51 protein-coding genes and 1 other annotated feature (1 of these 52 running past the window's edge) are annotated in these 57,512 nt (G+C 65.2%); of the genes, 29 read left to right on the plus strand and 22 right to left on the minus strand.

Features of this window, described 5'->3' with window-relative positions:
• Both K0S66_RS14660 and K0S66_RS14665 read right to left on the minus strand, forming a co-directional pair.
• Positions 1-1,335 (minus strand): Ig-like domain-containing protein (locus tag K0S66_RS14660; RefSeq protein WP_301076209.1); only part of this gene is annotated, 1,335 nt, incomplete at its 3' end.
• Between the two features lie 445 nt (positions 1,336-1,780).
• On the minus strand, positions 1,781-2,965 hold the full coding sequence (locus K0S66_RS14665) for an amidohydrolase family protein (protein WP_301076210.1): 1,185 nt from the start codon (positions 2,963-2,965) through the stop codon (positions 1,781-1,783).
• A gap of 314 nt (positions 2,966-3,279) precedes the next feature.
• On the opposite strand from K0S66_RS14665, the gene K0S66_RS14670 reads away from it, so the two are divergent.
• Positions 3,280-3,939, plus strand: a complete 660-nt coding sequence (locus K0S66_RS14670; protein ID WP_301076211.1) for a TetR/AcrR family transcriptional regulator — start codon at positions 3,280-3,282, stop codon at positions 3,937-3,939.
• Here K0S66_RS14670 and K0S66_RS14675 read toward each other — a convergent pair.
• Together K0S66_RS14675 and K0S66_RS14680 are read right to left on the minus strand one after the other, a co-directional pair.
• Positions 3,930-4,799, minus strand: a complete 870-nt coding sequence (locus tag K0S66_RS14675; RefSeq protein WP_301076212.1) for a TetR/AcrR family transcriptional regulator — start codon at positions 4,797-4,799, stop codon at positions 3,930-3,932. The genes K0S66_RS14670 and K0S66_RS14675 overlap by 10 nt on opposite strands.
• A 71-nt stretch (positions 4,800-4,870) precedes the next feature.
• Entirely contained in the window at positions 4,871-7,399 is a 2,529-nt protein-coding gene (locus tag K0S66_RS14680; protein ID WP_301076213.1) for a TonB-dependent receptor, read from the minus strand.
• 224 nt (positions 7,400-7,623) lie between these two features.
• Between K0S66_RS14680 and K0S66_RS14685 the strand changes: the two genes are divergently transcribed.
• Positions 7,624-9,231, plus strand: coding sequence for an AMP-binding protein (locus tag K0S66_RS14685; RefSeq protein WP_301076214.1), 1,608 nt, complete (start codon positions 7,624-7,626; stop codon positions 9,229-9,231).
• A gap of 78 nt (positions 9,232-9,309) precedes the next feature.
• Complete coding sequence (locus tag K0S66_RS14690) at positions 9,310-10,839, plus strand: MFS transporter (protein ID WP_301076215.1); 1,530 nt, start codon at positions 9,310-9,312, stop codon at positions 10,837-10,839.
• A gap of 197 nt (positions 10,840-11,036) precedes the next feature.
• Here K0S66_RS14690 and K0S66_RS14695 read toward each other — a convergent pair whose 3' ends face one another.
• The gene (locus K0S66_RS14695; protein ID WP_301076258.1) at positions 11,037-11,543 is read right to left on the minus strand and encodes a hypothetical protein; all 507 of its coding nucleotides are present in this window, start codon (positions 11,541-11,543) and stop codon (positions 11,037-11,039) included.
• A 312-nt stretch (positions 11,544-11,855) separates the two neighbouring features.
• On the opposite strand from K0S66_RS14695, the gene K0S66_RS14700 reads away from it, so the two are divergent.
• Genes K0S66_RS14700 through K0S66_RS14710 form a run of 3 tightly spaced genes read left to right on the plus strand, consistent with a single transcriptional unit; the run spans position 11,856 to position 12,949 of the window.
• Positions 11,856-12,116: a Rid family hydrolase gene (locus tag K0S66_RS14700; protein ID WP_301076216.1), complete on the plus strand. Its 261-nt coding sequence runs from the start codon at positions 11,856-11,858 to the stop codon at positions 12,114-12,116.
• 12 nt (positions 12,117-12,128) lie between these two features.
• Entirely contained in the window at positions 12,129-12,257 is a 129-nt protein-coding gene (locus K0S66_RS14705) for a hypothetical protein (RefSeq protein WP_301076217.1), read from the plus strand.
• Between the two features lie 35 nt (positions 12,258-12,292).
• Complete coding sequence (locus K0S66_RS14710) at positions 12,293-12,949, plus strand: YoaK family protein (protein WP_301076218.1); 657 nt, start codon at positions 12,293-12,295, stop codon at positions 12,947-12,949.
• Positions 12,950-12,993: 44 nt separating this feature from the next.
• Here K0S66_RS14710 and K0S66_RS14715 read toward each other — a convergent pair whose 3' ends face one another.
• The 5 genes from K0S66_RS14715 to K0S66_RS14735 form a co-directional block, all read right to left on the minus strand.
• Positions 12,994-13,233 (minus strand): helix-turn-helix transcriptional regulator, encoded by a 240-nt coding sequence (locus tag K0S66_RS14715; protein ID WP_301076219.1) that lies wholly within the window; start codon positions 13,231-13,233, stop codon positions 12,994-12,996.
• Positions 13,234-14,333: 1,100 nt separating this feature from the next.
• Complete coding sequence (locus K0S66_RS14720; RefSeq protein WP_301076220.1) at positions 14,334-17,789, minus strand: YhaN family protein; 3,456 nt, start codon at positions 17,787-17,789, stop codon at positions 14,334-14,336.
• Entirely contained in the window at positions 17,789-19,036 is a 1,248-nt protein-coding gene (locus K0S66_RS14725; RefSeq protein ID WP_301076221.1) for a DNA repair exonuclease, read from the minus strand. The genes K0S66_RS14720 and K0S66_RS14725 overlap by 1 nt, the downstream gene beginning before the upstream one ends.
• Before the next feature lie 13 nt (positions 19,037-19,049).
• Positions 19,050-19,379, minus strand: a complete 330-nt coding sequence (locus tag K0S66_RS14730; protein WP_301076222.1) for a type II toxin-antitoxin system RelE/ParE family toxin — start codon at positions 19,377-19,379, stop codon at positions 19,050-19,052.
• Positions 19,376-19,651, minus strand: coding sequence for a type II toxin-antitoxin system Phd/YefM family antitoxin (locus tag K0S66_RS14735; RefSeq protein WP_301076223.1), 276 nt, complete (start codon positions 19,649-19,651; stop codon positions 19,376-19,378). Before K0S66_RS14735 ends, K0S66_RS14730 begins: the two co-directional genes overlap by 4 nt.
• Positions 19,652-19,799: 148 nt before the next feature.
• Between K0S66_RS14735 and K0S66_RS14740 the strand changes: the two genes are divergently transcribed.
• The 4 genes from K0S66_RS14740 to K0S66_RS14755 all read left to right on the plus strand — a co-directional run bounded on the left by K0S66_RS14740 (position 19,800) and on the right by K0S66_RS14755 (position 25,004).
• Complete coding sequence (locus tag K0S66_RS14740; RefSeq protein ID WP_301076224.1) at positions 19,800-20,999, plus strand: AAA family ATPase; 1,200 nt, start codon at positions 19,800-19,802, stop codon at positions 20,997-20,999.
• A 95-nt stretch (positions 21,000-21,094) separates the two neighbouring features.
• Positions 21,095-22,198, plus strand: a complete 1,104-nt coding sequence (locus K0S66_RS14745) for a ParB/RepB/Spo0J family partition protein (protein ID WP_301076225.1) — start codon at positions 21,095-21,097, stop codon at positions 22,196-22,198.
• A gap of 136 nt (positions 22,199-22,334) precedes the next feature.
• Positions 22,335-23,624: a replication initiator protein A gene (locus K0S66_RS14750; RefSeq protein ID WP_301076226.1), complete on the plus strand. Its 1,290-nt coding sequence runs from the start codon at positions 22,335-22,337 to the stop codon at positions 23,622-23,624.
• Between the two features lie 894 nt (positions 23,625-24,518).
• On the plus strand, positions 24,519-25,004 hold the full coding sequence (locus tag K0S66_RS14755) for a hypothetical protein (RefSeq protein WP_301076227.1): 486 nt from the start codon (positions 24,519-24,521) through the stop codon (positions 25,002-25,004).
• 128 nt (positions 25,005-25,132) lie between these two features.
• Here the strand turns inward: K0S66_RS14755 and K0S66_RS14760 are convergent, their stop codons facing one another.
• Both K0S66_RS14760 and K0S66_RS14765 read right to left on the minus strand, forming a co-directional pair.
• Entirely contained in the window at positions 25,133-26,179 is a 1,047-nt protein-coding gene (locus K0S66_RS14760) for a zinc-dependent alcohol dehydrogenase family protein (RefSeq protein WP_301076228.1), read from the minus strand.
• A gap of 615 nt (positions 26,180-26,794) precedes the next feature.
• Entirely contained in the window at positions 26,795-27,232 is a 438-nt protein-coding gene (locus K0S66_RS14765; protein ID WP_301076229.1) for a hypothetical protein, read from the minus strand.
• A 790-nt stretch (positions 27,233-28,022) separates the two neighbouring features.
• Here K0S66_RS14765 and K0S66_RS14770 point away from each other — a divergent pair.
• The 4 genes from K0S66_RS14770 to K0S66_RS14785 all read left to right on the plus strand — a co-directional run bounded on the left by K0S66_RS14770 (position 28,023) and on the right by K0S66_RS14785 (position 32,586).
• Complete coding sequence (locus K0S66_RS14770) at positions 28,023-28,163, plus strand: hypothetical protein (RefSeq protein ID WP_301076230.1); 141 nt, start codon at positions 28,023-28,025, stop codon at positions 28,161-28,163.
• A 295-nt stretch (positions 28,164-28,458) separates the two neighbouring features.
• A complete protein-coding gene (locus K0S66_RS14775; RefSeq protein ID WP_301076231.1) occupies positions 28,459-30,141 on the plus strand; it encodes an ABC transporter transmembrane domain-containing protein in 1,683 nt (560 codons plus the stop codon).
• Entirely contained in the window at positions 30,125-31,183 is a 1,059-nt protein-coding gene (locus tag K0S66_RS14780) for an HlyD family efflux transporter periplasmic adaptor subunit (protein WP_301076232.1), read from the plus strand. The genes K0S66_RS14775 and K0S66_RS14780 overlap by 17 nt, the downstream gene beginning before the upstream one ends.
• A complete protein-coding gene (locus K0S66_RS14785) occupies positions 31,180-32,586 on the plus strand; it encodes a TolC family protein (protein WP_301076233.1) in 1,407 nt (468 codons plus the stop codon). The genes K0S66_RS14780 and K0S66_RS14785 overlap by 4 nt, the downstream gene beginning before the upstream one ends.
• Before the next feature lie 211 nt (positions 32,587-32,797).
• Here K0S66_RS14785 and K0S66_RS14790 read toward each other — a convergent pair whose 3' ends face one another.
• Complete coding sequence (locus tag K0S66_RS14790) at positions 32,798-33,880, minus strand: DUF2776 family protein (RefSeq protein ID WP_366520837.1); 1,083 nt, start codon at positions 33,878-33,880, stop codon at positions 32,798-32,800.
• A gap of 243 nt (positions 33,881-34,123) precedes the next feature.
• The gene (locus tag K0S66_RS14795) at positions 34,124-35,206 is read right to left on the minus strand and encodes a cytochrome P450 (protein WP_301076234.1); all 1,083 of its coding nucleotides are present in this window, start codon (positions 35,204-35,206) and stop codon (positions 34,124-34,126) included.
• A gap of 189 nt (positions 35,207-35,395) precedes the next feature.
• Between K0S66_RS14795 and K0S66_RS14800 the strand changes: the two genes are divergently transcribed.
• The 4 genes from K0S66_RS14800 (at position 35,396) to K0S66_RS14815 (ending at position 38,963) form a co-directional block, all read left to right on the plus strand.
• A complete protein-coding gene (locus tag K0S66_RS14800; protein ID WP_301076235.1) occupies positions 35,396-35,908 on the plus strand; it encodes a TetR family transcriptional regulator in 513 nt (170 codons plus the stop codon).
• 135 nt (positions 35,909-36,043) lie between these two features.
• Positions 36,044-37,492 carry a DUF1800 domain-containing protein gene (locus K0S66_RS14805; RefSeq protein ID WP_301076236.1) on the plus strand — a complete coding sequence of 483 codons (1,449 nt, stop codon included), beginning with the start codon at positions 36,044-36,046 and terminating at the stop codon, positions 37,490-37,492.
• 4 nt (positions 37,493-37,496) lie between these two features.
• Complete coding sequence (locus tag K0S66_RS14810; protein ID WP_301076237.1) at positions 37,497-38,642, plus strand: DUF1501 domain-containing protein; 1,146 nt, start codon at positions 37,497-37,499, stop codon at positions 38,640-38,642.
• A 180-nt stretch (positions 38,643-38,822) separates the two neighbouring features.
• On the plus strand, positions 38,823-38,963 hold the full coding sequence (locus K0S66_RS14815) for a hypothetical protein (protein WP_301076238.1): 141 nt from the start codon (positions 38,823-38,825) through the stop codon (positions 38,961-38,963).
• Between the two features lie 40 nt (positions 38,964-39,003).
• Here K0S66_RS14815 and K0S66_RS14820 read toward each other — a convergent pair whose 3' ends face one another.
• Positions 39,004-39,234, minus strand: a complete 231-nt coding sequence (locus K0S66_RS14820) for a hypothetical protein (RefSeq protein WP_301076239.1) — start codon at positions 39,232-39,234, stop codon at positions 39,004-39,006.
• 197 nt (positions 39,235-39,431) lie between these two features.
• On the opposite strand from K0S66_RS14820, the gene K0S66_RS14825 reads away from it, so the two are divergent.
• Complete coding sequence (locus K0S66_RS14825) at positions 39,432-39,554, plus strand: hypothetical protein (RefSeq protein WP_301076240.1); 123 nt, start codon at positions 39,432-39,434, stop codon at positions 39,552-39,554.
• Between the two features lie 80 nt (positions 39,555-39,634).
• Here K0S66_RS14825 and rsgA read toward each other — a convergent pair whose 3' ends face one another.
• The 5 genes from rsgA to K0S66_RS14850 all read right to left on the minus strand — a co-directional run bounded on the left by rsgA (position 39,635) and on the right by K0S66_RS14850 (position 44,574).
• Complete coding sequence (rsgA, locus tag K0S66_RS14830; protein WP_301076241.1) at positions 39,635-40,699, minus strand: ribosome small subunit-dependent GTPase A; 1,065 nt, start codon at positions 40,697-40,699, stop codon at positions 39,635-39,637.
• Positions 40,700-41,037: 338 nt separating this feature from the next.
• Positions 41,038-41,319 carry a hypothetical protein gene (locus K0S66_RS14835; protein ID WP_301076242.1) on the minus strand — a complete coding sequence of 94 codons (282 nt, stop codon included), beginning with the start codon at positions 41,317-41,319 and terminating at the stop codon, positions 41,038-41,040.
• A 116-nt stretch (positions 41,320-41,435) separates the two neighbouring features.
• Complete coding sequence (locus K0S66_RS14840; protein WP_301076243.1) at positions 41,436-41,900, minus strand: hypothetical protein; 465 nt, start codon at positions 41,898-41,900, stop codon at positions 41,436-41,438.
• Between the two features lie 29 nt (positions 41,901-41,929).
• A complete protein-coding gene (locus K0S66_RS14845; protein ID WP_301076244.1) occupies positions 41,930-42,640 on the minus strand; it encodes a DUF4198 domain-containing protein in 711 nt (236 codons plus the stop codon).
• Positions 42,641-42,657: 17 nt separating this feature from the next.
• A complete protein-coding gene (locus tag K0S66_RS14850) occupies positions 42,658-44,574 on the minus strand; it encodes a TonB-dependent receptor (RefSeq protein ID WP_301076245.1) in 1,917 nt (638 codons plus the stop codon).
• Between the two features lie 304 nt (positions 44,575-44,878).
• Between K0S66_RS14850 and nikR the strand changes: the two genes are divergently transcribed.
• Entirely contained in the window at positions 44,879-45,349 is a 471-nt protein-coding gene (nikR, locus tag K0S66_RS14855) for a nickel-responsive transcriptional regulator NikR (RefSeq protein ID WP_301076260.1), read from the plus strand.
• Positions 45,350-45,607: 258 nt separating this feature from the next.
• Complete coding sequence (locus K0S66_RS14860; protein ID WP_301076261.1) at positions 45,608-46,120, plus strand: fasciclin domain-containing protein; 513 nt, start codon at positions 45,608-45,610, stop codon at positions 46,118-46,120.
• Between the two features lie 74 nt (positions 46,121-46,194).
• Here K0S66_RS14860 and K0S66_RS14865 read toward each other — a convergent pair whose 3' ends face one another.
• Positions 46,195-46,767 (minus strand): PAS domain-containing protein, encoded by a 573-nt coding sequence (locus K0S66_RS14865; protein ID WP_301076246.1) that lies wholly within the window; start codon positions 46,765-46,767, stop codon positions 46,195-46,197.
• 196 nt (positions 46,768-46,963) lie between these two features.
• Between K0S66_RS14865 and K0S66_RS14870 the strand changes: the two genes are divergently transcribed.
• On the plus strand, positions 46,964-47,380 hold the full coding sequence (locus tag K0S66_RS14870; protein WP_301076247.1) for a hypothetical protein: 417 nt from the start codon (positions 46,964-46,966) through the stop codon (positions 47,378-47,380).
• A gap of 42 nt (positions 47,381-47,422) precedes the next feature.
• Here K0S66_RS14870 and K0S66_RS14875 read toward each other — a convergent pair whose 3' ends face one another.
• Positions 47,423-48,910 (minus strand): SulP family inorganic anion transporter, encoded by a 1,488-nt coding sequence (locus K0S66_RS14875; RefSeq protein ID WP_301076248.1) that lies wholly within the window; start codon positions 48,908-48,910, stop codon positions 47,423-47,425.
• Positions 48,911-48,966: 56 nt separating this feature from the next.
• Positions 48,967-49,022, minus strand: a sequence feature (sul1 is cis-regulatory element that is thought to sense ions involved in sulfur or methionine metabolism; They are found in Alphaproteobacteria).
• Between the two features lie 303 nt (positions 49,023-49,325).
• Between K0S66_RS14875 and K0S66_RS14880 the strand changes: the two genes are divergently transcribed.
• The 7 genes from K0S66_RS14880 to K0S66_RS14910 form a co-directional block, all read left to right on the plus strand.
• Positions 49,326-50,195 (plus strand): TorF family putative porin, encoded by an 870-nt coding sequence (locus K0S66_RS14880; protein WP_301076249.1) that lies wholly within the window; start codon positions 49,326-49,328, stop codon positions 50,193-50,195.
• Between the two features lie 119 nt (positions 50,196-50,314).
• Positions 50,315-50,404, plus strand: a complete 90-nt coding sequence (kdpF, locus tag K0S66_RS14885; RefSeq protein WP_301076250.1) for a K(+)-transporting ATPase subunit F — start codon at positions 50,315-50,317, stop codon at positions 50,402-50,404.
• Between the two features lie 13 nt (positions 50,405-50,417).
• Positions 50,418-52,121: a potassium-transporting ATPase subunit KdpA gene (kdpA, locus tag K0S66_RS14890; protein WP_301076251.1), complete on the plus strand. Its 1,704-nt coding sequence runs from the start codon at positions 50,418-50,420 to the stop codon at positions 52,119-52,121.
• Positions 52,122-52,134: 13 nt separating this feature from the next.
• On the plus strand, positions 52,135-54,183 hold the full coding sequence (kdpB, locus tag K0S66_RS14895; protein ID WP_301076252.1) for a potassium-transporting ATPase subunit KdpB: 2,049 nt from the start codon (positions 52,135-52,137) through the stop codon (positions 54,181-54,183).
• 12 nt (positions 54,184-54,195) lie between these two features.
• Positions 54,196-54,768 carry a potassium-transporting ATPase subunit KdpC gene (gene kdpC / locus K0S66_RS14900; RefSeq protein WP_301076253.1) on the plus strand — a complete coding sequence of 191 codons (573 nt, stop codon included), beginning with the start codon at positions 54,196-54,198 and terminating at the stop codon, positions 54,766-54,768.
• A complete protein-coding gene (locus K0S66_RS14905) occupies positions 54,768-57,446 on the plus strand; it encodes a sensor histidine kinase KdpD (protein WP_301076254.1) in 2,679 nt (892 codons plus the stop codon). The genes kdpC and K0S66_RS14905 overlap by 1 nt, the downstream gene beginning before the upstream one ends.
• On the plus strand, positions 57,446-57,512 hold the 5' portion of the coding sequence (locus tag K0S66_RS14910; RefSeq protein WP_301076255.1) for a response regulator transcription factor. 620 nt of this gene lie beyond the right edge of the window; the window shows 67 of its 687 coding nt (coding positions 1-67); it begins with the start codon at positions 57,446-57,448; its stop codon lies off the right edge, out of view. Before K0S66_RS14905 ends, K0S66_RS14910 begins: the two co-directional genes overlap by 1 nt.

Below are 57,512 nucleotides of genomic sequence, written 5' to 3' on the forward strand. Positions count from 1 at the left end.
GATGGTCACCGTCGCGCCGGGCTCACCCGTGCCGGTGACGCTGGCACCGTCGGGCGCCACAGCAGCGGTCGGCGCATCCGGCGCGGTCATGTCCGGAGCGGTAGCCATCACCGGTTCCGACGCATTGCCGCTGCCATCCGTCTGCGCGACCACGATCGTCTCGCCATCGAGCAGCGGCGGATCGAGCGTTACGGTGAAACTGCCATCGGGCCCGACAGTCACGCTGCCGATCAAGTTCCCGGCCTCGTCGCGCACTTCGACGGTGGCACCTGGCTCGCCGGTGCCGGTAACAACGCTGCCGTCCTCCGCGATCGTGACAGCGGGTACGGCTGGCGGGGTCGTATCAGGCGCGGTGAGCGTCACCGGTGGCGAGACATTGCCCGCCGCATCGGCCTGAGTCACCGTGATCGCGCCGCCATTCGCCTGCACTGGAGAGAGTGGGACGATGACATTGCCGCTCGCATCGACCACGCCAGTCCCGATCACCGCACCGCTCGCATCGCGCACCGTCACCGTCGCGCCGGGCTCTCCCGTGCCGGTCACGCTTGCCCCGTCGGGGGCGATCGCCACTGCCGGCGCCGCCGGCGCAGTCAGATCCGGCGCAGTGACCGCGGCGGGAGGCGAAACATTGTTGGCGGCATCGGTCTGCGTGACGCTCAGACGCTCGCCATTGGTCTGCGCCCGGTCGAGCGCAACCGAATAGCTGCCGTCTGCCGCCACAGTGCCGCGGCCGATGACCTGCCCCTGGGCATCGCGCACCTGCAGGGTAGCGCCTGCTTCGCCGCGGCCGCTCACCGCGGTGCCGGTTGCATTAATCGTTGCCGTCGGCGCTGCAGGCGGCTGCGTGTCCGCGCCATTGCCCGGCGCCGTACCCCCACCGCTTCCCGAATTGCCGCTCGAGCCACCGGAACCGCCACCAACTGCCGCGGCTATCCCGCCGGCACCCAGCACGCCGAGCAGGATCGGGGCGATCGAGCTGCCGCCCCCGCCCGCGGCGCCTGCCGCCAGTTCGCTCGCGTCCTGAAGTTCCGTGAACCGGGGCCCGTCGCGGCCAAGCTGCGCCAGCCATTGCGTGCTGTCCGCGTCAGTGAGCACGACATCGCTGAGCGGCTGCCCCGCCTCGTCGAAATAATCAGCGATGCGGATTTCGCGGCCATCGGTCAGGCGAAGCACCAGGTCGTCGCCCTCGCGCGTCATGTTGGCGACTTGCGAGCGGTCGATCCGCAGGCGGACGACGCTGGGCTCGCGAAGGATGATGGCCTCGATCGGCACCACCGTGCTCGTGCCGGTTGCCTTGTTGACGAGCTCCGCAGTTCCGAGGGCCTGTGCCTGCATGTCCCACCTCTCCTGATACCGGCCGCTTGAGCGGCGCTTTTCAGTGGAGTTGACGGACTGGTCGCCGGATCCCTCCACCGGACATTGCTATCAAACGGTCAAAGGCGGATCGAACGGCATCAACTCCGGAAACGGAGCAAATCCTGCTCGTCAACCGGCCGGAAAGTTTCCGAATGTTGCTGGAACTGCCGCGCTAGGCAGGGTTGTGCCGCGGGTCGTTGTACCTCGGGAGGTTCCCGACAACGGACGCCAAACGCGCTTGGTCTTGAGGTCGGAGGCGACACGCACTGCTGCGTATGGCGGCGCTTGATGAGCCAAACCGGGCGCTGCGATGCTACGGGCAGATTGGCGGTCTCGAGTCGGCTCTATTCGCAGGGCAGCGAACAATAACGAGTCGGCCGATCAGATGTGATCGGCCGGCCATTTTCGTCTCAGATCGTATTCCTCACTCTGCTGCGACGGCATCGCTCTGGGCTTGATCCCAGCCCATTAGCACCTCGTAGTTGCGCCGGTAGAAATGATCCTTCGCATTCTCATCGAGGTCACCCATCGACTTTTCGAACTTGCCGATTGGGTCGCGCGTCCCCTCGGGATGCGGATAGTCTGACGTGAACAGGAACAGTTCCGGTCCCGCGTCCTTGATCATGATGCCGACATCCTCGTCCGGGAACGGCGACACCTTGATCGCGCGCCGCACATATTCGGAAGGCGACAGATCCATCTGCTGCAAACTAGGGTCGGTCTTCTTGAACGACTTGTATCCGTGGTCCAACTGGCGGAGGAAGTCGGGCATCCAGCCCGCGCCCGCCTCGAGAACCGCTCCGCGCAGCTTCGGGTGACGCTGAAAAACGCCGTCATAGACCATCGCCGTCAGGAACATCTGGGGCGCGTACCAGAGCGTAAGGTAGTCCGGGAAACGCAGGTTCTCGCCGCCGCCGTGGAGATCCGGCGCGCGCTGACGGCCATTGTTGTGATAGGCCGACGGCTGCTTCATCGTGCCCGGGCCGATATGGATCATGAACGGCAGGTCGTGATCGGTCAGCTTCTGCCAGAACGGGTCATAATCCGGGTGCCCCGGCGAGCGTTCGTTGCCGGGCGGGTTTGAACCCACCATTACCGCCCCTGCCCCAAGCGCAATCGCTTTCTCCAGGATGTCGAGTGCCAGCGCCGGATCGTCGAGCGGGGTGAACGCGACGAAGATCATGCGCTTGTCGGCGCTGCAGAAATCAGCCTGCGCCTGATTCAGGGCATGGACCGCCTTGTACAGGCTCGGGATATCCTTGGCACGCTTGACCAAGCCCAAGCCATAGGTCGGGAACACCAGCTGGCTCTTGAAGCCGAGCCAGTCGAGCGCCTTCACCCGCTCTTCCTTATCGAACGCGCCATAACCGCCCCAGCCCTTCGCGCCGGAGATGATGTTGTCGCGCGCAGCCGCGTCCTTCTCGGCGTCGATCTTGCGCTGACGCGCGTCGTCAATGATGCCCAGGATGCGCTTGCCCGGATCCGGCGTGCCGTACAGCTGCCCCAGCTGCTCCTTCAGATCATCGTCCAGATAGGGCGCGAGCCACTCGTTGGTCTCCATCGTGTGGGCGTCAGCATCATGGATGATGCGGCCTTTCGAATAGGTCATGGCAAATCCTCTTCTCGCGTCAGGTCAGCTTTCGCAAATCGACATGCTCACGAACGCTGTAGCCCCGATATGGAATCGATCTGGTGCGTGAGTCAAATGGTATATGGCGGCGTTGCACGCGGCGCGGGCGCCGGCGCCTGCTGAGCCGTAAGTCGGAAGCGCCGGAACTGTCGATGGCCTTGGCGGATCGGAAGAGCGGGTGTTCAAATGAGCGCACGGCTTATAATTGGAGTGCCAGTCAGGAGACCGCATGGCTGATCCCTTGTCACCGAATGCGACACCCTGCATGGCTGCACCCCCTTCAAGGCTGACGAATGACGAACCCGACCCGCAGCTCGCGCGCGGAAGCGCGCCCCCCTCGCAAGAAAGCCTCCGACCGTGTTGCGGAGATGCTCGACATCGTTGACGCGACGCTGAACGCCAGCCGCACCGCAAACTTCTCCATGAAGGATATCGGGACCGCGGCGGGAGCGAGCCGCGCCCTGGTCTACGCCTATTTCGATGATCAGTGTCAGCTGCTGGACGCCGTGCTTGATCGCCATGTCGAGCTGTTGTGCGCCGCCGGGCTGGACGCGACCGTGGCACGTGGAACGTTGACTGACCGCTGCGTGGCGGCCGGCGCAATCTATCTTCGCCACGTTGCACGGCATGGAATGGCCCTAGAGATTGTGTTGCGGGAGAAGCCGGTGGCACGGCATCTGTCCGGCCGGGCGCGTCCGTTCCGCGCCGCGATTTTACGGCGCCTTGCCACCCTCGCAGCCAAGGAATTGGCCATGAGCTCAAACGAGGCAGTCACGTTCGTTCAGCTGCTGGCAGTAATCCCGGGTGACGCCGGACGGCTGGTCTACGAAGGCACGCTGTCACTGGAAGACGGGCTGGAACTGAACGACCGCCTGGTGGCCGCCAGCATCGATTCGCTCCGACCCGCCTCGACACCTTTGTCGCCCGCGGTCGAGCCGCTTCCTCAGCCGTAGTCCGGCTGGGACGCGGGCGCATTGCTGCGCGCGCCGGCGATCACGATCGGCAGGCAGAGGCGTTCTGCCGTGGCGAAGCTGATCTTGCCGGCGGCGAGCAGGCCGCCCGCCCGCAAGCAGATCGCCGTCAGGACCGCGTTCGTCCCCCTCGCCCTCGCTTCGGAGATTCCGTAGCGCGCGACCATTGAATCGAGCACCGGCTGGCGTGCCGCCCGCGCCATGGATGCGCGCTCCCCCCGCAGCGCCTCACGCACACCGGGCACCGTCAGCAGCGCCTGGAGCAAGGGGCCGCGCGCCTGAGCGTCATGCAGATAGTTGATCGTCGACAATACTACGCGTGTCAGTGGGTTCGTGCCCCGGGATACGGCACCCCTGCGGCTCGCCTCGACCTGAGCGACTTCGCGGCGCGTCAGCTCCACGAGGAGATCGATCCGCTTGGCAAAGCAGTTATGCGCTTGCGCCTCACTGATCCCGATGTCGCGGGCAAGGCGCTTCATCGTCACTTCCTGCGGCCCTTCGGCAACGACAATATCGGCAGCCGCGGCCAGCAATTGCGCCCGCCGGTCGTCGAGCGACAGACGCGTCCGATCGCGGCGCGGCTGCGGCCGCTCGCTCAGGATGATCTCCTCGTCAACGCCCGCTGGCGCAGGAGGCAGCTGCGGACGCAGCGCGGCGCGCTCCTCCGGCTGCAGTAACCAGTAACTGCGCTTGGGCCGGGGAACATCGAGGCGGTCGCACAGTTTGGCGAGGCCGTTGGCGCTCATCCCGATTTCGCTCGCCGCCCGGGTGAGCGGGGCGTCCCATACCCGCTCCAGCAATGACGCGCGGGTAATACTGCTGACATGATCGGCGCGGCGCATTGTGAACTGGTGTCACAGCGCGCCGCGCATCGCAATGAAGACACCGATATTCGGGCCGATGTTCGTTTGGCTTAGAAGCGGCTTTCCAGTTTCAGACCCAAGTGGCGGAACGAATCCGGGCTGAAGAACTGGATGGAACCGCTGGGGTTGATCGCCGGCGTCGGAGACGGGCTAAGGTTTGCGGCCCACACCTTGTTCAGAATGTTGCTGCCGTAAAGCGACAGACGCCAACGATTGTCGTCGGCGCCAACGCCGATCTGTCCGCCCAAGAGGCCATAGCCCTCCTGACGGGTGAGCGGATTGTTAGTGGCCGAATAATAGACGCTCGTGCGGTGGGACCAATCGGCATTTACGAAGCCGGTGAAGTTTCCGAACAGTGCCTTGGGCTCCCATCCGGTGCGCGCGTAATATTGGAACTTGGGCGCGTTATCGACCTGATTGCCGCGGACGTTGACGAGCCCGCCGACGCACCCGGGCTGCGGCACGGTGGCTGTCGGATTGGTCGGGGTCGGCGCGTAGATCGTATAGCAGGAGACGCCGGGGAAGTTACCGAACTTCGCCTTCAGATACGTACCGCCGAAGTCGAAGAAGACATCCTTGATCGGACGCGTCCCGATCGCGAATTCTACGCCGCGGACGAAGACCTCACCCGCATTGGCGATGCGCGACACGAACTGACCGTTCTGCGGCTGCGACACCTGCGCCTGGAAATTCTCGTAGCGTGTTCGAAACGCCGCAATGTTGAAGGTGACCCGCCGATCGAAGAGATCGCCCTTCGCGCCTACTTCCAGCGAATAGGGGATTTCCGGGGCGATCCGCTGATCGGTGGTATTATTGATGACGTTGTTGGGCAGGATGGACAGGCCGCTGAACCCCGGGCCTTTATAGCCGCGCGACCAGGTGCCGTAGACCATGATGTCAGGGGTGACCTCCGCCTTCAGCGTTGCCCGATAGGAGAAATTCTCCGCGTCATTCGATTGCCGGATCGCATCGAAGCAATTGGGGTAAGCGGGAAGCGTGGCCTGACGCACGCAGGGCGTTACATAAGGCCCATCATAGCCGATGTAGCCGGTCGAGGGGATGCCCGCCGCGGGATAGCCGAAGCGCAGCGGGAGGCTGGGATCCAGGAACGAGCCTGAGCGGAACAGCAGCTGGAGCCGATCGATAGTATAACGCCCGCCCAATTGCAGCTCGATGCGATCCGTGAGGTGCAGGTTCGCCTGGCCGAATGCCGCGTAATTGTTGTTGGTGACGACGGAACGGCTCGCGCTGGTCTGCCGCACAGAATTGGCTGGCAATGCCGTCGGTGCCAGCCCCGGCGAGTTCGGGAAATAGCCTGTCGTCCCGATGATGCCGTCGTTCTTCGACCAGTAATAATAAAGGCCGGCGACGAAATCGACGAACCCGCCGGTGGGCGAAGTTATACGGCTTTCCGCGCTGAAGTTCTGGTTCCGGGTATCGCCGCCATTGCTGTTGACGTAGTTATAGTCGATGAAGTCGGCATCGTAGAAGTTGCGCTTGTGGCTCTTCCGGTAGGCGACGATAGTCGTCCATCCGTAATCACCGAGGCTCACGTCGGAGGTCAAGGACGCTCCCCCGGCGCGGCCGAAACCATCGCCGCGGCCGTCCACCGCGATGTTGAAGTTCTTGGGGCCCGCAACGATCCCGTACTTTGCGTTGACGATCGCGGCTGCGCTGCCCGACCAAGGCACTGTGCGCAAAACCTGCTGGCAACAGAATTCGTCGCTGAAATTGTAGTCCGCGGCTAGCAGCAGCGACACGTCGGACGACGGCTCCCACCGGATTTTCGCCGTCACGCCATTATTGTCGATCGCGTTCAGGCTTTCCTTCAGGACAGGGCTGTAGACCCAACCATCCAGATGATTGTGGACGGCGGCAACCCGAACCGCCAGATTATCCGTGATCGGCGCGTTCAGGATCGCCTGGATGATCCTCTCGTTGTTCTCGCCCAGCGAGATTCGCGCCTGCGCCTCGACTTTGTCGAAGCTTGGCTTGTTCGTGTAGATCGCGACGACGCCGGACGACGCATTCTTGCCGAACAGCATGCCCTGCGGGCCGCGCAGGATCTCGACGCGTTCAACGTCAGTCAACGACTGCAGCGCCGATGGATCGCCGAACACCACGCCGTCGACCACCGTCGACACGCTTTGTTCGATTCCCGTCGAAAAGCTGGAAGTGCCGATCCCGCGGATCGAGAATGCCGACGAACCCGATCCAGTGCTGACGCGGAAATTGAGGCTGGGGTCGATCGTCTTCAGGCTCTGAAGATTGACGATGTTCTGCCGGTCGAGCTGCTCGCCTGACGTTGCGGACACAGCAATTGGCACATCATTCAGACGCTCGGCACGACGCGTCGCCGTGACGATGATGTCACCCCCGGCCACCGCACTATCCTGCCGTAGCGACTGTGTCTCGGGCGCAGGTCCCGCTTGGCTCGGCGCGGCGTCTGGCTGCGGATCGCTGGCAACCGCCACAGCTGCGTCACTCGACGCCTGTGCCAGCGCATGTGGCGACGCCAGGATGGCCGCTGCGGCCACACCTGCTGCAAGTGCAGCACGCTGCTGAAAACGAAACGCCATCCGGTGTCCTCCTCCCGATCAATTGGCCCGCTATCGCGGTGCTCGGCCGCCCTGCTGCCTTTGACTGGTGCGCACGTCAATTTATTTTCGCGCCTGCCATCGTAAATTAGTTCGGGCGGCTTCTGTAAGCCGATCGTTTGAGTTCGCAATCCCGGGATTGTAAAGCGCATGTTCCAAACGTACTGGTGCGCAGATCAAACGCATAAGCGTTGTTGGAGAGATCAATGGGGCAGACTGACGAGCAGCTTGCGACGGAACGGAACGGCTCGCTCCCGGCTGTCGACCTGGCGGCCTGTGCGGCCCTGGCTCAGCGTGGCTTGCTCTTCTCCTATTGGGCCCGTCGCCAGCCCGAACTGACGGCCATTCACTCCGCCCGGGGGGACCGGACGTTCGGCGAACTCAATGCGAATGCGAACCGTGTTCTCGCCGTGATGCGACAGTGCGGGCTCTCCACAGGATCCCGTGTCGCTGTCCTGTGCGGCAACATCCCGGAATTCGTCGAGGTGATGCTTGCCTGCCAGCGCGGCGGCTTGCGGTTCACTCCCATCAACTGGCATCTCGCCCCCGACGAAATCGCCTATATCGTCCGGGATTCCAGGGCGGACGCTCTCGTCATCGACGCTCCGTTTGCCGAAAAGCTCTCCTCGACCGATCTCTCGGCGCTTGGGTGCCGCCTCTCCGTTGGAGAGACGACGCCCGGTTTCCGCTCCTACGCTTCGGCTCTGGGGGAACATTCGGGCACGGACCCAGTGGATGCCGCGCCCGGCGGTACCATGCTCTACACCTCGGGTACTACCGGGCGTCCAAAGGGGGTCATAAAACCCGCCGGTCCGCCCATGATGCCGCTGCGGGAAGGGTCCACGTTCGGCTACCGCGACGGCGACGTGAACCTGCTGTGCGGTCCCGCCTATCACGGCGGACCAATGGCGTTCGACCTGCTCTTCCCGCTCTCATCCGGTGCCGCGATCGTGATGATGGAGCGGTTCGAGCCAGAGAATGCGCTGGAATTGATCGCAACTCACCGTGTCACTCACACCCACATGGTCGCTACCATGTTCCAGCGCCTGCTGGCGCTGCCGGAGCAGGCGCGAGGGCGGCATGACCTCTCCAGCCTGCGCATGCTCATTCACGGCGCCGCGCCAACGCCGCCAGCGGTCAAACGGGCGATGATCGACTGGCTGGGACCAATCCTCTGGGAATATTACGCCGCGACCGAAATCGCGACGCGGATCAACATCACGTCCGAGGAATGGCTCCGCAAGCCAGGCAGCGTCGGCAAGCTGCCGATCGAGTCCGGCGCCACCATCCTCGACGACGAGGACGCACCCTGCCCTGTTGGCGTGACCGGCCGGATATGCTTTCCGAACACCAACCTTTCCGCGCGCTACCACAACGCGCCCGACAAGAACGGCGAAGTGTTCGGCGGGGCGTACTTCACGATTGGCGACATTGGGTACGTCGATGAGGACGGCTATCTGTTTCTTACGGGCCGATCCGCCGAAACGATCATCTCTGGCGGGGTAAACATCTACCCGCAGGAGGTGGATAACGTCCTGATGCTTCACCCGGCAGTGCAGCAGAGCTGCACGGTGGGGGTGCCGGATGACGAATGGGGAGAGGCTGTTCGCGGCGTGGTCGCCCTGGCTCCGGGTTATGCGCCTTCTCCCGCCATCGAAAACGAGTTGATCGAGTTCGCACGCGGCCGCGTCGCGCATTACAAGGTGCCGCGGCGCATCGACTTTGTTGGCGCGATCGCGGAATCGGCCGCGGGCAAGGTCCTGCGCAGCCACGTCCGTGACCAATATTGGCGCGAAAATGACCGCGCCATCTGATCCGAAAAATCCACCCTTCTTTCAGCCACGTTCGGTGCCCGCTCCGGGCATGCGGCACCATCGGGGATTCTAGCGACCATGGCCTCCAGAACGATTGCGCAGCCACTCACAAGGGATCGCGCGGGGACGCTCGCGCCGGGCGAGGGCGCGGCATCGGCACCGCCGCTCAGCCGCTCTCTGCGTACCAGCTATGCCGTTGGCGCTGTCGCCAACGGGGTGAAGAACGTATCCTTCTCCGCCTATCTGATGTTCTTCTACAATCAGGTGGTCGGGGTGCCCGCGGCTATCGTGTCAGTAGCTTTGGCGCTGACACTCATCATCGATGCGTTCGCGGATCCGTTCTTGGGGCGTTGGTCTGATGTGACCCGCACCCGGTGGGGCCGCAGACATCCCTTCATCTACGTGTCCGCCGTGCCAACCGCGTTGTTCTTCATTCTGGTATGGCTACCGCCGAGCGGGCTCTCCAACGCTCAGATCGGCATATGGGTCTTCGTCACGGCAATGCTCACCCGTGTCTCAATCAGCGCGTTCGAGATCAACACCCAAGCGATGACGGCCGAATTGACGGACGACTATGGCGAGCGGACGCGCTTGTTCTCGCTGCGGTACTGGTTCCTCTACATCGGGCAATATGGCTTCAGCGCGGTCGCGCTGCTGGTATTCTTCGCGGCCTCGCCTGAATATCCGCGCGGACAGCTGAACCCACAAAGCTATGTCGGCTTTGCGTGGCTCGGCGGGGGGATGATCCTCCTGTCGATGCTCACCTGCGGCTTGGGGACGCACAAGCGCATCCCCTATCTGCGCCAGGCTGAAACGCGCACCGGGCCGATCTCGGCCAAGACCCACTTCCGGGAAATATTCGCGGCTTTTGGCAACCGCGCATTTCTCGCGATCTTCGGCTTCGGCGTGTTCAAGTTCACCGCCATCGGCCTGTATGCGGCGACCGCGCTATATTTTAATACTTACCTGTTCGGGCTGACGTCGGCGCAACTCGCGCTGCTTACACTCGACAGCGTGGTGGCTGCGACCATCGCAGCGCCGCTCGCGCCGATCATGTCACGCCTTTTGGGCAAGCGCGCCAGCTCGATGATCTTTGCGGTCCTCGGGGTCGCGCTCAGCCTCTCGCCGCTAGTGCTTTCCTACTTCGATATGTTCTTCGCTCGCGGCGACGCCCGGCTGCTGCCCACGCTCTTCGCGATTGGTGCAGTGTACGGCGCGATGGTGGCGATCTCGCTGATCAACACCTCATCGATGCTGGCCGACGTCGTCGAGGACAGCGCCGTCCGCACCGGCCGGTATGAAGCCGGCACGTTCTTCGCCGCCGCCAGCTTCATGCAGCAGTGCTCGACGGCAATCGGACTGGCCGTCAACGGCGTAATCCTGACGTGGGCAAGCTTCCCGGCCAAGGTGAAGACCGATCAGGTGACCGATGCCATGATGGACAGTTTGATCGTCCACTATGTGCCGGTTTCCTTCGGACTATGGGCCACCGGCTGTGCGATGCTGGTATTCTACCCGATCACTCAGGAACGCCATCAGCGGAACGTCGAAGCGCTACGGGCGCGGCGCGCGGAATCGCTTGCTCAAGAGGGCACGCTGGACGGCTGAGACTCCTCCGACGCCGAACCCCGGGCTCAAGGAAACGCGGACCCCAATCAGTCCAGCCCGCGAAACAGACCGCTGGCGGACACCCCGATAAGCTGCGCCGCGGCGGATCACCTTGATCGATCCGCCGTGAGCGTCGCTGTCGAACCTGACGCCGCACCGCTGCCGCCACCTGACGTCGGCGGGCGAAACATCAGCCGCTATTTCCGCTTCTTCTCTTCCTTCGACGTCGGCGGCGGGACCACCGGTGCGACCTTGCAGCCGCGTTCGCTGGCGAGCCCGCGCAGATAGCCGCGGCGCGCGATGCCGGCGGTCACGGCCGCCTCCAGGCGACGCTCCGCCGGGCCGGCGCCGCTGATCTCGCGCACCAGGCCACGGAACGGGATCAGCGAGTTGACGATCGTCCGCCCGACTTCCTCTGCGATCTTGCCCGCGCGGTCCTCGTTGGTTTGCGCGCCGACGGTGAAATCCTGGCCCAGCACCGCGTTCAATTCGCCCAGCGCGACGTTGATGCTGCGGCAGCTGCGCGAAGGCAGCGGGGCATAGGGATTTTCCACCGCCGTTTGCAGGACGGGCGGGATCTTCTCCTTCTCGATCCCGACGTCGCGCACGGGCTGCCGGACGATGTTACCCGCCTTGTCCATGGTGGAAGGCGCCTCCTGCGCGAACGCCGCACCGGACAACAAAAAGGGCAGCAGGATGCCCATAGCGGCGGTCTTCATCATGTCCTCCAATGTGCTCGCCGGAAGCGACGAAAACTGGTCTGTCCGCCGGCGGTCAGCGTTGCTCAAAGCCAATATTATCTGCGCGATGGCGGTTGCCGCCCCGCTTCGCTGATGCGCCTGTGCGGCGCCGCTGTCGATGCGAAACATGGCGGTGCTGCCCGCGCCATCCGGGCAGGCGTCAAAGCTCGGTAAATCACCCCGACGGGGGTTCGGCCATGCGGCGGCATGAAATACGGCCCCCGCCCACCTAGATGGGAGCCGCTCCTCCACCAACTAACGCCAAAGGACGATCCCTTGCCCACGCGCGACGCTGTTTTCCCCGCCAATCGCCACGCCCTGTATGACGAGCATCGCTATTCCGCGGCGATCCGATCCGGTGACCTCCTCTTTGTCTCGGGCCAGGTCGGCAGCCGCGACGATGGCTCGCCCGAGCCGGTGTTCGAGGACCAGGTCCGCCGCGCCTTCGCCAACCTTGACGCCGTCCTTCAGGCGGCGGGCTGCACCTTCGCCGATGTGGTCGATGTCACCACCTTCCACACCGATCCGGAGGCGTAGTTCGAAACGGTCATGAAGGTGCGCAACGCCGCGATCGGCGAACCGCCCTACCCCAATTGGACCGCCGTCGGTGTAAACTGGCTTGCGGGTTTCGATTTCGAGATCAAGGTCATCGCCCGGATTCCGTCCGCCGCCGCCTGACGGCCAGGCGCACACGCCGGGACGGAGGGTCAGCGATGCTGCAATATGGTCGAAACCTGCGCATCCTCTCGATGGGCTATGCCGCGCTGGCGGGCGCGGTGGATGCGATCGGCTTCCTGAAATCGGGCGGCCTGTTCGTGTCTTTCATGAGCGGCAATTCGACCCGGCTGGCGATCGGCTTCGCGCAATCGCTGACGGTCGCCGCCGCGGCAAGCGCGCTCATCGCCTTGTTCGTCACTGGGGTGATTCTCAACGTCCTCGTCAGTGAAAGCGCGCCGGCCACCCATCGAAAGCTCGTGGCGACGCTCAGCGTCGCGGCCTTGCTCCTGACCGGAGCCGTCATCGATGGCATGGGCCATGAACGGGTCGCGATCGGCTGCCTCTGCCTCGCCATGGGCGGTGCCAACGCGATCTTCCGACGGGAGGGAGAGGTCGGCATCGGCGTCACCTACATGACCGGTACGCTGGTGAAGCTGGGGCACCGGCTGGCCGATGTCCTGCGCGGCTCCGGCGATCGTCAGTGGCTATCCTATTTGCTGCTCTGGCTCTCGCTCGTCGTCGGCGGGATCGCCGGCGCGCGGGCGTTCATCTGGTCCCCCCACGCCAGCCTGTGGTGCGTCGCCGGCGCGGCGCTCATCCTCTCCAGCCTCACCTGGTGGCTGATGAACGACGCGGCCCGCGCGGCGCGGTGAAAGCGTCGGCGCGCGAGCGTCCATGATGGACGAACGTCCGGTCCTCATTCGTCTATTTCCAGATCATCGATTGTCATGGGAAGCAGGCCGCGGAGGAGCAGATGCGCCGCGAGGTTCGGGCGTCCTCGCGCTCCCGTCTTGAGATAAACATTGCTGATGTGCGCATCGATCGTCGCGGGTGACAGCCCAAGCAATCCTGCGATCTCCTTGGCCGTCCATCCTTGCAGGACGAGGCGGCAAACCTCCGCCTCGCGAGCCGTCAGTCTCACCTTCTTCTGTGGCATTCCCATCTTTCCTGAACCTGTTGAAGATCCAGGGGCGAACCGACCCTCCACTCGCTGACCGACGCCTCGGCGCGTCCGCAATTTCCGTCTTGTGCGCAGCGTCAGAAGCAGCACTGGCGAGGCGACTTGGCGGCAGCCGATCATGCCGCAGCCGCCGGGCGTCAAGATCAAGGTTTCTTTGCTTCAGCGCCCGCCCTGAAACACCATCGACCGGAGGCGAATGACGACCGCCGGGTTGCGCCAAACGCCCACTGAACTGCCGCCTTCCGGAGAGCCGATCGTCACGGCCGGAGGACCTGGTGCGTCCACGCGCCACATACCGCCAATCGCCGTTCTGGCCCGCTGAGGCTACTCTGATCGGACCGATATCTCATAGGACAGATCGAAATTTGGAGTTGTGATGCGGCCGCGTCATCAAGCCAAAAAGGAGCGTCTCAGGCCGGGGTACGAGTAAAAAAGCGACGCGAAACTGGGTGAAACAGTTTTGCAGTATTGCGCCCAACTTTTTTGATAGGACAAATGACCCATCTTTGTCCTAGTCCAAAATGTAAAGTTCTTGGTTTTTTGACGCTTTTTTGCCGACGGGGCGGGTGACTAACTGAGCAGCCTCCCGGCTGACAAACGATTAAAATGCGGGTTAGAGCACTCTGACGGTCACTCGCGCGGTCGGGGGCCTTTCAAGTAGCCACCAGTCATCAATGATGCAGCATTGCTAGCGGTGAGAAAAGCGCCGATCGCGTTGGCAGTGTAACTCCGGCACGTTCTCTGCCCTTATCCGTCGAGCGAACGGAAACGATAAGGGCTGAGTGACTTTGGCGCGGCGCCGCAAGCCGCCCTGCCGTCAATTATTCTTACATCAACATGGCGTAGCTGGCGACGCGCGACATGAGGTTGGAGGAGCTTCTGCCGCATTGAAATTGGGAACGCACTGGTAGGAAAAATAGCCAACCAGCGGCACCGACAAGCCTAGTCAGAGTCTGCGCTGGCTTTGCCCCTTGTGCCTGTCGATGAACTCGCCGGAACAGATGCATCCCGCGGTCGCGTCGACGCCTCGCCAAAGTAAAAGTGCCCATGTCGAGGCCCTGCGAGATCCGCCTCCATCACGCCGTCGCCAATGCCTGCGGCTCCAGCCGGTGGAGCCGGAACGCTCCATCGCCTAGCGCCGTGCGCGCCACGTCGATGAGGTGTGCGTGATGGGTGAAAAGCAGCACCTGGTTGCGGCGCGCGGCCACCGCCAGCACGCGCAGCATCGCCGCCGCCCGATCGTCGTCGGCGGTGATCAGCAGGTCGTCGCAGACGATCGGCAGCGCGCGCTGCCCGGTCTCGATCGCGCCCAGCCGTAGCGCCAGATACAATTGGTCGCGCGTGCCTTCGGACAGCGCCTCGACACCCACCGCCGCGCCCCCTGCCCTCACCGCGCGGATCGCCGGACGATCATTGTCGTCATAGTCGACGCTAAGCCCTTCGAAGGCCCCCGCCGTCACCGTGGCGAACAGCGCACCGGCGCGCTCGATCAGCGGCGCCTGGTTCACCTGGCGATGGCGATCGAGCACCCAGCGAAGCAGCGCAGCGGCAGCCACCGCCTCGACATGCGCCTCGGCTGCGGCGCCCATTGCGGCCGCGCTGTCGGCGACGATCTGCTGCGCGTCGGCGGCGCTGCTGTCCTCCGCCGCGCGCGCGAACGCCGCTTCCGCTTCGGCGAGCGCGCGGCCCACTTCCTCGCGCGCCGCGGCGACTTCGGCGCGCCGCTCGGTCACCGCGCGCTGCGCGATCGCCTCCTCTTCGGGCGAGAGCGCCGCCACCTCCTCCGCCAAGGCCGAGAGCCCACCGGCACCGGCCAGTTCGGCAAGCTCGGCCTCCGCATCCCGCAGCGTCACGAGCAACCGCGCGCGCTCGCCCGCCGCCGCCACCGCCGCATCCAGCGCCGCCTCGTCATCGGCACCGATCCGTTCGCGCAAGCTGGCGATGACGCGCTCCGCCGCCAGCCGCTGTGCCGCGGCTTTCTCCTTTTCCTGCGTCAGCCGCTCGCGCTCTGCTTCGAGGCCGGCGAGCCGCTCGCGCGCGCTTTCCGCCTCGCGCAACTCGCGCGCCAGTGCCGCCACGATGCGCGTCGCGGGCTCGTCGCTCGACCGGGCGAGCGCCGCCACAACCGCGGCGGTCTCCGCTGCGAACGCCTGCGCATCCTCCTCCATCGCCACGATCTGCCGGTCGACGTCGGCGCGGCTCGTCAGGTCCTCGGCAACCCCCTCGATCGCGGCCAGCGCATCGGCCAGGGCATCGGCGCCGGCGGTGTCGGGCAGGCCCGCGTCACGCAGCAGCTCGGCGAGCCGCACAGCCTCCGCTTGCTCATCGCGCTGGCCTGCCACGTCGTTACGATCAGCCACCGCCAGCTCCGCCGTCGCGCGCGCCAGCGCCTTCTCCAGGCCCGCGCGGGTAGAGGCGGTTTCGATCGCGCGGCGCACCTGCGATTGCGCGGTCGGGACGAGCATCGCGGCGTCGCTCGGCGCCTCCACCCCCAATGCGCGTAGCGCAGCGGCAACCGCGGCGCGCGCCTCTGCTGCCTGCGTCTCCAGCGCGGCCAGCGCGGCCGCGGCCTCGGCCGCTTCGCGCTGCGCCGACAGTGCCTGCCCACGACGCTCCACCCAGCTCGGCCAGTCGGCCGGCGGCACGGCTTCAGCGAAGCCCAGCGGTGTGAGCAGCGCGGCCCATTCGGCGTCCCGCGCAGCGCCGTCCTGCTCCGCGCGTGCGGCGCGCGCCAGTGCTGCGTCGCGCAGCGCTACCGCCAGATCGCACGCCGCCACCGCGGCGGCGTGATCGGCCATGCGCGCGGCCTGCGCATTGCGGCGATCGGCCAGCCCGTCGGCCCGCGCCACCGCCCCGCGCATCGCCCCAGCCGCGACGCTCCTGCCCGAGAGAAGATCGTCGACCAACGCATCGCGCGCATCACGCGCCGCCCTGATCGCTTCGCCGGTCGGCAGCTCCTCACCCGCTGCCAATGCCGCGATCCGGCTTTCGCCCCGGATGCGTTCCGAATCCTGCGCATCGGCCTCGCGCCGTGCCGCCAGCGCCGTATCGCGCGCTTCGGCAATGGCCCGCGCGATCGTCGCTGCGGTTGATGGGCTGGGCAGCACCATGGCTGCCAGCGCCGCCCCCTCCCCGCGCCACGGGGCGAGCAGCGCCACCTGCTCGGCCGCGCGCGCCACGCGCCTGGCATGATCGGCCGCGGCGCGCTTCTGCTCGCCCGCCGCATCGGCCGGCAGCGTCGCCAGCGCCGCCTCCAGCATCGCGGTATCCGCCGCTGCCGGCAGTGAAGCGATGTCGCGGGTCAACTCTTCGACCCGCTGGGTCAGGTCAGCGCGGCGCTTGGCCGCTTCGCTCGCTGCCGCTGCCGCCTCGCGCCGCCCCTGCAGCCACGCCGAGGCGCGTCGCCGCCACACTGCCCCGGGCAACGGTGCATCCGGGGCAAGCCCCGCCTCCGCCCGCGCCGCGGCGAGCCGCGCGTCGATCTCGTCACGCCGCGCGCGCCGGCGGCTGAGATCGCCCGCCGCTTTCTCGATCACCGGCCGACGTTCCTCCAGCGCGGCGATGCGCGTGTCGAGCGCGAGCACGTCCGCCGCCACGGCGATGCCGCCAATGGCGTGCGCCACCCGGTCCAGATCGCCCTGCAGCTGCGTCTCCAGCGCGCTCGCGGTGCGGCGGTCGGTGCGCGCATGGATCAGTTGCTCACCGGCATCCGTGGGAAGGTCAGCCGGCGCGCCGAGTGCCTCAAGCGACGCCTGTGCGCTTGCCCGCCGCGTCAGCGGTGCCCGCGCGCGGCGAATCCGGTCGAGCCGCGTCTCCTCGCGCGTCAGCGCGTCATTTTCGGCCAGCAGCGCGGCGCGGCGTTCCTCCGCCGCGGCGCGCCGCTGCTTCTCCTCGCCCCAGTCGCGCTCCCCGATGCTCGCCTCGCGCACGCGCTTCAGCGCGTCGGCGCGCTCGGCCATCAGCTTGTTGACCAGCGGCTTGGACGCACTCGGCTTGAACAGCTCGGCCGCCTCGCCGGTCAGCGTCTCCAGCGCCTTGCCGATCCCCGCGATCCCGGTGCCGGCCTCCAGCGTGATCTGCGCCGCATCGTCACGCCCGCGCAGGATCGCCTCGCCGCCGTCGCGCAGCCGCTGATGGTCCAGCCCGAACATCCGCTCGAACGCCGTCCGGTCGACTCCGGCAAGCAGTTGCGCCAGCACGTCACCCGTCATTGGCGCGCCGGTCGCCGGGTGGAGCAGCGTGTCCTTGTTGCCCTTGCGCCGCACCGCCTCGATGGTGCGTCCCTCGGCCTCGATCATCCCGCGGATGCGCAGGTCGCCATAGCCAAAGCGCCAGCCCTGCGTCGTCTGCCCGGCTATCCCGAACAGGAAGTCGCCGATCGCGTGCAGCGTGGTCGATTTGCCCGCCTCGTTCGGCCCGACGATGAGGTGCAGGTCGCCCTCCCCTGCCGCCTCGCCCGGCGCTTCCCCGAAATCGAGCAGACGGTCGGCAAAGCCGCCGTAGCGGATCAGTTCAAGCTGGCGGAACCGCATCAATCGTCTCCCTCGCCCAGCCGTGCCGCCACCGCGGCCCGCGCCGCGCCCAGCAGCGCCGCCGCATCGCCGGCCCGCGCGGCCGTCACCAGCGGCGCCACATCGGAATCGCCCACGTCGGCCGGCAGCTTCGCCACCAGCGGCGCGGTCGCCGCCGCCACGGCGCGCGCGCAGTCAGGATCGTTCAGCGCCTCGTCTAGCAACTGGACCAGCTCGGGTGGCAGGCCAATCGGCACCGAGTCATCGGTCGCCAGCCGCACCTTCTCGATCCACAATTCGCCGGAGACGCCCGCCGCCGTCGCGCGCACCTCCCCTTCCGCCCAGGCCGGGTCGGCCCGCATCCGCCGGCCGACCTCGCCGTCCGCGATCACTCTCACCCGCGCCGCCAGCGGGCGACCGTCCGCCTCCTGTACGCTGCCGGCCAGCAGCCGCCGGATCTCGCCCAGCGCCTCGGCATAATCGCTCGCGCCGCGCACATCGGCCGCCACCTGCGCCCAGCGCGCTTCGTCACACGCGCGATGCTCGACGGATCGTACCGCGCCATCCTCAACGCGCACCAGCATCGCGCCCTTCGCGCCCGTCTCGCGCACGTTTCGCCCCTGCGTATTGCCGGGGAAGACGATGTGCGGATGTTCGGAGCGGATCGCCGGCTCATGCACATGGCCCAGCGCCCAATAATCATGCCCCGCCGCCTGCAATTCGCCCAGCGAGCATGGCGCGTAATTGGCATGGCCAACATGCCCGTCGAGCGCGGTGTGCAGCGCGGCGATGTTGAACAGGCCGCGCTCCGGCGGGCAGTAGGTCGCGGCGATATTCTCCGTCGTCGCCGCCTCGCGGTAACTGCGCCCGTGGATCGCCACCCCCAGATCGTCGAAGCGCACCGTCTCGCACTGCCGGTTGCTCAGCAGGAACACGCCCTCGGGCGGGGTGAAATGGCGCGACACGCGGCTTTCCGCGTCGTGATTGCCGAACAGCACCACCGCAGGGATGCCGGCGCGTGTCAGCCGTGCGAGCTCGCGGATCGCGAATTGCCCGGTCGCCTGATCCTTCCACGTCCCGTCATACAGGTCGCCCGCAATCACCACGAAGCGCGCGCCTTCGGCAATGGCGAGATCGACGACGTTGGAGAACGCCCGCCGTGTCGCCCCGCGCACCAGCTCGGAAAACGCCTCGTCCTTGCGGCTCAGCCCCGCCAGCGGGCTGTCGAGGTGAATGTCGGCCGCGTGGATGAAGGTGAAATCGGTCATTCGGCAATTCCCATCAGCGCAGCAGCCGTTCTTCCAGCAGCTGCGTGAAATCGCGCCGGCCGTGCGCGATCAGCAGGATCACGACGCGCGTGTCCCAAAGGCGATAGACGATGCGATAAGGCGCGGCGATGATCTGGCGAAACTCGCTCATCCCCAGCGGCTCCAGCTCGGGCAGGATCGCGCCGCGCAACGGAAACGTCTCCAGCCGCTCGATCCGCTCGAGCAACTGATCGAGGAACCGGTCCGCCGCGTCATCGCCCCCCTGCCCCGCAATCCAGCCATGGATCGCGGCCAGATCGCCCTCGGCGCCCTCGGTCAGTTCGACATCGTAACGCGCCGTCACGCGGCGGGATCACGCCGCCGCAGTCGCTCGATCGCCGCACGGGCCGGCACGGTGCGCCCGGCCGCGACATCCTGCGTGCCCAGCGCCATCAGCTTCAGCAGCGCCATCGTCTGGCGCGTGCGCTCATAGGCGGCGACATCCTGCAGCACTGCCTTTGCCTCGCCATTCTGGGTAATGATCACCGGCTCCCCACCATCACCGATGGTGCGCAGCAGTTCGGCGGCATTGGCCTTGAGGTAGCTGACGGGGCGAATCTGGTCGGCAAGCGGCATGGTGGATGTCCTTATTCGGTCCGAATATGGTCCGCTGGTCAGCCAAGTGCAACCATCTTGGCACGTTCCTTCCTTATTCCTTGCGCATTTGAAGTACTTTATGGCAGACCCTTGCGGACAAGCTTCAATTGCGCGTCGGGGTGACTTCATGAATGCAATCACCAGCCAGATTGGTGATCTTGCCGACGCCGGCGAGCGGATGATCGAACGGCTGCGTCGCAAGGCGTTTTTGCCTGAAAGCCGCAAGGGTCTCAACGTCCGGTTCGGCATTGCGGAGGCTGCCGCGCTGCTCGGCTGCTCCACCAATCGCATCCGCATGGCGGAGGATGACGGCCGCCTTCCGCCGCCCCCGGCGAGCGAGAACGGCCGGCGTCTCGGCTATTCGGTCGAGGAGCTGCTGCACATGCGCCAGGTCCTCGGCGCCTCCCCTGCCCGCGCGCCGCTCGACGTGCCGGCCGTCATCGCGGTGCAGAACTTCAAGGGCGGCGTCGGCAAATCCACCGTCACCACCCACCTCGCGCATTATTTCGCAGTGCAGGGCTACCGCGTGCTGGTGGTCGATTGCGACAGCCAGGCGACCACGACCACGCTGTTCGGCTTCAACCCGCATTTCAACATCACGCGCGAAGAAACGCTCTACCCCTATCTCTCGATCGATCCGACGCAGGCGGACCTTGGCTATGCGGTGAAGCGCACGCCATGGCCCAACGTCGACCTGATCCCCTCGAACCTTGAGCTGTTCGACGTGGAATATGAGCTCGCGGCCGCGGGATCGGACGGACAATCGGTGCTGGCGGCGCGCTTTCGCAAGCTGAAGCAGGGGCTGATCGATCTTGCGGCGGATTATGACGTCGTCATCCTCGATCCGCCGCCCGCGCTCGGCACGATCAGCCTTGCGGTGATGCAGGCGGCCAATGCGCTGCTCGTGCCGCTGGCGGCGACCACGCCCGATTTCTGCTCCACCGTGCAGTTCCTCTCGATGATGGACCAGGTGCTTCGCCAGCTGGAAAGCGTTGGAATTGCTGTTGATTACAGCTTCGTGCGGCTGATCTGCTCGAAATTCGACGCCAATGATCCCAGCCATGCGATGGTCCGCGCGATCATGGAGCAGAGCTTCGGTTCGGCGCTTCTGCCAGTTCCGATCCTCGACAGCGCAGAGATCAGCCACGCCGCCATGCGGATGATGACCGTGTATGAGCTGGAGCGGCCGATCGGCACGCCCCGGACGCACAAACGGTCGCGTGCCAACCTCGATGAGGCGATGGGTCAGATCGAGCAGCTGGTGCGTCAGGGATGGGGCCGGGTGGCGCCTGCGCGCGAGGAGGATGTGATCCATGCCGCGGCATAGTGTCACCAGCCAGCCGCCTGCGCAGCGCGGATTACGCCCTGGGGCTTTCCTACGCGGCAATGTTCTTACTATGTTCCGTGCGATGGAGGGGCAGCATGGCGCGTAAGCAATCCGATTATCTCGCGGGCCTGTTGGCCGATGACGAGCCGCCCGCACCGGCGCCACAGGCGGCCGCGTCCTCGGAAGCGCCAGCTGTGCAGGATGGTATTGCGCCCTCCCCTCCCCCGCCCGCCATGCCACCGCGGGAGCGGCTTCGCGGCACTACGCTGCTCGGGCGGGAATCCGCGCTCGCCCGTGTCGCAAGCGGCGAAGTGCGGCAGGTCACGCAGCTGCTGCTTGATCCTGCCCGTGTGCGGATCTGGCCGGGCAACGCACGCTCTTATGGCCACCTGACCGAGGAGGGCTGCCGCGAGCTGATCGATTCGATCATCGCCGAGGGCGGACAGAAAGTCCCAGCGGTTGTCCGCCGGGTAGAGGGCGATCCGAAGTACGATTATGAAGTGATCGCCGGCACGCGACGACACTGGTCGATCTCGTGGCTGCGCGCCCACTCCTACCCTGACATGATGTTCGTCGCGCAGGTGGCGGTACTCGACGACGAGGCGGCGTTTCGCCTCGCCGATCTCGAGAACCGCGCGCGCAAGGACGTCTCGGACCTTGAACGCGCGCGCAACTATGCCGCCGCGCTCAAGAGCCACTATGACAATCACCTGACGCGAATGGCCGAACGGCTGAAGCTGTCAAAGGGCTGGCTGTCGAAGATGCTGAAGGTGGCCAGTCTGCCCGATGCCGTGATCGAGGCGTTCGCCTCGCCGGCGGACGTCCAGCTGAAGCCCGCCTATGCGCTTGCCCAGGCGCTTGATGATCGCACCTCCGCGCCCGCCATTCTTGCCAAGGCATGGGCGCTTGCGCGCGATCAGCAGACACGTCGCGCGCAGGGCCTAAGCCCCTGGAACGCGGCCGAGGTCGTGCGCCAGTTGCTCGAAGCTCCCAAGGCGGCAGGCTCTCAGGCGAGTGATCAGCCATGGGTGTGGACCACCGCGCATGGCCGCCCTGCCCTCACCGTCCAGTCGGCAAACCGGCAGGGCGTGACGATCCGTCTTCACGCCGGGTCGGGCGCGGACAACAATGAACTCGCCGACGCGCTGCGACATGCGCTCACTCATCTTGAATCTGAGGGCCGGGGGTTAAAGCGTTGAAGAGCGCTTTTATCCCCTCACACGCACCAACTTCGTCAACTTCCCGACGGGGGCAGCGTGTTTCCCCGGGGAAACCTGGCTCTTTGCCTGCTCCCCGCGTTCCGTACGATCGGGTGTTTCCCCGGGGAAACACCCAGTGACGCGTGCCAGCCGAGAGGCTGTCACCGACCAATTCGACATGTTCCTCCCCTATCTCGCCGATATGCCGATGCGCGATCAGCGGGAGATGATGGAGCGCCCGTTCTTCAGCCTGGCCAAGTCGAAACGGGTAAAACCGATCGACTATCAAAGCCCGGACGGCAAATTGTGGGTCCATGTCTCGGCCAATCCCGATTACGGCATGGCCACGATCTGGGATGCCGACATCCTGATCTACTGCGCCAGCGTCCTCGCCGACATGGCCCGCAGAGGCGTCAACGATGTGCCGCGAAAGCTGCACCTGATGCCCTATGATCTTCTTCGCGCCATCGGTCGTCCGACGACGGGCCGCGCGTATGAATTGCTCGGCCAGTCGCTCGATCGTCTCGTTGCAACCACCATTAAAACCAATATTCGCGCCGAAAACCGCCGCGAGGCGACGTTCAGCTGGCTCGACGGCTGGACCCAACTGGTCGACGAGAAGACCGAGCGCTCACGCGGGATGACGATCGAACTTTCCAACTGGTTTTGGGAAGGCGTGATGATGACCGGCGGCGTGCTCAGCATCGATCGCGCCTATTTCGATCTGACTGGCGGCCGGGAGCGCTGGCTCTACAAGGTCGCCCGCAAGCATGCCGGCGGCGCTGGCGAGACCGGCTTTGCGATTTCCATGCCCACGCTGTTCGAGAAATCGGGCGCCGAGGGTCAATATCGCCGCTTCAAGTTCGAAGTCGCCAAGATCGCCCAGAAAGACCCCCTCCCCGGCTACACGCTCGCGATCGAGCAGCCGGCTGGCAAGCGCGAGCCAAGCCTGCGCATGCGGCGTCGCTCGGGTCACGCCGTTGCGGTCACCGGAAGCCTCGCTACGCAGCCGTCCGTGGCCAAAGCTCCGCCAACGACCTTGGCGCCGGTGTCGGATGCCACACCCTGTTTCCCCGGGGAAACAAGCAATCTTCAACCTTCCATTCCGACAAGCGACCAGAGCGCCGCAGCTACCCCGTCGACGCCCCCGACCCCCGAGCGCATGGCGGAATTGTCCGACGCCGCGGCGCTGATCCGGCGCTCCGTCAAGGGTCTCGCAACCCGCGCTACCGCCGGCGATCTAACCGACGCGACGCTGGCCACGCTGCGGGCCGACTATCCCGGCTGGGACTATCAGACGCTCCACGCGGAATTCCGCCAGTGGATCGACGCCGATCCCGCACGCACGCCGGTCAATTACCAGAACGCCTTCATCGGCTTCGTCAAACGCTGGGATGCCAAGCACCGTCACGAACTCGGTCGCTAAAGGCAGGGCAGGGGGCTTCCGCCCGGTGCCCCGCCTCTGCTCCTTTCGCACCTGCACCGGCCTCTCGCAGATCTGCTCGCCGCAACGCCGGCCAATTGCACCGCCCGTTGCTTCTCCATTCGATCGCCGGCCCATTCGAACGAATGCACGTCCGGGCAGTCATTGCGTCACCCGACCGGCGAGTGGTGCAATCTTGCCAGTGCCGATCGCTGCCAACGTACTCAGCAAATCCGTTGAGCGTCACAGGAGAGCCAAAGGCGAAATCTCGCGCGCGCAGCTTCTTCTCCCCACCGCCGGTTCGGATACCAACAAGCCGGGCAGGGGACACGATCATGCCACGCCGTTCCCGAAGTGTCGGGTCGGCCGCCCGCCTCGCCAACGTCTGCAATGCCCGAGCGAAGATTTGAACCTCCTCGACGCCCGAGGAGAGTATATCGATTCAATTGCCGACCCATCTCACAGGCATAAGAGCCTGCACCGACACTCCAGGAACGGTTGTCGCACTTCCGGGAACCATGAGCCGACACTTCGGGAACGCCAGCCTCGCACCTTCAGGAACGAAGGCCCGACACTTCAGGAACACCGCCCACCGTTTTTCGTCGCGTTTTCCAGCGCTTAGCGGCCTGCCGCGCAAGGCTAACCTTCTAACATTCTAGATAAACCCTCTAACCAAGCGAGATGCCAATCCTGGAAGACAAAGAGGATTAAGGCCCAATTCCGGGGAGGCGTGGTCGAGAACCCCGACACGCTCTCCCGCTGCCGCCTCTTCGATCAAGGTTCGTACGTGACACTTTGCCAAAAAGGCCTCTGGCAGAGTGTCACCCACGACAAAGTCGCCCGTTCAGCGCAGAAGAGGGATTCACCTTGCGTTCTTGCTGTGCTTGACTCCCAGTCATGAGCAGCACCCTTGATCTCGGCTCCATCCTCGCCACGCTGACGAGCGCATCGCGCCGGCCCCGCTACGCCTTCCTGGTCCTCGGATTGATCGCGGAGGCCGCCCGTGCGGACGGCCGGGCAGGGCCCTGGATTCCCGCAAAGGGGGAGGGGGAGCGGATGGCGTTGCGAGACTGGCTGGCACGTCAGCTGGCGCCCCTGGCTGCCAACGACCGCCGCAGGGCTGCGCTACGAGCCAAGGTCGCTGCCCGTATCGCAACGCAGGACGCGGCCGTGATCGACGCCGCGCTGGCCGAAGAGACGCTGGCGATCGGCCGCGCCAACGTAAGCCGCGCGGTGTCCGATCTGGTCCGCGCGGGCCTCGTTCGCCGTCATTACGCGGGAAACATCACTGATCACGTCAACCGCGGCGGGCGCCGCATGGCGGTTTATGCCGTCGAACCGCCAGTGTTGAACGCTATTCGCTCCCGACCGACCCTCGTCTGACGGCAGGGGAGGGGGCACACAGCGCCGACGCGCCGAGACGTGGAGGTCCACCCCCGATACACCTCGATCGCAAGCCTACGCGCTCTGTGAGGCCTGTATGCGATCCCCAACGCCCCTCCGGCGCGGCGTTATCCCGCATCAGCCCGGATAATAACCTTCAGCGCGCCCGTCTGCGCGGCATTGCCAAAGGTGTCATACGCCTCGAGCATCTGATCGAAGGTGAAGCGGTGCGTGATCAGCAGCGCCGGATCGATCTTCTTCGATCCGACCACCTTCAGCAGCATCGGCGTGGTTGACGTGTCCACCAGCCGTGTGGTGATCGCGATATTGCGGTCCCACAGCGCCTCCATGTCCAGCGATACCGGCTTACCATGGACGCCGACGTTGGCGATCACGCCGCCCGGCGCGACCAGCCGCTCGCACAGCTCGAACGTCGCCGGCACACCGACCGCTTCGATCACGGTATCGACGCCGCGATCGCCGGTCAGCGCCATCACGCGGTCGACCGCCTTGCCATCGCTGCTGTTGACGGTTTGCGTCGCGCCGAAACGCTTGGCAATTTCCAGCCGATTATCGTCGAGATCGATCATGATGATCTCCGCCGGGGAGTAGAATTGCGCGGTCAGCAGCGCCGCGAGCCCGATCGGCCCTGAACCCACGATCGCAACGGTCGCGCCCGGCTCGACCTTGCCGTTCAGCACCCCGCATTCGAAGCCGGTCGGCAGAATGTCGCTGAGCATCACCAGCGCTTCCTCATCCGCCCCCTCGGAAATGGGATAAAGGCTGGTATCGGCATGGGGGGTGCGAACGAACTCGGCCTGGGTGCCGTCGATCGTGTTGCCCAGGATCCAGCCACCCGTCGTGCAATGCGAATACATGCCCTTGCGGCAATATTCGCATTTGGCGCACGCACTGACGCAGGAGATCAGCACCCGGTCGCCGGCTTTGAACGCCGTCACCGCCGGCCCGACGGCTTCGACCACGCCGACGCCCTCATGGCCCAGGATCCGGCCCGGCTCGCACGTGGCGACATCACCCTTCAGGATATGCAGGTCGGTGCCGCAGATCGTGGTGCGCGTGATCCGGACGATCGCGTCGCCCGGATCGCGGATGTCGGGCTTGGCGTGATCCTCAAAGGCCTTTTGGCCCGGTCCCTTGTAGACAAGCGCTTTCATCTACGGCCCTTTCTCATCGTGAGGGGCGGATTTTGACGCGGTAGCGACACCTTCCAGGAGATCACGACGTGCTCCTCACCGGATTCTGCAGCGCAAGCTGTACCTTAAGCGGTTTTGTGTCGGCAGACTCGGGAACTACGCAGCCGGTGTGGGCGAGAGGGGCAGGAATGATGAGCACGATCGTATCATCGGACGCATATTGAGGAGACAACCCTCGCACATGGATATCCGCCAACCGAAGAGAACATGTTGGCGAGACATCAATCCGTCAGCCAATCGGCGAAGGCGCTGCCTGGTGTCCGCAGCCGCTAAGTGATTCGTTTGCAAGGCATGAGCGAGTGGCATGGGGTGCTCGGCCCGCTCGACCGGCGTGTAGTATTAGTTTGCTGGAAACGGGCCGAGAGGATCCCGGCTCGAGTTATGTAACTTCCCACGCCAGCACGGCACCTCGATCCCGACGCAGGAAGACGATGGTCTAGCTAACCGGCAGGGACGGAGGCAGCGCCTCCGACCCTCGACGGACACCCCCAAGCGGCTAGCCTCGAAAGTTGCTATCGATCCGCCCCTACACGTTTGAAAGTACGGCTCCGTGCAAACGCAGCGCGCGTTAGCCCCTTATCCTGTGCGGAAGACAGCCTCGATGAATTCGGGGCAGGTATCGCGATACGCCTCGATCACCTTCAGCCACTCGTGATTAGACGCCAGCGTCCAGAAATCACCATACTCGAAATTTGAGCATACATCACTCTTCACAACGTCCGTGTAGCCACACGAGTTCATAACCCAGTCTATTGCAGACTTTTTCGATCCTGTAAGCACAGCAAGGCTGCTAAGCATTTCAGATAACATAATGCGTCCGTCAACGCCGCCAAAGCGCTGGTTCGTCTCCCATCTATTTACAATGATATCGGCAAAGTTCGAAAACCCATCGACCTCGTAGCAAAAGTCCAACAACAATTCTTCGTCCATGAAAGATGTCTCTGCAGGGTCCATGATAGCTCCAATGTTTGTACGCTCTATGCCGTATGCCGGCCCGACGAACGTTTTCATCATGGAAAACTACTAAGTAAAAGTACGTAGATTGGAGACTGGGCGCAGCTGCGGGACTGTCACCTGCTTGATGTTGGACGAGGAAAATACGCAACGAGAACGAAAAATTCGACTCTTGACGCTATCGGGGGACCTCCAGTCCAAGGTGATGCGCCAACGAGCAGATGACCGATAAAACACTATCCGGCCGGAGCAATCGAGAACGTCGGTTGAGTTCGCCTGAAGATGCTTAAGCAGTGCGCAATTGAAGCTCGATCAATCAGGCGAACGAGAGGGCACCACGCTGATGCTTAAGGAAAGGCGTCAAGCCTGAGCGACGCCAGGAGACCTCAAATCCGAAGCGGCCACCATATTTAGCATGAGCGAGACGCAATCCTGGTTGGCCGATATGTCATGATAAGTCACAAGTTTGTCCATTTGAATCAACATGCTTTCACATGGACACGCTTCGGGGCTCGCGAATAACGTCCTGGTTCGACGCGAGAACAAGCGTCACTCTCAGATGACATCTTAATGGCCGTTGCGTTTCGTCGTGCGTCTGCACGTGCGGGTCTGTCTGCCTTGGCCCTGCGCACCACCTTCCTGATAAGCATACCGGCTGCCGCACAAACTGCTGCCCCGCCGCCACCGCCGTCTAACCCGCCGCTCGCCGGGTTTCGGGTGTGCAATCTGACAGGCTGCCGCGGTACTTTCAGGAGCGAACAACGGCATCGCGACAATCCGTGCCCAAGCGAACCAGCCCGGCACTGGGGCGTTGGGGGGGTGACGCTAACGTCATGGCAGGAGAGCTCCGATGAATCCGCTGCGACCCCCGGGCAATGAGCCCGATCCCGGCGACATGTCCACCGAACCCGGCGCGCCCGCCCCCGTCGACACGCCTGGCGAGCTGATGGTGCCCGATGAGGAGGCCGAGCAGCTTGGCCCCTTGCCCTGACCATCGCGGTCTAGCGCCGATGAAGCCTGTCGCACGCGCCACGGCTGTCTGAATGGCAAAGAAGTGAACGGGCAGCGGGGAGTTGTCGTGCGCGCTGATGCGAACGGGCGAAAGTATCGAACGCTTCGTCTTGCACCGCCGCCAGATGTCGGCCGCACCGAATGTGTCAAATCCTTGCTTGACCACTTAGAAGTGTTTCGCGGCATGTTTCCATGCACAAGAACTATAGTGTAGTCGTCTTTGAAGCGATAGCGGGCCTTCCGCAGATGTGTGCGCATCTTGGGAAGGCGAGTATATGGCGCAGGAACGCCCGGGTATCCGGGCTTTCGCAGGTTGGATCAGACTGGTGCTTGGCCCCGATGCCGCGTTCGTGCGGCTGGCGGTGGTCTATGGCGTCGCTATATCCTTGCTGTCGCTGGCGACCCCCATCTCGGTCCAACTGCTGATCAACTCGGTTGCCAATACGGCGCTGCCGACGCCCTTGTTCTCGCTCGCGGCGCTGTTGTTCCTGCTCCTGCTCTTCGCCGGCGTGCTTTCGGCCTTTCGCGTCCACCTGCTCGCGCTGTTCGAGCGGCGGCTGTTCGCGCGCGTGGTGGCGGAGATCACGCTGCGCGCCGTCCACGCCCAGAACCCGTTCTTCGCCGATGCGCGCAGCGGTGACCTGTTCAACCGCTATTTCGATCTGATGACGGTGCAGAAGACGCTGCCCAGCCTGTTGATCGGTGGGTTCACCATCGTGCTGCAAGGCGCCGTAGGGCTGGTCGTCACCAGTTTCTACCACCCCTTCTTCCTCGCCTTCAACGTCGTGCTGGCGACGGTGCTGTTCCTCATCTGGCAGATCTGGGCCTCGGGCGCGATCCGCAGCGCGGTGGCTAAGAGCCATGCCAAACATGCCGCGGCACACTGGCTGGAAAGCGTCGGCGGATCGAACGGCTTCTACAAATCGAGCCGCCACGTCGATTTCGCGATGGACCGGTCGGAGGCGGTGACCGCCACCTATGTCGCCGCGCACCGGCGGCATTTCCGCTACACCTTTGCCCAGACGCTCGCGCTGCTGTTCGTCTATGCGCTGGCCAGTGCCGCGCTGCTGGCGCTGGGCGGCTGGCTCATCATCCAGGGGCAATTGTCGATCGGCCAGCTGGTCGCGGCGGAGCTGATCCTGTCGGGCGTGTTCTACGGCATCGCCCAGTTCGGCCCGTATCTCGAAACGCTGTACGATCTTGCCGCGGGACTGGAGGAGCTGTCGCTGTTCTGGGCGGTGCCGCAGGAGGAGGGCAGGGGCGATGGCGAGGGCCCGGCCAGCGGCGCGATCCGCTTTGCTCATGTCGAGCATGACGGCCAACGCTTCGATTTTGAAATCGCCGCCGGCGAACAGCTGGCGGTGGTCGCCGCGCCCGGCGTGGAGCGCACGCTGGCGATGCTGCTCAAGCGCCACCAGGCGGCGGAGCGCGGTCTGGTCGTCGTCGGCGGGCGCGAGATCAGCGGGTTCGACACCTACCGCTTGCGCGCCGAGGTGATGGTGCTCGACCGCCCCAGCTTCGTTGAAATGCCGATCCGCGACTATCTGACGCTCGCCGCGTCCGGCGACACGTCGCGGATGGTCGAGGTGCTGGACATGGTTGGGCTTAGCGAGCGGCTGAGCGTCCTTCGCGACGGGCTCGACACGGTGGTCTCCACCTCCGGCTGGCCGCTTGCCGTGGGGGAGCTGATGGCGCTGAAGCTGGCGGCCGCGCTGCTGGCGCGGCCCAAGCTGCTCGTGCTCTCGCCGCTCTACGATCTGTTGCCGCCAGAGCGCGTCGACGCGGCGCTCGCCCGGCTGCGCGGGGATACCACCGTGCTGCAATTCACCCGCCGGCCGCAGGGGCTGGAGCGGGACGGCGCGCTGTGGATGGGCGCGACCGAGCAGCGCCGCTGCGCCGACGTCGATGCGCTGATCGCCATCGCGAGCGAGGGAGGCAGCCTTGCCCTTTCGGTCTGACCATATCGTTCATTTCCCGACGCTGGCGAGCATCCGCCCGCCGCGTGCCACCCGCGTTTTCGCCTGGCTGATCGCGGTGACGCTGTCGGTCGTGGCGGCGATCCTGTTCCTCGTTCCCTGGGTGCAGACCTCTCCCGGCACGGGGCAGGTGGCCGCGCTCGATCCCGAGGATCGCGTGCAGGATGTCACCGCGCTCGTTCCCGGCCGGGTGGAGCGCTGGTTCGTCCGCGACGGCGATCGCGTGCGTCGCGGCGATCCGATCGCCCGGATCGTCGACAACGATCCCAATCTGCTCGCCCGCCTCGCGGCCGAGCGCGCGCAGGTGCTGGCCGAAATTGCTGCCGCAGAACAGGCAATGGCCGTGGCGCAGATCGACGTCGGCCGTTCCGGCCAGCTGCTTGCCGAGGGGCTGGCGGCGCGGCGCGATTACGAGGCGTCGCAGATCAAGGTCGCCGATCACCGCGCCAAGCTGGCCGAGGCGCGCGCAAAGCTCAGCCGCGTCGACGTGATGCTCAACCGCCAGTCGGCGCAGACCGTGCGCGCGCCACGCGACGGGCGCATCCAGTCCATCAATGCCGGCGCCGGCGCGACCCTGGTGGCGGCGGGCGAGCGGCTTGCCACGCTCGCCCCGGAGGCACCGGTCCGTGTCGTCGAGCTGATGGTCGACGGCCGCGACATCGCCGTCATCCGCCCCGGCCGGCCTGTCCGCCTCGCCTTTGAAGGCTGGCCGGCGATCCAGTTCAGCGGCTGGCCCTCGGTGGCGCACGGCATGTTCGACGGGCGCGTGCGCTCGATCGACCCGTCGGCTCAGGCGACCGGGCTGTTCCGCGTGCTGGTGGAACCGATGCCGGGCAAGCTGCCCTGGCCCGATACCGATTACGTCCGGCTGGGCGCCAAGGTGCGCGGCTGGATCCAGATGGAAACGGTAAGCATCGGCTATGAGCTCTGGCGCCAGCTCAACGATTTCCCGCTCGAATTCCGGCCGCCCGGCGATGAGACAAAGGGGGTGGCGCCGGACCCGGTGGTCAAGGTGAAGAAATGATCCGCCTGCTCTGGGTCCCCATGTTCTGGATCCTCGCGGCGCTGCTGGGCGCGCTGCCCGCCGCCGCGCGGCCGCTGACCCTCGACGAGGTGCTTCGCTCGTCGGCGACCCATGCGCCTGCCATCCTCGAGGCAATCACGCGCGAGCGGCAGGCCGACGGTCGCCGGCTGTCGGCCGAGGGCGCCTTCGACCTCTTGTTCGAAGGCGAGGCGCAGTCGCGCGCGCTCGGCTATTACGACGGCACCGTCATCGAGGGGCGGGCGACGCGTCCGCTCACCACCAATGGCGGCGCGCTGTACGGCGGCCACCGCGCCTCGCGTGGCGACTTCCCCGTCTATGAGGACAAGTCGTTCACCAACCGGCTGGGCGAGGTGAAGGTCGGCGCGGTCTTCTCGCTGATGCGCGACCGGCTGATCGACGAGCGCCGCGGCCGGCTGGGGCTGGCCGACGGGGAGATCGCGCTGGCGCGGCTCGATCGCGAGATGGTGGCGATCGGGGTGCAGCGGCGCGCGATCGACGCCTATCAGACCTGGGTCGTCGCTGGCCGGCGCGTCGCGGTTTATCGCGATCTCCTCGAGCTGGCGACCAAGCGCCAGGCCTCGATCGAGCGGCAAATCGCGCTCGGTGCCCGGCCCGAGATCCTTGGCACCGAAAACCGCCAGAATATCGTCCGTCGCCAGACCCTGCTGGTGCGCGCCGAGCAGGATCTCGACGCCGCTGCCAACGCGCTGTCCTTCTACCTGCGCGATGACCTTGGGGAGCGGATCGTTCCCGCCGCCGATCGCTTGCCGACGAGCTTCCCGGACCTGCGCCTGCCGCCGCTCGGCCCCAGCCTCGCGGGCCGCATCGAGCGGCCTGATTTGCAGACGATCCTGGTGCGGCTCGACCAGGTCGAGACGAAGCGGCTGCTGGCGGAAAACGAGCTGCGCCCGCGCCTCGACGTGCGCGCGGAGGCGGCGAAGGGTGTCGGTCCGGTCGGCCTTGGCGGCGCGTCCCGGACGCCGCTGGAGGGGATCGTCGGCCTGCGCTTCTCAATGCCGCTTGAGCGGCGCACGGCGCGCGGCAAGATCGCCGAGGCCGCGGCCGAGGCCGACGGGCTGCAATTTCGCCGCAAGATGATCGAGGATCAGATTCTGGTCGAGGTGAACGGCCTCGCCATCCAGGCCACCGCCGCCGATCGCCTCGTCGCGCTCGCCGCCGACGAAACCGCGCTGGCAGACCGCATGGCAGAGGCGGAGCGACGGCGCTTCCAGCTCGGCGCAAGCGACTTCCTGGTGGTCAACCTGCGTGAGGAGAGCGCGGCCGACGCCCGCCTGCGCCAGCTCGACGCCGAATACCGCCGCTCCGCCGCCCGCGCCGAACTGATCGCCGCAACGGTTGATCGGTCGCAGCTGGGGCTCTGAGCCGCTCGCCGCCGTCTTGGCCGGCCGGCTGCTTACCCCGGCCAAACTGCTCCGGTGGCAGGCCGAAAACCTCCGCCCCACTGCCGGGGGAGGCCGCTCCAATGCCCCCGGATCGAGGATTGCAGGAGCGTACGCGGCTCGTGGCTCCATGCGCTCGCCGCATCGGCACGCTCCTGCGCAGCCCGCTCGGCACGGGATCGCCGCCCGCCCATCAGCCCTTGCCCGAGGTGCCAGCCTCAAGGATCGAGACGATCGAAAACAGCGTGAAGCAGACCGCGCCCAACCCCGCGAGCACCCGCGCCGGCACGAAGAAGCTGGGGTCAACCATCGCGGCTTCCGCAAGGAAGGTGGAGAAGAACAGGCAGGCGAGGCAGGTCAGGACCGGGATCAGCGGGATCCGGTTGGCCAGCGCGCATTCGCGCCGCCACGTCAGCGCCAGCAGCCACACCTTCGAAACGATGCTGTAGCACACCATGCCAAGACCCAGCAGGATACAGCCGGGCGCGATCCGTTCCGGGCGATCCGACCCGAACAGGACGAACAGGCCCCAGCCGAAGGCGGCGGTTCCCATCACAAGCACCCACAGCGTCCACATCCACCGCTCGCTTTCGCCGAACTGATTGCGGACCTGCCGCACCACCGTGGACACCAGCGAGATGAGACTGGCGCAGATCGCCGAAATTCCCATCAGGACATGCCCGGCGACGAAATCGGGCGCGTCCGCCTCCCGTCGCAACAGCATCGCCGCCCAGATGACGCCGATCGCCGTCGCCGCCAGCGGGATGGAGATCAGTCCAGCGCCGACGCCGCCGCTATAGGCACTGGCGGGCGGCCCATCCTCGGCGCGGCCATGCGCATTCTTCGGGATCAGCGTGAAGGCGCTGGAGGCGGTCGCGACCGTGCTGACACAGGCGGCGATCAGGCCCACACCGAACACGACATGGCCGGCAACGAAGCTGGGGACGCTCCCTAGTTGCAGGATCGCCAAGCCCCAGATCATGGTCGCCAGAGCGACTGAATATCCGATCACCGGCAGGACGATCATCCACGTCCGGCTGAATGTATTGGTGAGCTGCCGGATGATCATGGCAGCGGTGGTGAAGAGGGCGATGCAGATGGCGGTGAGCGAGATCAGCACGTGGCCAGCGACGAAGTGGTTGGCGTCGGCGCCACCCGCTCGAACGTAGAGGCCTAGGCTCAGGCACACCGCGCCCATCGCTAGCGGGATGATCCGGAAGAGGACGCTGATCCAGTAATTCAGGGGCGTCTCCCGGCTACGTGGATATAGGCGCAGGACGCCTGGGGACTGCCATCAAGCCGCTGCGTCAGATGGCACCTCGTCGATGGCGCATCCAATAGGCAAAGTTACGGTGGGAAGCAGTGGCGGCTCTTCGGGATGACGAGCGGGCATCATGTCGTCCGACCACGGGAGAGCTGATAACTCTAGCTAGCCGGAGGAGGGGCGGACGAGCGGCAGCAGCGCCGCTGCGCCAGCCCCAGGGCATGCACCAGCCAATGCTGCCGACCTCCCGCCAGATTACCCGATCCTTTCGACCGCCAGTTCGCAACCGCGCAATTCGTAGCCGGTGACGAGCGGGTTCCAGTTGATCTCCGGCGCCCGGACGAGCTTCAATCCCGGCACGCGAAGCAATCGGTCAAGGAAGATCTCGGCTTCGGCCAAGGCGACGCCGGCGCCGGGGCAGCGATGCTCGCCGTCCCCGAATGCGAGACCCGCCCCGCCCACACGCTCGGCTCGTTGACGCTCTGGCCTCAGTTCCATCGGGCAGGGGCCAACGGCTCGCGGGTCGTTGTTCGCGGACCGGATGTCGAGCGACAGCGTCGCCTCTTCGCCCTCCATCTTGCGGTAGAGAAAGCCTACCACGGGTTCCAGCCGAAGGATTTCCTCCAGGAACGCGATCCGTGCGTTGCGGTCACTGCTCAAGAAGGCGCCGCGCAGGGTGTCGTTCTCCAGCAGGTGCCAGCCTGCCATGGTGATGAACTCGCGCGTGGTCACCATTCCGGCGGCGCCGTAGGTGACGCATTCGACCAATATATCGCGATCGCGATAGCCGTCGGCGATCAGGTGCGAGATCACATCCTCTCCCGGGACGGCCCGTCGCGCCCGGATCGCCGGGCGCACGTCGCTCCAATGGAATTGAAGCATTCGCCATTGCGCGAGCAACATGGTGCCGACGCGCGATAGCCGGTCCGTCCGCGTCGACGCTCCGGCGGAAAAGAAGGCGTCGAGACGGCGTACCATCCCGCTCTTCTCGCTGTTGGTCAGGCCGACAATCTGCGCGGCGACCGTCACTGCCATATCGAGTGCCATTGCATCGAGGCACGCGGCGCCAGTGCGTTGGAACACGTCGATCAGCCGGTCCGCAGCGGCCTCCATGATCGGGCGATGCTTCTCGTCGACGACCTTGGGCGCGAAGAAGCGCGCCGTGGCAGCGCGCTGGCGGCGGTGCGCATCGCCGGTGAGGAACAGGATCGGGGGACGCGTAGGGCTGGTGGCGCGATCGACCAGCTCGGCCTTGAACCCTGCCTGGCGCGCGCCTTTGGTGCGCAGCACGTCCCGCACGGCAGAATAGCCGGTGACCGGCACCGCAGCCTTGACCACGCCAGGCTGGACAGCCGCACCGGATTTGCTCGCGCTACTCCCCGTAAACGGACAGGAGTCGACTTGGGACAGGGTCGCTGACATAATACGCCTAATTTATGACTAGATACTACTCATAAGTCGAGAAGCCGAGTGCCGGAATCAAGGGGCGGGCGATTGGATGCCCGAATTGCGCGATCACGTGAGGCGATGCACCGCGCTTTGCTCGAGCTGCTTGCGCAAAAGCCGTTCGACACGATCACTGGTGCGCAGATCGCGGAGCAGGCGGGGATCGGCTACGCGACCTTCTTTCGCCATTATGCCGACGTCCGCGCGCTCTTGGCCGATACGGTGGCTGCGCTGACAGACGATCTGGCGCGAACCATGATGCCGGCGCTGCTGTCGTCGGACAGCAAGGGGGCGGCGACGGCGTTGGTTGAGGCGGTGGCGGCTCGTCGCCCCGTCTTCCACTCCTTGCTGGCCGGCGGGGGAGGCGCCCTGCGCGCCGAACTTGCGCGTCAGGTGATCGAGCGCGTCGCGATATTGCCGGACCTGTCACCTTCGTGGCTGCCCCGCCGCCTCGCTATGCGGGTGGGGGTGACGAGCACGATCGAGGTGCTCGACTGGTGGCTTCGCGAAGAACCCGAGCGCGATCCGGCGGAGGTTGCAGCCTTGCTCGATCGTCTGGTCATTGGCCGGTTGGCAGAAGCCGCGGCCGAGTAGAGACCTGTCGCGTTCCCGGCGGGCGGGCATCGGAGGTAGCAACCTCCTGAAAAGCTCGACGCTGTTCGCTAGTCGAAAGGCGCCTTCGGTCGCGTCGGCGGACGAGAGCGTGTAATCTGCTCGAGGAGGGCGAGTGTGAGCTTAGCCAGTATCGCGTTGAATCGCTTCGGTCTCGGAGCACGATCGGGCGACGCCCCGATCGACGATCCGCGGGGCTGGCTCCTCGCGCAATTCGCCTGGTACGAGCCGCGGCCCATTGGCATCGCCGCCGCGCCGACGTCCGTCGATGCCGGGGCTCGGCTTGCCAGCTTTTACGATCAGAGTCGGACTCTTCGCCTGCGCCCCGCGATGGGCTCGGCGCCAGTCGCCCCGAGTGGGGTGGCCTTGGGTACCCCGAACGCGGTCCAAAATCCGCTGATGGACGTCAGGCGAGAGGCCGGCCGGATCGCTCGTGCGGATTATACCACGGCGGTAGGCGCTCGCCTGACCGCAGCGCTGAATACCGACGCGCCGTTTGTGGAACGGATGGTCCATTTCTGGGCCAATCATTTTGCCGTCTCCGCCGACAAACTGCCGCTGATCGCCCTTGCTGGCACACTGGAATTCGAGGCGATCCGCCCGCATGTGCTCGGCCGGTTCGCCGACATGCTGCATGCGGTCGAGCGCCACCCCGCCATGCTCATCTATCTGGATCAGGCGATTTCTGTCGGACCGGGCAGCCCGGTCGGGCAGCGTGTCGCGGCGCGCGGCGTGCGGTCAGCGGGGCTCAACGAAAATCTTGCGCGCGAAATCCTGGAGCTTCACACGCTGGGCGCCCGAAGCGGCTATACGCAGGCCGACGTGACCGAGTTTGCCAAGGCGTTGACCGGCTGGACGGTGAGCGGCCTCGGCCGCAATCCGGGCACGTCGCGCAGCGGAGAAGCGGCAGGACGCTTCGTCTTTGCGCCAGACGTTCACGAGCCGGGCGACCGGGTGATTGTCGGCCAACGCTACCCGGCGGCAGGCGAGGAGCAGGGGGGTGCCGTTCTGGCCAGGCTGGCGCAACATCCTGCCACGGCGCGTCACCTGGCAACCAAGCTTGCGCGTCACTTTGCGGGCGATGTCCCGCCGCCCGCCATGGTGGCGCGGCTAGAGGCCGCTTATCTGGCATCGGATGGTGATCTGCCGACGGTGTATCGCGCGATCATGGCCTCACCCGAGGCATGGGACGGGAAAGCACCGAAGTTCCGCACGCCGTGGGAATGGACGGTCGCCTCGTACCGCGCATTAGGGATCAACCAGGTTCAGCCCGCGGCGGCTGTCGGCCTCATGAACCAGCTTGGCCAGCCGGTATGGAAGCCGGGTCAGCCCAGCGGCTACGACGATGTTTCGGCGAGTTGGGCGGCGCCGGACGCGGTGATGCGCAGGGTCGAGGCGGCCCCGCCCTTGGCGAGGCGCGCATCGGCCGTAGACCCTCGTCGGCTTGGCGACCGGCTATTTCCCGGCGCCTTGTCGCCCGGCACCGCTCGAGCGCTCGGTGGAGCGGAGAGCCGTGCCCAAGCCCTCGCGCTGCTGCTCGTCAGCCCGGAGATGATGCGGAGATGACACGATGATCGATCGACGAACCGTGCTCGTCCGCACCGGGCTGATGGCGCTGAGCATCGGGATGTTTCCGCGCATCGCGTTCGCGCGCGCGGAAACGGATCAGCGCTTCGTCTTCATCATCCAGCGCGGGGCGGCGGATGGACTTGGCATTGTCGCCCCGGTAGGTGACCCGGCCTTTGCGCCGCAGCGGGGCCTGCTGGCGCAGGACTTCACGGCGGCGGCACGGCTGGATTCAACCTTCGCGCTGCATCCGGCGATGACCGCGACGCTGGAGCTTTACCGCTTGGGGCAGGCACAGATCACCCATGCCGTTGCCTCTCCCTATCGCGAGCGCTCGCACTTTGATGGCCAGAACGTTCTGGAGACGGGCGGACGCGGTCCGTATCAACTCAAGGACGGCTGGCTCAATCGAATGCTGACGCTGATCCCATCCGGAAAGGCAAAGGCGATTGCGGTATCAGCGACAGTGCCTCTGGCGCTGCGCGGCGGGATCGAAGTTTCCAGCTATGCTCCCGCCAACCTGCCTGACGCATCCGAAGACCTGCTGACCCGCGTGTCGATGATGTATGATGGCGACCCGCACCTTCATGGCTTGTGGAGCGAGGCACTTGCCACGCGCGAGCTGGCTGGAAAGCGTGCTGGAAACCAAGACCGCGACGGCGCTGCTACGGGCGGGCTTGCCGCCCGGCTTCTGGCCCCCGCGGAGGGAGCACGCATCGCCACGATAGAAACGAGCGGCTGGGACACGCATATCCAGCAGCGTGGTCGGATGGCTGCCAACCTCAAGGCGCTGGACGAGATGATCGGTGCGCTACGCTCGGGCCTCGGTTCTGCATGGGCAAGCACCACCGTCTTGGTCGCTACCGAGTTCGGCCGGACGGTTGCCGTCAACGGCACCGGCGGGACCGATCATGGTACTGGCGCTGTAACAATGCTGTTCGGCGGTGCGATCCAGGGCGGGCGCGTTGACGCCGATTGGCCCGGCCTTTCGGCCGCGCAGCTGTACGAAGGACGCGACCTTCGCCCCACCATCAATCTCACGACGGTGATCGCCGCCGCGGTAGCACGCGCCTATGGTCTCGATCCTCGGCGCGTGGCGCAGGTCTTGTTCCCGACCCAGCCGACGCGTTCGGTGCTCGCCCATCCGTGACTGCGGCTGCGCTTTGTCGTCGCGCCCGCTGCCGCTCTGCCGTTGCGCTATCAACGTAGATAGGGATGGAGAGAGATTCGTGCTGCCGGGAAGGTAGTGGCAAGCCTGAATCTCCTCACCGGACTTGTCCCGCGACGCCTATCGCGCCAGGCTGACGGCAGCTTGGCTTGGGGGAATATCATGGACGGTAAATATGTGGCCCTCGGCTTGGTCATCGGCACGGCGATCGGAATCGCGCTGGACCAGCTCGCCATTGGGATGGGACTCGGCCTGGTAGCCGGGATCGTGGCTGGCAAGCTAAGAGGAAAGAGGCGGGACTAAATAACGGAGGTGCTGCGCAGGTTCGGCGCGCCTTCGCCGATCAATGGCGAGCGTCTTTCAGTACCTCCCACTGACTGGCTTCCACCGAGACGAAGCCATCCTCGGCGATGGGCGGGAACTTTTCACTTACCCGAAATTTGACGATCGTGCCGGACGGCAGGTGGACATGACGGTGGGTCGTTTTGAAGACGATTTCGTCGCCGATGACGGGTTTGGCTTCCGCGTCGAAGGATCCCGCGAGCTTGCCCGCTATGAAGCAATATGTTCGCATGACGCTCCTCTTACCATGGAATGACGAACAATACTTACATCTACGTTAGTAAGGGGACGAAATATGGTCCTGCGCTCGAAACTTTTCTGGTTTTGAAGCTCGTTAGAATGCAGTGGCTGAACGGATCCTGTCCAAAAACCGCGCGGTACCGTTGCCTCACGTCGGGCGTTGGAGCGGTGACATTGGGAGAAGATACGATGGCCAAGGGTCAGAAGAAGTCGAACAAGGAAGCGCGAAAACCCAAGGCGGAGAAGCCGCCAAAGCAGAACGCGTCGGCGCCGTCGCTGAAGGGCACGCCTCCCAAGCCGCTCGGTAACTGACGCCAGGCCTCGCGGCCGACGGCTGAGGGGCAACCCTCGCCGCTACGGCTTGGCACGTCTGGTCGGTGGGTGAGGTTAGGTCATCGCCTCGTGCGGTTCTTTCCACGGGCGCGTCGGACGGCAACAGTGCCGCTGTTAGCCGCATCCTCTTCAGCTAGCTTGCGCCACCGGTCGACGCGCGCCGAATCCAGCGTGCCTTCCGCGATCGCCGTCCGGATCGCGCATCCCGGCACCTCTGCATGGTTGCAGTTTGAAAAGCGGCACGTGAGCGCGACCGCGGTAACGTCATCGAACACCTCGGTTACGCCGCTCGCGACTTCGGACATCTGGAGCTCGCGCATCCCAGGCGTGTCCACCAGCCACCCGCCCCCGTCCGCCCCCCGGGCGAGACGATGCATCTCGCGCACGGTGGTTGTGTGCCGGCCCTTGCCATCGTCTTCCCGGACTGCCTGGGTTTCGATCAGGTCCGATCCGGTCAGCGTGTTCACCAACGTCGACTTGCCGACGCCGGATGAACCCACCAGCGCCACAGTCTCCCCGAAACGGCAATATTCCGCTAGGCGAGCGGCGCTCGCTGGATCGCGCCCGTCAAGCAACTCCACCCGCAAGCCTGACTGGAGCGCGCGGGCCGCCTCGACGAAGCGCTGCGGGTCATCGGCCAGGTCGGCCTTCGTTAGAATGAGCACCGGCCGCACGCGCGCTTCGCCAGCGAGAACGAGGTAGCGTTCCAGCCGCGCCACGTTGAAATCCTGGTTGCACGACGTGACGATGAACAGCGTGTCGACATTCGCCGCGATCAGTTGGAGCCGACGGTCATCGCCGGGCGCCGGGCGTTTGAACAGGCTCACCCGGTCGAGAATGCGAACGATATTCTGGGCGTCCGGATCGATAAGCAGCCAGTCCCCGACCGTGGGGCGGTCCTCCGCTCCCGCTGGCGCCGTGAGGGTGGACGAGATCGAGCCTTCGAACCCTTCACCCGCCGTGGTCACTCTGCCGCGGTGAACCGACATGACGCGGACGGGCTGATATTCCTGGCGCTCCTGGTCGGAAAGCTGCTGGCTGAAGAATGGCTTCCAGCCGAGCTGCGCCAGCGTCAGGCCAGCGATGGCTGTTCCCGCCGTGTTTGTTGCAAGCGTATCGGTCATCGCCAGCGAACTTATGGTTCGCCCGATTGATCCGCGTCCGGTGCTCGCTGCTCCGCCGCGCGCTTGTCGGCCTTCGCCTGCGCCTTCTTTGCGGCCTCTGCGGCCTTGGCCTTTTCGCGCTCACGGCGTTCGAAATCATAATTCGGTTTGCGTGCTATGTCGGTTGCTCCGTACCCCGGTCCGGCTCGAGCAGAGCGCTCGAGATTAGAATCCGTGTCCATCGGCTACACTGATCCGTCCTGCGCGGCTAGCATCTGGCGAATTGGGCCAAGCGCGTGATCGGGTGCCGGGTACACGAAGCGGCCTTGCTGATCGGGCAAGCCATCGCCCCGCCCGGTTTACCGCATCAGGAGAAAGCCAAGCACCAGTATGAAGATCGATCCTTGAAGCAGCGCGAGCATCGCGCTGGCGAAGGCACGGAAGTATCCGATGCTGTCGCGCTTCGCGAACCAGAGCGTCACGACCGCGATGAACATGATCAGGCTGACCAGGATCGTCGCCTGCCCTGTGCCGCGGAACAGTGGATCCCTCACCTGCGTCAGGCTTGTTCCCAGGCTGAGGCCCACGGCGCATACCGCCCCCGGGTAGCATTGTTCGTAGAATGGCTGACGAAGGGTCACCCGACCGAGCCGTTCACCACGGCGGCGCACAAACCGCGCCGTCGAGCGAGTTGAGCCACTTCATGAAGTCCATAGGGGCATCTTGGTTCAGGGTGGACCCAGTCGCAACGGCCGTTCTAGTGCGACTTCGGTGCGCGCGAGCGGCGGTGATCGAGGATCTGCCGCCTTCCCGCTACCAGCGCAAAGATCGCGAGCAGGGCGGCGATGATCAGCAATGCCCTGAACCTTCGTTGTTCCCCGGTACCAGCGCCCGAACTCGGCGCTTCGGCCGTTCCGCTGCGGGCGCCAGGTGAGAGGGTTAGCCTCATCTCGGTCGAATGCCCCTCTTCGCCATGAGCGATCAGCGCGTAGCGGTGGCCTTCCTTGGCAGGAAACCGAAATGTTCCCGACGCATCGGCCACGCTCGACTGTGAGTGCGGCGGAGATGTCGTGAGATCACGCAACTCGACGAACTCACCGACGCCGGGCCGGCCATCCGAATAGGACACACGTCCGACTATCCCGTTCTGCTCGCCGGTGGCCGACATAAGAAGACCATGCGCTGTTGCGGGGCTTGCGATCGCCAGTGTGGCGAGCGCCAAGGCACAGGGATGCGCCAGCCTGGCGGGGGTCATGGCCGCGCCTCGAAGCCAAGGAGATACTCGTACGACAGCTCGGTGAAGCGCGGGTTGCCGCGAACGGGCATGCGCTTTCCCGCCCATAGCTTGTTGGCGCCGGCTCTCGGTACGAAAGTCGCCATGCCCTGTGCGTCGGTCGTGCCGTCCGCGGTGTCCTCGCCGCGGCCGATCTTGATCCCTTCCGCCGCGCGTCCATTCAGGCGCACCTGAACCCGCATCGGCTGCCCGGCTATCGGCATCACCGCGCGTTGCGGGATAATCTCGAACGGCTGATCCAGCGGCCGGGTGGCGATGCTGTCCCATCGGACGATCGTCTTGCCATATTTGATCGCCGACGTTGCACTCGTTGCACCGGGCACCGCGTTCATCGGACGCTCTACGGTTGGGCCAGCACGCGGTGGCCGGGTATGGATATCATTGTCGTAGCTAAGGCCGATCAGCGAAGGTTGACCCACCACTGCGAGGCGAACGTTGCTGCCCTGGACCAATCGCTTGACCGCCAACGATCTGCCCCGCGTATCGAGGGCAGTCACGGCCTTGAGCTTGCTCGCCACCGCCGGCTCCAGCTTGCCTTGATGTCCGCCAAACCGCAGGAGCCAGGTGGAGGGCTGCGCGCCCCTGACCAGCCAAGCGGTATGTGCGGAGGTGGCGCTCCCCGCCAGCAACGCAGCGGCCCCCGCAACGGCACGAACAAGTCGCTTCATCTGATCTCTCCCATGAATCAGAAGCCGAGCTGCACGTCAACGCGAACGAAGCGCGGCGCGCCGGTCCCGACAGAACTCAGCGAATTGAAGGTCGAGGCGTAGACCTCGTCGAACACATTGTCGGCATTCAGGTAGATGCGGCTGGGTACACGCAGCAGCCAATCCAGCTCGTAGGATACGCCAAGGTCGAAGATGTCATAGGCTGGCGAGAAGAGGACGTTCGCTTCATCGGCGGCATAGCGGCCGACGTGGCGATAGGTGGCTTGCAGGCGCAGCCTGGGGAGTGGCCGAATGGACGAATAGATCGTGACCGTGTCCTTTGGCACGCCTGTCACCTCCTTGCCGATCAGCGCCGGATCGAGGTTGGCGCGCACGCGGGAGGCCGCGTGCGCGTAAACGGCGCGTACCTCGAATGCCGAGCTGGGCCGCCATAGGGCTGAAGCCTCAACCCCGGTGCGCCGGGTCTTGCCGAAGTTGACGAATACGCCGGGCGCGGTGCTCGCGAACTCGTCCGAGGAATCGACGCGATAGGCGACGGCGTCCACCTCCAGCCCCTCGAGAGGGGTCACTTTGGCGCCGACTTCCACCTGCTTGATCTTGTTGGGATCGAGCCCCTGCGCCCCGGTCTGAAACTTTGCTTGTGCCTCGGGCAGTGCGAAGCCTTGCGAATAGCTGGCGCGCAGCTGCAGCCAGGAGGCGAGCTGCGATCGGACGCCTGCCTTCGGACTGAGATTGTCGACAGCGCGGAACTTGCCGCAATTACCGTCAGGCACCTCCAGTCCGTCGACGACGCAATCGCCAGTGAAGCGGTCGTATCTCATACCGAGGGAGAGTTGCAGCAGCGGATCGATGGTCCAATTGGCTTCGCCGAAGGCCGAAACGCTCTTCAGCTTCAGCGTGCGGTCGAACTGCGCGGGCGCAGTTCTGCGGCGGAAGGCGAGATCATCGTAGAATTGATACTGGGTGTCCTCACTGAAGCCTTCCACGCCGACAACGAAATCCAGCTTTCGATTAATCAGGCGCGCGCTGCCATTCAGGCTGGTGCCGGCACCGTACACCGCGCGATCGTAGCGTTCCTCGCGCTGGCGCCACACCGCGGCTGGTGCCGCGCCGCCACGGGTGAAGAAGCGAACGAAATCCTGCTGCGTCGTATAGGCGAAGGCCAGCAGCCGCACGTCCGGCAGAATGGTGTACGCGAGGTCCGCCCGAAGGGTGGCGAAATTCTTCCTGGAGCCATCGTTCTGCACGCGCGGATCGATGCCGTATGGGTCGAGGCGATATTGCGCGAGGGTCAGATAACCCGGTGAATCGCCGCGTGCATATTGACCCCGCGCCGAGATCGACACGTGGAGATCCTCACCCAACGCTACCGCATAGCGCGCGGCGGCAGTGATGCGGTGCGCGTCGGATTGCGGTCGGAAGCCGTCGGTGCGGAACGCCTGCGCTGCGGCGTTGAGCTGGCCGTTGCCGCCAATGGCGGTGCCGAGCGCGACCTGCGCGTCGCCGGTGGTGAAGCCGCCGGCACTGACGTCCGCCTCAAGATAGTCGCCGCCCTTGCGCGTCTCGAACGCGATCAGGCCACCGCGATTGAAGTTGCCGTAAAGCGCCGAAACCGGGCCGCGGTATACCGTCAGCGCGCCGATCTCGAGCGGGACAAGGACGTTGCTGTCGACATATCCGTCCGCGTGGCTGTTGGCTTCGTTGAGCGGGATGCCGTCGATCACCATCCCAAGGTCACCCCCGTGCCCGCCGTTGCCGAAGCCGCGAATGACGATCTGGTTGGCGACCCCCGACAGATTGTAATCGCGCACGTTCATCCCCGGCACTTCGCGGAAGATCTGCTCGACCTCGGTCAGCCGCCGGTCCTTGATCGCCTTCGTGTCAAAGCTAGTCGAGGAGAAGGCATTGTCGGCGCGCAGTCGCTGACCCTTCACCACGATGTCCTGCGTCGCGACTGATGGCGTTTCCCTATTGAGCGTAGCCGCACGCCCGGCTTCAACCTGTTCACCCGCTGACCGGGACGACACGGTCTGGGGCGCCGGATCTTTAGGAGGATTTGCCACGGCGGCGGCGCTCCAGGGCAATGCGATCGCCGCGAAGACCGATCCTGGGCGCATCCGTCGCTCCCATCAATTGTAAGAGGAACTTGGCAGTCCTTCTTACAGATTGGTCAGCGTGTGCAGATTGGGTGCTTTACGTATGCTGCATCCCGGCGTGATGTGGTTGGAGGGAAACACCATGCAGCGGATCACGATATCGGTTGGTGACAAGCTCAGCGCCGACCTGGAAAGCATCAGAGCCCAGCGGGGATATCAGACGCGTTCGGAAGCCGTGCGTGACCTCGTTCGCGATGGAATAGATCGCTGGCAGCAGGAGAATGAGATCGCCGAGATATGCGTCGGCAATCTGTCCTATGTGTTCGATCGACGGATTCGCCTGTTGGCCAAGCGTCTGGCGGAAATGCAGCACGCGAGCCACGATCTCATCGTTTCCAGCACCTCGGTTCGCCTCGATCACTTCTACACGATGGATAGTGTGCTGTTGAAGGGCGCGACAACCGCCGTCCGGGCGTTCGCTGATCAGGTGCGTGCTGAACGTGGTGTCCGGTCCGGGGCGATCAATCTTCTTCGCGTCGATGCCCATGAGCATCACGAAGAAGTCGGGCTGCATGTCCATGAAGGACAATCGCACCTCTCACCGACAAACTGACCGATCCATCTATTCGGCCTCACTCTCTGGTGAGAAAATCCCCGCGCTAGGTACCTGTACTTAAGGGCAGGTCCGCCGCTCGCTCTGCCAAAAACGCCAGCGTTATCAACGGGATAGATTGATCTCACCCAACAGTCCGCGATTGAGGGGCGGGAAACAAGCGCAGACAGTGCGCATTGCTGCGGCATCTGGAACCTAGAAGGAAGAAGCAACGTGTCAGCACTTCGCAACCTGATGATCCTGGCCGCAGGCGGTATGATGACCGCCGCGCCCGCGTACGCAAAACCGCAGGCGACGACCGCCGCGACCGCCGCGATGGCATCCAAGACCATCGTTGAAAATGCCTCGGCGCTGCCCGATCTCAGCACGCTGGTCGCCGCCGTGAAGGCCGCAGATCTGGTCGACACGCTGAACGGCGCTGGCCCGTTCACCGTCTTCGCGCCGACCAACGCCGCCTTCTCCGCGCTTCCTGCAGGCACGGTCGACACGCTGCTGAAGCCGGAGAACAAGGCGCAGCTGACCGGCGTGCTGACCTACCACGTCGTGTCGGGAAAGGTGACCGCGGCTGATCTCGCGCGTCAGATCCGCGCCGGAGGTGGCAAGGCGATGCTGACGACGGTGCAGGGCGCGAAGCTGACCGCCAGCATGTCTGGTGACAAGGTGATCGTCACCGACGCCGCTGGTGGACAGGCCACCGTCAGCATGGCCGATGTGCCGCAATCGAACGGCGTAGTGCACGTCATCGACAAGGTGCTGCTGCCAGCCGCGTAAAACGCCTTCCCCTTTCCTGTCCCCTGTGCGGAGGGCTCCGGTCGTGATCGGCCGGAGCCCGACGTATGACCTCGCTAGAACCCCGCTTCCACCGAGGCGCGGATCGCTTCCGCCGCGGTTCGGCAGCCTAGTGCCTTGAGCAACGCGGCGCGGTGCATCTTCACCGTCCGCTCGCTGATTCCCATTCTGTAGGCAATCTGCTTGTTCATCAGCCCCGCCGTCATGTGGATCAGCACGTCGCGCTGGCGCGGCGACAGTTGTTCGATCGCATCCCTGGGGCCGGGCGACGGGTGCCGTGTGGTGACGTCGAACTGCGATCCCAGGATGTAGCGAAGCTGCCCGTCGCCTTCGAAGATGGGGGCCAGCATCACGGCATTGCGGAAAGCCGTGCCATCCTTGCGATAGTTAAGGATTTCAACCAGCGTCGTGCGGCGGTCTCTCACCGCCCGCCGCAATTCTTCCGTCAGTTCCGGTTCGGTGTCGGGCCCGCGCAGGAAACGGCAATTGCGTCCGATCACTTCGTCGGCCGTGTAGCCGGTCAGCAGGGTGAAGGCGTGGTTGCACGCGATGATCGGCGTGTCGGGGAGGGTAGGGTCGCTGATCACTGCCGCGACCGAACTGCCGGAAATCATCTCAAGCGGCGACATGCCCACCGGTTATGCATTCCATCGCGCACAACGCAAATGACAAGATGTTGCGCAGGATGTCTGCAGCAGCTGTTTCGTTGCTGCATAAAGGCGCCGGACCTTCCAGCCCCGTCTGGGGTTGTCCTTTCAACGACGTGGGGAGTTCCTGATGAAAACGCGTAACGCCGTCATCCTTGGCGGACTGCTGGCTGGTGCGGTGACGACCGCCGCCATGTTCGCCGGGCGGAAGACCGGAGTCCTCAGCAAGACGCTGGACCGTGATTCCGTTGACTGGATAGACAATCTTACCGGCTCTCGCGAGCTGATCGGCGACGCGGGTACAAGCGCGGTTGAGCTGGCTAATCATCTCGGCGCGTCGGTCGGCTTTGCAGCCTTCTACCCTCCGCTGCGTCGCGCTTTGCCGGGAGTGCCACCCGTGCTTCTCGGCGTGCTGTTCGGCACAGGGCTGTACGTGGTCAACATCGCTGGAATCGCGCCGGTTCTTGGTATCACCGAGGGCGAGGTCGCCGCCGGGCCCCGAAAGGCCGCGGAGCGTTGGTCGCTGCACGTTCTTCAAACCGTCGTGACCGCGTTGGCGATCGAGGCTTTTGCGGACGATCTGGATAATGACTGAGCGCTAGGGCAGTGGCTGCGTTCTGCTGAACGCAGCCGCTGGTCAATGGGGCACGAGGCCCATCTCCACGCCGGTCTTGTCGTGGAGCGCGAAACGGTCAACCAGATCAGCGCTGGCTCTATTGTAGCCTATTACCTCCACCCGGGCGCCGCTTTGCCGCAGCCGGGCAATTATCTTGTCCAGCGCGCCAACCCCCGAAATATCCCAGAAATGCGCTGCCGATACGTCGATCCGCACATCTATGTCGCCTTCAGAGCCGAAGGCGCGGGTGAACCGGTCGACCGAGGCGAAGAAGATCTCGCCCGAGACAGCATAGGTGACACGCCCCCCGCTTTCTGAGCGCTCCACCGCGAACATGCGCTGCGCCTTCCCGGCAAAGAAGATGCCCGAAAGGAGCACGCCCGCGGCGACGCCCAGCGAGAGGTCCCGGGTTGCGACGACCACGGCCACCGTCGTCAGCATGACGATCGATGACGTGGGCGGGTGGCGGCGCAGATTGGCGATCGAGTTCCAGCTGAACGTGCCGATCGACACCATGATCATCACGGCGACCAGCGCTGGCATCGGCACACGTCCGACGAAGCTTCCGAACACGACAAGCAAAACCAGCAGGAATGTACCCGCGACGAAGGTCGACAGACGCGTGCGGCCCCCCGACGTGACGTTGATGACCGACTGACCGATCATCGCGCAGCCCCCCATGCCGCCCAGCAGCGCAGATGCGATGTTCGCGCCGCCTTGGCCGGCGCATTCCACGCGCTTGTCGCTGTCCGTGTCGGTCATGTCGTCGACGATCTGCGCGGTCAGCAGAGATTCCAGCAGGCCGACGGCGGCCATCGTTACCGAATACGGTAGGATGATCCGCAGCGTCTCAAGGTTCAGCGGCACGGCGGGCAGCGCGAAGCTCGGCAGGCCGTCAGGCAACTTCCCCATGTCGCCGACGGTGTTGACCGGCAGGCCCAGCGTGATGCTGACGATGCTCAGCACGAGGATCGCGATGAGCGGCGAGGGCAGCGCCTTCGTCACCCGGGGGAACAGGTAGATAATGCCCAGGCCAGCGGCGACCATGGCGTAGGTCTGCCACGAAACGCCGATCAGCTGCGGAAGCTGCGCCATGAAGATCAGGATGGCGAGCGCGTTGACGAAGCCCGTGATGACGGAGCGCGAGACGAACTGCATCACGACATCGATCCGGGCGATCCCCGCAACGATTTGGATCAGGCCCATCAGGATCGTCGCGGCGAACAGATATTCGACGCCATGGTCGCGCACCAACGGGCCTACGAGAACGGCAACGGCGGCGGTCGCAGCCGAGATCATTCCAGGGCGACCGCCGATCAGGGAGATGACGATCGCAATCGCGACCGACGCATATAGCCCGACGCGTGGATCGACGCCGGCGATGATCGAGAAGCCGATCGCCTCCGGAATTAGCGCAAGTGCGACGACAATGCCCGCGAGTATGTCGCTGCGGGCGCCAGCCGCTGAGGTGAACCACTGACGGCGATAGGCAGGAAGATCGAGTTTCATCTGAATTCCACAACAGGGCACGGGCGCAGGTGGCGCCTTGTTCATTCAGTGCGTGTTGTTGTCCGGCGGATCGGCGGCCGGAATAGCCACCCGGAATTGCACCGGGTCCTTGCGAATGGCGGCACTTTAAGCGGTGAGGTGCTGAGGAGGCAAGCTTTTCAGGCGCAGCCTCACACGCCGGAAGCGCGCCGGATGATTTACGCACCCCGGACGGCGCAGTGTTTTCCTATGAGGCCGGAGCAGGACGAAAGCGCTGTCGCTACCCTGGAGCGCTGAAGGCCGAATGGGCGGACTCTATGCCGGCTATATGCGGTTGTCCTGAATCGCTCTCGAATCTCAACGCGGCATGCGCCTAATCGCTCACCCCTGACGGCTTCTCCAATCGTGGAGCGAAGCCGTTCCGATTGGGGTAACGATGAAGCTGTTTTGGTCGACCACGGCGTTCGCGCTACTAGCAATGCCCGGTCTTTCGCAGGCGCAGTCAGCACCTGCCGATAAAATTGGTGGTGAGGGCGGAGCACCGCCTGTAACTGCGAGCGGCGCGGTGACGATCGCCTCGGATTATCGCTTCCGTGGCGTGTCACAGTCCGATCGCGATATGGCGGTGCAGGGCGGCATTTCGGTCGCGCATGACAGCGGCTTCTATGTCGGCGCCTGGGGATCGAACCTGGCCGGTTGGGGCACGTTCGGCGGCGCGAACATGGAGCTGGACCTTATCGCCGGCTACAAAGCGGCGCTCAGCGACCAGGCGACGCTCGACGTCGGCCTTACCTGGTACATGTACCCCGGCGGCGCGGCGAAGACCGACTTTGCCGAACCTTATGTCAAACTTTCCGGCACCACCGGACCGGCCACGCTGACTGCGGGTGTTGCTTACGCCCCCAAGCAGCAGGCGCTTGGCCGGTGGTATCGGACCGGGACGGATGCAGCGGCAGGCATCTATACCGACGCGGGCGCGAAGGACGACAACCTCTACCTTTGGGGTGACGCGGCGGTGGCGATCATGGGCACGCCGTTCATGGCCAAGGCGCATGTCGGGCATAGTTGGGGGCAGGACGGCCTTGGGCCCAATGCTACTGCCGTGGCGCCGACGGGCCGGTATTGGGATTGGTCGCTCGGCGCGGACACCACGTGGCGCAACGTCACGCTCAACGTGTCCTACGTCGATACCGACATTTCAGACCGCGAGGCGGCGTATCTCCGCCCCAGCTTCAGCGAGGGGCAGGACGGCTCCGGCAACATTGCCGGCGGGCGTGTCGTCGTCTCGCTGACCGCTGCTTTCTGACGGGAGTGGCTCCGATGCAGGACCTGCTGTGGATCGCCGTGATGCTCGGGCTGGTGGCGGCGACGCTCGCACTCCTCCGGCTCTGCGACGCTGCCTGAACGCTGGCGTGAGGTGAACCTATGACCCTCGACCTCTGGCTCGCTGCGATCACCGCAGTCGGGCTCCTCATCTATCTCGTGGCGGTTCTGATCCGCCCCGAACGCTTCTGAAGGGAGCGGTTCCATGACATTTCAGGGCTGGTTCCTGATCCTCGGCTTCGTCGCGCTCCTTGTGGCGCTGGCCAAGCCAGTCGGCCTGTGGCTGTTTGCGCTCTACGAGGGCAGACGCACGCCGCTCCACGCCATCATCGGGCCGGTGGAGCGGGGTTTCTACAAGCTCTCCGGCGTCGATCCCAGCGCAGAGCAGGGCTGGCGCCGTTACGCGCTCAGCATGCTGCTGTTCAACGTGGCGTTGATGCTGTTCACCTATGCGATCCTTCGGCTGCAGGGCGTGCTGCCGGGAAACCCGCAAGGGCTGCCGGGGCTCGCGCCGAACCTCGCGTTCAACACCGCGATCAGCTTCACAACGAACACCAACTGGCAAAGCTATGGCGGCGAGAGCACCATGTCGAACCTCAGCCAGATGCTGGGGCTGACGATCCACAACTTCCTGTCGGCAGCCACGGGCATCGCGCTCGCCTTCGCGCTGTTTCGCGGCTTCGCGCGGCGAGAAGCGGCTGCGATCGGCAATTTCTGGGCCGATGTGACGCGCATCACCCTGTATCTCCTGCTGCCGCTCTGCATCGCGCTGACGCTGTTCTATATCGCGAGCGGGGTGCCGCAGACGCTGAGCGGGGTCGTCGACATCACCACCCTGGAAGGCGCCCGCCAGTCCATCCTGCTCGGCCCCGTCGCCAGCCAGGAAGCGATCAAGATGCTCGGCACGAACGGCGGCGGCTTCTTCAACGCCAATAGCGCGCATCCGTTCGAGAACCCGACCGCGCTCACCAACCTCATCCAGATGCTGTCGATCTTCTTGATCGGGGTCGGCCTCACCTGGACGTTCGGCAAGGCAGTGGGAAACACACGCCAGGGGTGGGCGATCCTATCCGCGATGCTGCTGCTGTTCCTGGCCGGCGTGACCGTCACCTATTGGCAGGAAGCGGCCGGCAATCCGGTGCTGCACAGCCTGCAGGTCGCGGGCGGCAACATGGAGGGCAAGGAAGTCCGCTTCGGCATTGCCGCCAGCGCGCTCTTTTCGGTCGTCACAACGGCCGCTTCGTGCGGCGCGGTGAATGCCATGCATGACAGCTTCACGGCGCTGGGCGGCATGATCCCGCTGTTCAACATGCAGCTTGGCGAAGTCGTGATCGGCGGCGTTGGCGCCGGCATCTACGGCTTTCTGCTGTTTGCGATCCTGGCGGTGTTCGTCGCAGGGCTGATGGTGGGACGCACGCCGGAATATGTCGGCAAGAAGATCGAGGCGCGCGAAGTAAAACTCGCGGTGCTCGCGATCGCCGTGCTGCCGCTGATGATCCTCGGCCTCACCGCCCTGTCGAGCGTGATGCAGCATGGCCTCGCTGGGCCGCTCAACAAGGGGCCGCATGGGTTCAGCGAGATCCTCTACGCCTTCACGTCAGCGGTTGCCAACAATGGCTCTGCCTTCGCCGGGCTGACCGCCAACACGCCGTGGTACAACGGGCTGCTGGGCGTCGCCATGTGGGTAGGCCGGTTCTTCATTATCGTGCCGATGCTGGCGATCGCCGGCGGGCTCGCGGCGAAGCGGCACACGCCGGAAAGTGCCGGATCCTTCCCCACCACCGGCGCCCTGTGGGTCGGCCTCCTTGTCGGAATCATCCTTATCCTCGGCGGCCTCACCTTCCTTCCGAGCCTCGCGCTCGGCCCCATCGCCGATCATCTCGCGATGATCCGCGGCCAGCTGTTCTGACGCGAGAACCACCATGGCGAAAACACAAACCAAGGGCCTGTTCACGGCCGACCTAATCCTGCCCGCGATCACCGCTTCCTTCGTGAAGCTCGATCCGCGGCAACTGATCCGCAACCCCGTGATGTTCGTCACGGCCACGGTCGCGGCGTTGATGACCGTATTGTTAGTGATCGGGCAAGATGACCTTGCCACCGGATTCAAGCTGCAGCTCGTCGTCTGGCTTTGGCTGACGGTGCTGTTTGGCACTTTTGCCGAGGCACTGGCGGAGGGACGGGGCAAGGCGCAGGCTGCATCCCTGCGGGCGGCCAAGGCCGAACTTACCGCCAAACGGCTGAAGGGCGACGGCAGGCAATTCGACGTGGTGCCCGCCGGCCAGCTCAAGGTTGGCGACGTGGTACTCGTCGAAACTAACGACCTGATCCCGTCGGACGGTGAGGTAATCTCGGGCGTCGCCTCGGTTAATGAAGCCGCTATCACTGGCGAAAGCGCGCCGGTGATCCGCGAGGCGGGAGGTGATCGCTCCGCCGTCACCGCGGGTACGCGCGTCATATCGGATGAGATCCGCGTGGAGGTGACGGTGGAGCCCGGCAACGGCTTCCTCGATCGCATGATCGCGCTGGTCGAGGGCGCCGAGCGGCAGAAGACGCCGAACGAGGTCGCGCTGACGCTGCTGCTCGTCGGGCTGACGATCATCTTCCTCATCGCGGTCGCCACGATCCCGGGTTTTGCCTCCTACGCAGGCGGCGGGATCCCCGTGGCGATGCTCGCCGCACTGCTGATCACCCTGATCCCGACAACCATCGCCGCGCTGCTCTCCGCGATCGGCATCGCTGGCATGGACCGGCTGGTGCGCTTCAACGTGCTCGCCAAATCAGGCCGTGCGGTGGAGGCGGCAGGCGATGTCGATGTGCTGCTGCTCGACAAGACCGGGACGATAACGGTTGGTGATCGGGCGGCGAGCGAGTTCCGCGCGGTCAGCGGCGTCAACGTGCAGGCGCTTGCCGAAGCCGCGTTGCTCGCCAGCCTGGCGGACGAGACCCCGGAAGGCCGCTCGATCGTGGTGCTGGCGCGCGAGGCGTTCGGCGTCGCTACCAGCAGCTTGCCTGAGGGTGCCGAAGTGATCCGCTTCACTGCCCAGACGCGGCTGTCCGGCGTCAGGGTGGGCGCGTCACTGATCCAAAAGGGCGCGGTGGATTCGATCCTGCGCGCCAATCCCGGCTTGGGCGAAACCGCGGCGGCGACCGAGCTATGCCGGATCACCGACGAGATTGCGCGCAGCGGCGGCACGCCGCTCGCCGTGGTGCAGGATGCCGGCGACGGTCCGCGCCTGCTCGGCGCGATCTTCCTCAAGGACGTCGTGAAGGCGGGGATCCGCGACCGTTTCGGCGAGCTGCGCCAGATGGGCATCCGCACGGTGATGATCACCGGCGATAATCCGCTGACTGCCGCCGCGATCGCCGCCGAGGCAGGGGTGGACGACTTCCTCGCCCAGGCGACGCCCGAGGACAAGCTGGCGCTGATCCGCAAGGAGCAAACGGGCGGGCGCCTGGTGGCGATGTGCGGCGACGGCACCAATGACGCGCCCGCGTTGGCGCAGGCCGATGTCGGCGTGGCGATGAACACCGGCACGCAGGCGGCGCGCGAGGCGGGCAACATGGTCGATCTCGACAGTGATCCGACCAAGCTGATCGAGGTCGTAGGCCTGGGCAAGCAGCTGCTGATGACGCGCGGCGCACTCACCACCTTCTCCGTCGCGAACGATGTGGCGAAGTATTTTGCGATCATTCCCGCGATGTTCGTCGCGCTCTACCCTGGGCTGGGCGTGCTGAACGTCATGGGGCTCGCAACACCGCAGTCCGCGATCCTCTCGGCGATCATCTTCAACGCCGTAATCATTCCGCTGCTGGTGCCGCTGGCGCTGCGCGGTGTCACGTACCGGCCGATGGGCGCAGGACCACTGCTCGCCCGTAATCTCGCCATCTACGGCCTCGGCGGCCTCATTGCCCCGTTCGTCGGCATCAAGATCATCGATCTTGTCGTCGGCGGCCTCGGCCTCGCATAAGGAAGTTTCGACATGGGCAAGGATTTCACCTCGGCGCTCCGGCCCGCGATCGTCATGACGATCCTCTTCGCGGCGCTGCTAGGACTGGCCTATCCGTTGGCGATGACGGGGCTCGGACAGATGCTCTTCCCGGTTCAGGCGAATGGCAGCCTCGTGCGTGATACCGGCGGACGGGTGATCGGTTCGGCTGTTGTCGGGCAGGCGTTCGTGACCGATCGCTATTTTCAGACACGCCCTTCGGCGGCCGGCAAGGGCTACGACGGGCTGGCATCCTCGGGCTCGAACCTTGGCCCTGCCGCGCAGGCTTTGGTCGATCGAGCGACGCCTGATGTTGTCAAGCGCCGCGCCGAGGGTATCAAGGGCCCGATTCCGGCTGACCTGGTCACCGCAAGCGGGTCGGGCCTCGATCCTGACCTTTTGCGTGCGTCCGCATTGGCGCAGGCGCCGCGCGTCGCGAAAGCCCGCGGCCTTGATGAAGCGCGCGTCCGCGCGCTCGTCACGGAGCATGTGCAGGGTTCAATCCTGGGCGAACCCCACGTTAACGTCCTTTCCCTCAACCGCTCACTGGATGTCATGGAGCGCTGATGGCGGGATCTGACGACGCACGACCTGATCCGGAGGCCCTGCTTCGCCACGCGGTGCAGGAGGGGCGGGGGCGGCTGAAGATCTTCCTCGGTGCCGCGCCCGGCGTCGGCAAGACCTATGAAATGCTGTCGGAGGGGATTGCGCGCAAACGCGACGGCGTCGATGTCGTGATAGGCGTCGTCGAGACACACGGCCGGGTCGAGACCGATGCACTGACCCGCGGTCAGGAGATCATGCCACGCCGCGGGGTCCCCTACAAGGGGCGGACACTGTACGAGATGGATCTCGACGCCATCCTCGCGCGCCGCCCGCGGCTGGTGCTGGTCGATGAGCTTGCCCACACCAATGCCCCCGGCGGCCGCCATCCGAAGCGCTACCAGGATGTCGAGGAACTGCTCGCCGCCGGGATCGACGTCTACTCAACGGTGAATATCCAGCACGTCGAAAGCCTCAACGACGTGGTGGCGAGCTTCACGCGCGTACGAGTGCGCGAAACAGTGCCTGACCGGATTCTCGAAGTGGCCGAGATCGAGGTGGTCGACATTCCGCCCGACGAGCTGATCGAGCGGCTGAAGGCGGGTAAGGTCTATCTGCCGCAGGAAGCAACGCACGCGCTGGGGCATTTCTTTTCCAAATCGAACCTCTCCGCGCTTCGCGAGCTGGCGCTCCGCCGCGCCGCCCAAGCAGTCGACGCGCAGATGCTCGATCATGTGCGTGCGCTTGGGCTCGGGGGCACCTGGGCGGGGAGCGAGCGGATCGTAGTAGCGATCAATGAGCTTCCTGGTGCGGATCTGATGGTGCGCGCGGCGAAGCGGGTGGCCGACGGCCTGCGCGCGCCTTGGACCGCCGTGTTCATCGAAACGCCGCGCGCGGCCGGCTTCACTCCCGCGGAGCATCAGCGCATCGCAGCCGCGATGACTCTCGCGACCCAGCTTGGCGCTGCCGTGGCCAGCGTGCCCGCGGCCAACGTGATCGAGGGGATCAAGGTCTTCCTGGCGGAAGCACGCGCCACCCAGCTGATCCTAGGCAAGTCGCGCCGTTCGCGCTGGTTCGAACTGCGGCATGGATCGGTGGTCGATCGCCTCGTGCGGGAGACGCCGGGCGTCACCGTCCACGTCATGCCCTTGGCCGACCTGTCGCCCGCGCCTCCGCGCGACGGTGCGCCGCGTCGCGCCGACCCGGGCAGCGCAACCGGCTATATCGCCGCCGCCCTCATGGTCGCCGCCGTTACCGGCATCGCCAGCGCGCTGCTCCGCGTGCTCGACCTCGGCAACGTCGGGATGCTGTACCTGCTGCCGGTAATGGCAGCGGCCAGCCTCTACGGCCTGCGCACTGGATTGTTCGCCGGCATCGCATCAAGCCTCGCGTACAATTTCGTGTTCCTGCCGCCAGTTGGCACGTTTAGCATCAGTAACCCCGAGAACGTCATCTCGGTCGTCGTGCTGCTTGGCGTCGCTTTCGTGACCAGCCAGCTCGCCGCGCGCGTCCGGGGGCAGGCGGATCTCGCAGCGGCCAGTGCGCGGAGCAACGCCATCCTCGCCGGCTTCCTGCGTGAAATCGGCAGCGTCAACGATCCGCAGACCGCCGGGGAGATGATCTGCGCCGATGTCCGCCGGCTCTTCGACGTTCAGGTGGTGCTGATGGCGCCGGTCGATAGCCGCGCGCTTGCGATGCAGGCGACGACTGACCCACAGTATCGCGTCGACATCATGGATATGGCCGCGGCGACCTGGGCGTTCGACCATGGCGTTCCAGCCGGAAAAGGATCGGGCACGCTCACGGCGTCGGAATGGCTGTTCCATCCCCTTAAAGCTGGCGGCCGCTCACTGGCGGTGCTTGGCATCGCTCGCGATTCTGCAAGAGAGCCGATCCGCGCCGATCAGCTGCCGCTGCTCACCGCGCTGATCGATCAAGCCGCACTCGTGCTGGAACGGCTGCGGCTGGAGACGGACATGCGCGACATGGATGCCGTGCGCACGCGTGACAAGCTGCGCGCCGCGCTGCTCTCGTCGGTCAGCCATGATCTGCGCACGCCGCTGACGGCAGTCATCGCCGCCGCCGACGCCCTAGACCATGGTGCGACGCCCGCGCTGATTGCCACGATCAAGACGGAAGCCGCGCGGCTCAACCGCTTCGTGGCGAACCTTCTCGACATGGCGCGGATTGAGGCTGGCGCCCTCAACCTGAACATCGAAGCAATCGATTTGAGCGATGCGGTGACGAGCGCGTCACACGACGCGCGGCGTGCACTGGAGGGGCACCGCCTGCGGCTCAATGTGCCGCCCGACCTGCCGCTGGTCCGCGCCGATCCCCAGCTGCTGCACCATTGCCTCCTGAACCTGCTCGACAATGCTGGCCGCTATGGTGACCCGGGGAGTGAGATCGTGATTGAAGGTCGTCACCTGTATGGCGAGATACGGTTGGCGGTGCTCGATCATGGCCCCGGCCTCCCGTTCGGTCAGGAGGCTAAGGTGTTCGAAACCTTCCGGCGGCTCGAAGGCTCTGATCGGGCGGTCGGCGGTACCGGGCTTGGACTTGCCATCGTCAAGGCGTTCGCCGAAGCCATGGGTCTCTCGGTTCAGGCGGGCAATCGGCCGCACGGCACTGGCGCAGCGTTCACCTTGGTTTTTCCGTCCGACCTGATCGTGCGCGATGTCGCACCGGAGAGCGTTACCTGATGCCCGCCAAAATTCTCATCGTCGATGACGAGGTGGCGATCCGCCGCTTGCTCCGCAACACGTTGG

The organism is Sphingomonas sp. (assembly GCF_029239295.1).
In the GTDB taxonomy this organism is placed as follows: Bacteria; Pseudomonadota; Alphaproteobacteria; order Sphingomonadales; family Sphingomonadaceae; genus Sphingomonas.

Excerpts from the sequence above, each read along its gene's own strand:
- K0S66_RS14745 (WP_301076225.1), top strand. The coding sequence starts at position 21,095 with ATGGCGCGTAAGCAATCCGATTATCTCGCGGGCCTGTTGGCCGATGAC.
- K0S66_RS14820 (WP_301076239.1), bottom strand. The coding sequence starts at position 39,234 with ATGCGAACATATTGCTTCATAGCGGGCAAGCTCGCGGGATCCTTCGAC.
- K0S66_RS14865 (WP_301076246.1), bottom strand. The coding sequence starts at position 46,767 with ATGTCGCCGCTTGAGATGATTTCCGGCAGTTCGGTCGCGGCAGTGATC.
- K0S66_RS14675 (WP_301076212.1), bottom strand. The coding sequence starts at position 4,799 with ATGCGCCGCGCCGATCATGTCAGCAGTATTACCCGCGCGTCATTGCTG.
- K0S66_RS14815 (WP_301076238.1), top strand. The coding sequence starts at position 38,823 with ATGGACGGTAAATATGTGGCCCTCGGCTTGGTCATCGGCACGGCGATC.
- K0S66_RS14845 (WP_301076244.1), bottom strand. The coding sequence starts at position 42,640 with ATGAAGCGACTTGTTCGTGCCGTTGCGGGGGCCGCTGCGTTGCTGGCG.
- K0S66_RS14720 (WP_301076220.1), bottom strand. The coding sequence starts at position 17,789 with ATGCGGTTCCGCCAGCTTGAACTGATCCGCTACGGCGGCTTTGCCGAC.
- K0S66_RS14810 (WP_301076237.1), top strand. The coding sequence starts at position 37,497 with ATGATCGATCGACGAACCGTGCTCGTCCGCACCGGGCTGATGGCGCTG.
- K0S66_RS14670 (WP_301076211.1), top strand. The coding sequence starts at position 3,280 with ATGACGAACCCGACCCGCAGCTCGCGCGCGGAAGCGCGCCCCCCTCGC.
- K0S66_RS14715 (WP_301076219.1), bottom strand. The coding sequence starts at position 13,233 with ATGCCACAGAAGAAGGTGAGACTGACGGCTCGCGAGGCGGAGGTTTGC.
- K0S66_RS14695 (WP_301076258.1), bottom strand. The coding sequence starts at position 11,543 with ATGGGCATCCTGCTGCCCTTTTTGTTGTCCGGTGCGGCGTTCGCGCAG.
- K0S66_RS14760 (WP_301076228.1), bottom strand. The coding sequence starts at position 26,179 with ATGAAAGCGCTTGTCTACAAGGGACCGGGCCAAAAGGCCTTTGAGGAT.
- K0S66_RS14825 (WP_301076240.1), top strand. The coding sequence starts at position 39,432 with ATGGCCAAGGGTCAGAAGAAGTCGAACAAGGAAGCGCGAAAACCCAAG.
- K0S66_RS14880 (WP_301076249.1), top strand. The coding sequence starts at position 49,326 with ATGAAGCTGTTTTGGTCGACCACGGCGTTCGCGCTACTAGCAATGCCC.
- kdpA (WP_301076251.1), top strand. The coding sequence starts at position 50,418 with ATGACATTTCAGGGCTGGTTCCTGATCCTCGGCTTCGTCGCGCTCCTT.
- K0S66_RS14755 (WP_301076227.1), top strand. The coding sequence starts at position 24,519 with ATGAGCAGCACCCTTGATCTCGGCTCCATCCTCGCCACGCTGACGAGC.
- K0S66_RS14800 (WP_301076235.1), top strand. The coding sequence starts at position 35,396 with ATGCACCGCGCTTTGCTCGAGCTGCTTGCGCAAAAGCCGTTCGACACG.
- K0S66_RS14705 (WP_301076217.1), top strand. The coding sequence starts at position 12,129 with ATGAAGGTGCGCAACGCCGCGATCGGCGAACCGCCCTACCCCAATTGG.
- K0S66_RS14735 (WP_301076223.1), bottom strand. The coding sequence starts at position 19,651 with ATGCCGCTTGCCGACCAGATTCGCCCCGTCAGCTACCTCAAGGCCAAT.
- K0S66_RS14710 (WP_301076218.1), top strand. The coding sequence starts at position 12,293 with ATGCTGCAATATGGTCGAAACCTGCGCATCCTCTCGATGGGCTATGCC.
- K0S66_RS14875 (WP_301076248.1), bottom strand. The coding sequence starts at position 48,910 with ATGAAACTCGATCTTCCTGCCTATCGCCGTCAGTGGTTCACCTCAGCG.
- kdpC (WP_301076253.1), top strand. The coding sequence starts at position 54,196 with ATGGGCAAGGATTTCACCTCGGCGCTCCGGCCCGCGATCGTCATGACG.
- K0S66_RS14860 (WP_301076261.1), top strand. The coding sequence starts at position 45,608 with ATGACCGCCGCGCCCGCGTACGCAAAACCGCAGGCGACGACCGCCGCG.
- K0S66_RS14765 (WP_301076229.1), bottom strand. The coding sequence starts at position 27,232 with ATGATGAAAACGTTCGTCGGGCCGGCATACGGCATAGAGCGTACAAAC.
- K0S66_RS14665 (WP_301076210.1), bottom strand. The coding sequence starts at position 2,965 with ATGACCTATTCGAAAGGCCGCATCATCCATGATGCTGACGCCCACACG.
- K0S66_RS14770 (WP_301076230.1), top strand. The coding sequence starts at position 28,023 with ATGAATCCGCTGCGACCCCCGGGCAATGAGCCCGATCCCGGCGACATG.
- K0S66_RS14785 (WP_301076233.1), top strand. The coding sequence starts at position 31,180 with ATGATCCGCCTGCTCTGGGTCCCCATGTTCTGGATCCTCGCGGCGCTG.
- rsgA (WP_301076241.1), bottom strand. The coding sequence starts at position 40,699 with ATGACCGATACGCTTGCAACAAACACGGCGGGAACAGCCATCGCTGGC.
- K0S66_RS14680 (WP_301076213.1), bottom strand. The coding sequence starts at position 7,399 with ATGGCGTTTCGTTTTCAGCAGCGTGCTGCACTTGCAGCAGGTGTGGCC.
- kdpF (WP_301076250.1), top strand. The coding sequence starts at position 50,315 with ATGACCCTCGACCTCTGGCTCGCTGCGATCACCGCAGTCGGGCTCCTC.
- K0S66_RS14690 (WP_301076215.1), top strand. The coding sequence starts at position 9,310 with ATGGCCTCCAGAACGATTGCGCAGCCACTCACAAGGGATCGCGCGGGG.
- nikR (WP_301076260.1), top strand. The coding sequence starts at position 44,879 with ATGCAGCGGATCACGATATCGGTTGGTGACAAGCTCAGCGCCGACCTG.
- K0S66_RS14740 (WP_301076224.1), top strand. The coding sequence starts at position 19,800 with ATGAATGCAATCACCAGCCAGATTGGTGATCTTGCCGACGCCGGCGAG.
- K0S66_RS14725 (WP_301076221.1), bottom strand. The coding sequence starts at position 19,036 with ATGACCGATTTCACCTTCATCCACGCGGCCGACATTCACCTCGACAGC.
- K0S66_RS14775 (WP_301076231.1), top strand. The coding sequence starts at position 28,459 with ATGGCGCAGGAACGCCCGGGTATCCGGGCTTTCGCAGGTTGGATCAGA.
- K0S66_RS14685 (WP_301076214.1), top strand. The coding sequence starts at position 7,624 with ATGGGGCAGACTGACGAGCAGCTTGCGACGGAACGGAACGGCTCGCTC.
- kdpB (WP_301076252.1), top strand. The coding sequence starts at position 52,135 with ATGGCGAAAACACAAACCAAGGGCCTGTTCACGGCCGACCTAATCCTG.
- K0S66_RS14905 (WP_301076254.1), top strand. The coding sequence starts at position 54,768 with ATGGCGGGATCTGACGACGCACGACCTGATCCGGAGGCCCTGCTTCGC.